General features: G+C 30.2%; 54 protein-coding genes and 2 riboswitches (2 of these 56 only partly in view). Of the genes, 12 read left to right on the top strand and 42 right to left on the bottom strand.

Annotated features, from left to right (window positions below):
- A protein-coding gene (nifJ, locus tag FAY47_RS09070) for a pyruvate:ferredoxin (flavodoxin) oxidoreductase (protein ID WP_143316387.1) crosses the window boundary here: on the bottom strand, window positions 1-1,113 show its beginning. Its footprint begins 2,397 nt before the window's first position; 1,113 of the gene's 3,510 nt are visible here — the first part of the coding sequence; the start codon lies at window positions 1,111-1,113; its stop codon lies off the left edge, out of view.
- A 220-nt stretch (window positions 1,114-1,333) separates the two neighbouring features.
- Window positions 1,334-2,413 (bottom strand): undecaprenyldiphospho-muramoylpentapeptide beta-N-acetylglucosaminyltransferase, encoded by a 1,080-nt coding sequence (locus tag FAY47_RS09065; protein WP_143316386.1) that lies wholly within the window; start codon window positions 2,411-2,413, stop codon window positions 1,334-1,336.
- Window positions 2,414-2,749: 336 nt separating this feature from the next.
- On the opposite strand from FAY47_RS09065, the gene modA reads away from it, so the two are divergent.
- From modA to FAY47_RS09050, 3 genes are read left to right on the top strand one after another with little or no spacing between them, the layout of a single operon-like run.
- Entirely contained in the window at window positions 2,750-3,529 is a 780-nt protein-coding gene (gene modA, locus FAY47_RS09060) for a molybdate ABC transporter substrate-binding protein (protein WP_143316385.1), read from the top strand.
- 38 nt (window positions 3,530-3,567) lie between these two features.
- Window positions 3,568-4,242, top strand: coding sequence for a molybdate ABC transporter permease subunit (modB, locus tag FAY47_RS09055; RefSeq protein WP_143316384.1), 675 nt, complete (start codon window positions 3,568-3,570; stop codon window positions 4,240-4,242).
- A gap of 2 nt (window positions 4,243-4,244) precedes the next feature.
- Entirely contained in the window at window positions 4,245-5,291 is a 1,047-nt protein-coding gene (locus tag FAY47_RS09050; protein WP_143316383.1) for an ATP-binding cassette domain-containing protein, read from the top strand.
- Between the two features lie 55 nt (window positions 5,292-5,346).
- Here FAY47_RS09050 and FAY47_RS09045 read toward each other — a convergent pair whose 3' ends face one another.
- The 19 genes from FAY47_RS09045 to FAY47_RS08955 all read right to left on the bottom strand — a co-directional run bounded on the left by FAY47_RS09045 (window position 5,347) and on the right by FAY47_RS08955 (window position 27,599).
- A complete protein-coding gene (locus FAY47_RS09045; protein ID WP_143316382.1) occupies window positions 5,347-5,838 on the bottom strand; it encodes a MogA/MoaB family molybdenum cofactor biosynthesis protein in 492 nt (163 codons plus the stop codon).
- Window positions 5,826-6,257: an MOSC domain-containing protein gene (locus tag FAY47_RS09040; RefSeq protein ID WP_143316381.1), complete on the bottom strand. Its 432-nt coding sequence runs from the start codon at window positions 6,255-6,257 to the stop codon at window positions 5,826-5,828. The genes FAY47_RS09045 and FAY47_RS09040 overlap by 13 nt, the downstream gene beginning before the upstream one ends.
- A gap of 57 nt (window positions 6,258-6,314) precedes the next feature.
- A complete protein-coding gene (moaA, locus tag FAY47_RS09035; RefSeq protein ID WP_143316380.1) occupies window positions 6,315-7,295 on the bottom strand; it encodes a GTP 3',8-cyclase MoaA in 981 nt (326 codons plus the stop codon).
- A gap of 2 nt (window positions 7,296-7,297) precedes the next feature.
- Window positions 7,298-7,801: a molybdopterin-guanine dinucleotide biosynthesis protein B gene (mobB, locus tag FAY47_RS09030; RefSeq protein ID WP_143316379.1), complete on the bottom strand. Its 504-nt coding sequence runs from the start codon at window positions 7,799-7,801 to the stop codon at window positions 7,298-7,300.
- A complete protein-coding gene (moaC, locus tag FAY47_RS09025) occupies window positions 7,785-8,273 on the bottom strand; it encodes a cyclic pyranopterin monophosphate synthase MoaC (protein ID WP_143316378.1) in 489 nt (162 codons plus the stop codon). The genes mobB and moaC overlap by 17 nt, the downstream gene beginning before the upstream one ends.
- Before the next feature lie 34 nt (window positions 8,274-8,307).
- Window positions 8,308-9,513 carry a gephyrin-like molybdotransferase Glp gene (gene glp / locus FAY47_RS09020; RefSeq protein WP_143316377.1) on the bottom strand — a complete coding sequence of 402 codons (1,206 nt, stop codon included), beginning with the start codon at window positions 9,511-9,513 and terminating at the stop codon, window positions 8,308-8,310.
- Window positions 9,514-9,516: 3 nt separating this feature from the next.
- Complete coding sequence (locus FAY47_RS09015) at window positions 9,517-10,542, bottom strand: molybdopterin-binding protein (protein WP_143316376.1); 1,026 nt, start codon at window positions 10,540-10,542, stop codon at window positions 9,517-9,519.
- A gap of 163 nt (window positions 10,543-10,705) precedes the next feature.
- Window positions 10,706-10,845, bottom strand: a riboswitch (molybdenum cofactor riboswitch).
- A 5-nt stretch (window positions 10,846-10,850) separates the two neighbouring features.
- Window positions 10,851-11,423 (bottom strand): molybdenum cofactor guanylyltransferase, encoded by a 573-nt coding sequence (locus tag FAY47_RS09010; RefSeq protein WP_143316375.1) that lies wholly within the window; start codon window positions 11,421-11,423, stop codon window positions 10,851-10,853.
- A gap of 21 nt (window positions 11,424-11,444) precedes the next feature.
- Window positions 11,445-12,395 carry a TDT family transporter gene (locus tag FAY47_RS09005; RefSeq protein WP_143316374.1) on the bottom strand — a complete coding sequence of 317 codons (951 nt, stop codon included), beginning with the start codon at window positions 12,393-12,395 and terminating at the stop codon, window positions 11,445-11,447.
- A 36-nt stretch (window positions 12,396-12,431) separates the two neighbouring features.
- Entirely contained in the window at window positions 12,432-12,842 is a 411-nt protein-coding gene (locus FAY47_RS09000) for a 4Fe-4S dicluster domain-containing protein (protein WP_143316373.1), read from the bottom strand.
- Window positions 12,839-14,932 carry a molybdopterin oxidoreductase family protein gene (locus FAY47_RS08995; protein WP_143316372.1) on the bottom strand — a complete coding sequence of 698 codons (2,094 nt, stop codon included), beginning with the start codon at window positions 14,930-14,932 and terminating at the stop codon, window positions 12,839-12,841. Before FAY47_RS08995 ends, FAY47_RS09000 begins: the two co-directional genes overlap by 4 nt.
- A gap of 290 nt (window positions 14,933-15,222) precedes the next feature.
- Entirely contained in the window at window positions 15,223-17,001 is a 1,779-nt protein-coding gene (gene recJ / locus FAY47_RS08990) for a single-stranded-DNA-specific exonuclease RecJ (RefSeq protein ID WP_243129583.1), read from the bottom strand.
- Window positions 17,002-17,018: 17 nt separating this feature from the next.
- Window positions 17,019-17,558, bottom strand: a complete 540-nt coding sequence (locus FAY47_RS08985) for a DJ-1 family glyoxalase III (RefSeq protein ID WP_143316370.1) — start codon at window positions 17,556-17,558, stop codon at window positions 17,019-17,021.
- An 18-nt stretch (window positions 17,559-17,576) separates the two neighbouring features.
- Window positions 17,577-20,489, bottom strand: a complete 2,913-nt coding sequence (locus FAY47_RS08980) for a DNA topoisomerase IV subunit A (RefSeq protein ID WP_143316369.1) — start codon at window positions 20,487-20,489, stop codon at window positions 17,577-17,579.
- Window positions 20,490-20,506: 17 nt separating this feature from the next.
- Window positions 20,507-22,456 carry a DNA topoisomerase IV subunit B gene (locus tag FAY47_RS08975; RefSeq protein WP_143316368.1) on the bottom strand — a complete coding sequence of 650 codons (1,950 nt, stop codon included), beginning with the start codon at window positions 22,454-22,456 and terminating at the stop codon, window positions 20,507-20,509.
- Between the two features lie 149 nt (window positions 22,457-22,605).
- Window positions 22,606-23,991: a glycosyltransferase family 2 protein gene (locus FAY47_RS08970; RefSeq protein WP_143316367.1), complete on the bottom strand. Its 1,386-nt coding sequence runs from the start codon at window positions 23,989-23,991 to the stop codon at window positions 22,606-22,608.
- A gap of 317 nt (window positions 23,992-24,308) precedes the next feature.
- A complete protein-coding gene (locus FAY47_RS08965) occupies window positions 24,309-25,274 on the bottom strand; it encodes a rhomboid family intramembrane serine protease (RefSeq protein WP_207706232.1) in 966 nt (321 codons plus the stop codon).
- Window positions 25,275-25,377: 103 nt separating this feature from the next.
- Window positions 25,378-27,171, bottom strand: coding sequence for an oligoendopeptidase F (gene pepF, locus FAY47_RS08960; protein WP_143316365.1), 1,794 nt, complete (start codon window positions 27,169-27,171; stop codon window positions 25,378-25,380).
- A gap of 26 nt (window positions 27,172-27,197) precedes the next feature.
- Window positions 27,198-27,599, bottom strand: a complete 402-nt coding sequence (locus FAY47_RS08955; RefSeq protein WP_143316364.1) for a DUF6762 family protein — start codon at window positions 27,597-27,599, stop codon at window positions 27,198-27,200.
- 177 nt (window positions 27,600-27,776) lie between these two features.
- Here FAY47_RS08955 and FAY47_RS08950 point away from each other — a divergent pair, with 177 nt between their 5' ends.
- The 3 genes from FAY47_RS08950 (at window position 27,777) to FAY47_RS08940 (ending at window position 29,703) form a co-directional block, all read left to right on the top strand.
- Window positions 27,777-28,175: a hypothetical protein gene (locus FAY47_RS08950; protein WP_143316363.1), complete on the top strand. Its 399-nt coding sequence runs from the start codon at window positions 27,777-27,779 to the stop codon at window positions 28,173-28,175.
- 63 nt (window positions 28,176-28,238) lie between these two features.
- On the top strand, window positions 28,239-28,895 hold the full coding sequence (locus FAY47_RS08945) for a metal ABC transporter ATP-binding protein (protein ID WP_143316362.1): 657 nt from the start codon (window positions 28,239-28,241) through the stop codon (window positions 28,893-28,895).
- A gap of 1 nt (window position 28,896) precedes the next feature.
- Complete coding sequence (locus FAY47_RS08940; protein ID WP_143316361.1) at window positions 28,897-29,703, top strand: metal ABC transporter permease; 807 nt, start codon at window positions 28,897-28,899, stop codon at window positions 29,701-29,703.
- Window positions 29,704-29,716: 13 nt separating this feature from the next.
- On the opposite strand, the gene FAY47_RS08935 is transcribed toward FAY47_RS08940, so the two are convergent.
- Window positions 29,717-30,139 (bottom strand): Fur family transcriptional regulator, encoded by a 423-nt coding sequence (locus tag FAY47_RS08935; RefSeq protein ID WP_143316360.1) that lies wholly within the window; start codon window positions 30,137-30,139, stop codon window positions 29,717-29,719.
- 71 nt (window positions 30,140-30,210) lie between these two features.
- The gene (locus tag FAY47_RS08930) at window positions 30,211-30,762 is read right to left on the bottom strand and encodes a manganese efflux pump (RefSeq protein ID WP_143316359.1); all 552 of its coding nucleotides are present in this window, start codon (window positions 30,760-30,762) and stop codon (window positions 30,211-30,213) included.
- Between the two features lie 191 nt (window positions 30,763-30,953).
- Between FAY47_RS08930 and FAY47_RS08925 the strand changes: the two genes are divergently transcribed.
- Window positions 30,954-32,171, top strand: a complete 1,218-nt coding sequence (locus tag FAY47_RS08925; RefSeq protein WP_143316358.1) for a 6-phosphofructokinase — start codon at window positions 30,954-30,956, stop codon at window positions 32,169-32,171.
- 30 nt (window positions 32,172-32,201) lie between these two features.
- Here FAY47_RS08925 and FAY47_RS08920 read toward each other — a convergent pair whose 3' ends face one another.
- Window positions 32,202-32,495, bottom strand: a complete 294-nt coding sequence (locus FAY47_RS08920; RefSeq protein WP_143316357.1) for a hypothetical protein — start codon at window positions 32,493-32,495, stop codon at window positions 32,202-32,204.
- 21 nt (window positions 32,496-32,516) lie between these two features.
- On the bottom strand, window positions 32,517-33,818 hold the full coding sequence (locus FAY47_RS08915) for an aminotransferase class V-fold PLP-dependent enzyme (protein ID WP_143316419.1): 1,302 nt from the start codon (window positions 33,816-33,818) through the stop codon (window positions 32,517-32,519).
- Window positions 33,819-33,948: 130 nt separating this feature from the next.
- Here FAY47_RS08915 and FAY47_RS08910 point away from each other — a divergent pair, with 130 nt between their 5' ends.
- Window positions 33,949-35,250: a hypothetical protein gene (locus tag FAY47_RS08910; protein WP_143316356.1), complete on the top strand. Its 1,302-nt coding sequence runs from the start codon at window positions 33,949-33,951 to the stop codon at window positions 35,248-35,250.
- 107 nt (window positions 35,251-35,357) lie between these two features.
- On the opposite strand, the gene FAY47_RS08905 is transcribed toward FAY47_RS08910, so the two are convergent.
- Window positions 35,358-35,969 carry a TetR/AcrR family transcriptional regulator gene (locus FAY47_RS08905; protein WP_143316355.1) on the bottom strand — a complete coding sequence of 204 codons (612 nt, stop codon included), beginning with the start codon at window positions 35,967-35,969 and terminating at the stop codon, window positions 35,358-35,360.
- A gap of 191 nt (window positions 35,970-36,160) precedes the next feature.
- Here FAY47_RS08905 and abc-f point away from each other — a divergent pair, with 191 nt between their 5' ends.
- Window positions 36,161-38,086, top strand: a complete 1,926-nt coding sequence (gene abc-f, locus FAY47_RS08900) for a ribosomal protection-like ABC-F family protein (RefSeq protein ID WP_143316354.1) — start codon at window positions 36,161-36,163, stop codon at window positions 38,084-38,086.
- Window positions 38,087-38,175: 89 nt separating this feature from the next.
- Here abc-f and FAY47_RS08895 read toward each other — a convergent pair whose 3' ends face one another.
- Window positions 38,176-38,652, bottom strand: coding sequence for a methylated-DNA--[protein]-cysteine S-methyltransferase (locus tag FAY47_RS08895; RefSeq protein ID WP_143316353.1), 477 nt, complete (start codon window positions 38,650-38,652; stop codon window positions 38,176-38,178).
- Window positions 38,653-38,695: 43 nt separating this feature from the next.
- Window positions 38,696-39,502 (bottom strand): nuclease-related domain-containing protein, encoded by an 807-nt coding sequence (locus FAY47_RS08890; RefSeq protein ID WP_185966776.1) that lies wholly within the window; start codon window positions 39,500-39,502, stop codon window positions 38,696-38,698.
- Window positions 39,503-39,641: 139 nt separating this feature from the next.
- On the opposite strand from FAY47_RS08890, the gene FAY47_RS08885 reads away from it, so the two are divergent.
- Entirely contained in the window at window positions 39,642-40,124 is a 483-nt protein-coding gene (locus FAY47_RS08885; protein WP_143316351.1) for a DUF4883 family protein, read from the top strand.
- Window positions 40,125-40,135: 11 nt separating this feature from the next.
- Here FAY47_RS08885 and folK read toward each other — a convergent pair whose 3' ends face one another.
- The 6 genes from folK to FAY47_RS08855 are packed head-to-tail and all read right to left on the bottom strand — an operon-like array spanning window position 40,136 to window position 44,946.
- The gene (folK, locus tag FAY47_RS08880; protein ID WP_143316350.1) at window positions 40,136-40,948 is read right to left on the bottom strand and encodes a 2-amino-4-hydroxy-6-hydroxymethyldihydropteridine diphosphokinase; all 813 of its coding nucleotides are present in this window, start codon (window positions 40,946-40,948) and stop codon (window positions 40,136-40,138) included.
- Window positions 40,949-40,956: 8 nt separating this feature from the next.
- The gene (gene folP / locus FAY47_RS08875) at window positions 40,957-41,766 is read right to left on the bottom strand and encodes a dihydropteroate synthase (RefSeq protein ID WP_143316349.1); all 810 of its coding nucleotides are present in this window, start codon (window positions 41,764-41,766) and stop codon (window positions 40,957-40,959) included.
- 22 nt (window positions 41,767-41,788) lie between these two features.
- Complete coding sequence (locus FAY47_RS08870; protein WP_143316348.1) at window positions 41,789-42,265, bottom strand: HD domain-containing protein; 477 nt, start codon at window positions 42,263-42,265, stop codon at window positions 41,789-41,791.
- A 27-nt stretch (window positions 42,266-42,292) separates the two neighbouring features.
- A complete protein-coding gene (locus tag FAY47_RS08865; protein ID WP_143316347.1) occupies window positions 42,293-43,033 on the bottom strand; it encodes an aminotransferase class IV in 741 nt (246 codons plus the stop codon).
- Window position 43,034: 1 nt separating this feature from the next.
- Entirely contained in the window at window positions 43,035-44,369 is a 1,335-nt protein-coding gene (pabB, locus tag FAY47_RS08860; RefSeq protein ID WP_143316346.1) for an aminodeoxychorismate synthase component I, read from the bottom strand.
- Window positions 44,338-44,946: an aminodeoxychorismate/anthranilate synthase component II gene (locus FAY47_RS08855; RefSeq protein WP_143316345.1), complete on the bottom strand. Its 609-nt coding sequence runs from the start codon at window positions 44,944-44,946 to the stop codon at window positions 44,338-44,340. The genes pabB and FAY47_RS08855 overlap by 32 nt, the downstream gene beginning before the upstream one ends.
- A gap of 120 nt (window positions 44,947-45,066) precedes the next feature.
- On the opposite strand from FAY47_RS08855, the gene FAY47_RS08850 reads away from it, so the two are divergent.
- A complete protein-coding gene (locus FAY47_RS08850) occupies window positions 45,067-45,900 on the top strand; it encodes a PHP domain-containing protein (protein ID WP_143316344.1) in 834 nt (277 codons plus the stop codon).
- A gap of 47 nt (window positions 45,901-45,947) precedes the next feature.
- Here the strand turns inward: FAY47_RS08850 and FAY47_RS08845 are convergent, their stop codons facing one another.
- Together FAY47_RS08845 and FAY47_RS08840 are read right to left on the bottom strand one after the other, a co-directional pair.
- Window positions 45,948-46,178, bottom strand: coding sequence for a phage holin (locus FAY47_RS08845; RefSeq protein WP_143316343.1), 231 nt, complete (start codon window positions 46,176-46,178; stop codon window positions 45,948-45,950).
- Window positions 46,179-46,250: 72 nt separating this feature from the next.
- Entirely contained in the window at window positions 46,251-48,488 is a 2,238-nt protein-coding gene (locus tag FAY47_RS08840; RefSeq protein ID WP_185966775.1) for a glycoside hydrolase family 3 C-terminal domain-containing protein, read from the bottom strand.
- Between the two features lie 442 nt (window positions 48,489-48,930).
- Here FAY47_RS08840 and FAY47_RS08835 point away from each other — a divergent pair, with 442 nt between their 5' ends.
- Complete coding sequence (locus FAY47_RS08835) at window positions 48,931-51,345, top strand: fibronectin type III domain-containing protein (RefSeq protein ID WP_185966774.1); 2,415 nt, start codon at window positions 48,931-48,933, stop codon at window positions 51,343-51,345.
- Between the two features lie 146 nt (window positions 51,346-51,491).
- Here the strand turns inward: FAY47_RS08835 and FAY47_RS08830 are convergent, their stop codons facing one another.
- The 6 genes from FAY47_RS08830 to FAY47_RS08805 form a co-directional block, all read right to left on the bottom strand.
- Window positions 51,492-51,995 carry an ECF transporter S component gene (locus FAY47_RS08830; RefSeq protein WP_243129582.1) on the bottom strand — a complete coding sequence of 168 codons (504 nt, stop codon included), beginning with the start codon at window positions 51,993-51,995 and terminating at the stop codon, window positions 51,492-51,494.
- Between the two features lie 179 nt (window positions 51,996-52,174).
- The gene (locus FAY47_RS08825) at window positions 52,175-53,842 is read right to left on the bottom strand and encodes an ABC transporter ATP-binding protein (RefSeq protein ID WP_143316339.1); all 1,668 of its coding nucleotides are present in this window, start codon (window positions 53,840-53,842) and stop codon (window positions 52,175-52,177) included.
- Complete coding sequence (locus FAY47_RS08820; RefSeq protein WP_243129581.1) at window positions 53,824-54,714, bottom strand: energy-coupling factor transporter transmembrane component T; 891 nt, start codon at window positions 54,712-54,714, stop codon at window positions 53,824-53,826. Before FAY47_RS08820 ends, FAY47_RS08825 begins: the two co-directional genes overlap by 19 nt.
- Window positions 54,715-54,722: 8 nt before the next feature.
- On the bottom strand, window positions 54,723-55,472 hold the full coding sequence (locus FAY47_RS08815) for a DUF4430 domain-containing protein (protein WP_143316338.1): 750 nt from the start codon (window positions 55,470-55,472) through the stop codon (window positions 54,723-54,725).
- 96 nt (window positions 55,473-55,568) lie between these two features.
- Window positions 55,569-56,816: a prenyltransferase/squalene oxidase repeat-containing protein gene (locus tag FAY47_RS08810; RefSeq protein ID WP_143316337.1), complete on the bottom strand. Its 1,248-nt coding sequence runs from the start codon at window positions 56,814-56,816 to the stop codon at window positions 55,569-55,571.
- A gap of 21 nt (window positions 56,817-56,837) precedes the next feature.
- Window positions 56,838-57,017, bottom strand: a riboswitch (cobalamin riboswitch).
- Between the two features lie 138 nt (window positions 57,018-57,155).
- Window positions 57,156-57,671 carry the end of a galactose ABC transporter substrate-binding protein gene (locus tag FAY47_RS08805; protein ID WP_143316336.1) on the bottom strand. 537 nt of this gene lie beyond the right edge of the window, so only the last 516 of its 1,053 coding nucleotides appear in the window; its start codon lies beyond the right edge, outside the window; its stop codon occupies window positions 57,156-57,158.

The following is a 57,671-nucleotide window of genomic DNA, read 5'->3' as shown; positions in this document are numbered from 1 at the left end:
TCCTGGATTTGGATCCTTAGAACCTAATCCGAATCTACCACCAACGATTACTGGAGCATTTTCTTTTCCATAGAATGCATTTTTAACATCTAGGTATAATGGTTCTCCAGCAGAACCTGGTTCTTTAGTTCTATCTAAAACAGCAATTTTATTAGCTGTACTTGGAATAGCCTTTAATAATCTTTCATTTGAGAATGGTCTGAAAAGTCTTACCTTAACAACACCAACTTTTTGTCCATTAGCATTTAAATAATCAATTGTTTCTTCACATACATCTGTAGCAGAACCCATAGCGATTATTACTCTATCAGCATCTGGTGCTCCATAGTAATCGAAACAGTGATATTCTCTTCCTGTTAACTTTGTAATTTCAGCCATGTATCCTTCAACAATTTCAGGAACTGCATCGTAGAACTTATTAACAGATTCTCTTTCTTGGAAATATATATCAGCATTTTGTGCTGTACCCTTTGTTACTGGATGATTTGGATTTAATGCTCTATTTCTGAATGCTTCTACTGCATCATAATCAACTAGCTTAGCTAATTCATCATATTCTAGAACTTCGATTTTTTGAATTTCATGAGATGTTCTAAATCCATCAAAGAAATTACAGAAAGGTATTCTTGATTTAATTGCAGTTAAATGTGCAACTGCTGATAAATCCATAACTTCTTGAACTGATCCTTCTGCAAGCATTGCAAAACCAGTTTGTCTTGCAGCCATAACGTCTTGGTGATCACCAAATATGTTAAGTGCTGAAGTAGCAAGTGCTCTTGCTGATACGTGGAATACTGCTGGAAGCATTTCTCCTGCTATCTTATACATGTTAGGAATCATTAATAATAATCCTTGTGAAGCAGTATAAGTTGTTGTTAATGCTCCTGCTTGTAATGAACCATGTACTGCACCAGCTGCTCCTGCTTCTGATTGCATTTCCATAACTCTTACTGGTTGTCCAAAAATATTTTTTCTTCCTTGAGCTACCCATTCATCAACATGTTCAGCCATTGGTGAAGATGGTGTTATAGGATAGATTGCTGTAGCTTCTGTAAATGCATAAGAAATGTGAGCTGCTGCAGTATTTCCATCCATAGTTTTCATTTTTCTCATCGCGTAGACCCCTCTTTCAAAATTTAGAATTAATTCACAACATAGAAATATTTAATTAAGTATAGTTAAATATATTGACTATAAAACATTGTGAAAATATTAACTTTTACTTTTTTTGATATTATAAACCTACCAATTACATTATATATCACTAATTTAATTTTGCAAGGTAATTTCCTAATGAAAGACAAATTAGGAATAATGTAAATTTTCAGTCTTTTTACTTCTTCCTCCCTATAACTGACATAATAACTTGAATTACAGCATCATTTCCGACTTTATCTTTTCCCTTATTCATGTTTCTCACTAGTTCCTTTTTATTATCTTTAAGTTCATTTATTTTTTCTAAAAATGTATCTTTATTTATTTCTTCCTCTTCTATCACTAATGAATAACCTTCCCTTTCAAAAGATCTTGCATTTAAAATTTGATCTCCCCTACTAGCTTTTTTAGAAAGTGGAATCAATAAGGTTGGCTTTTTTAAAGCTAAAAACTCAAATATGGAATTAGCACCAGCTCTGGATATTATATAGTCTGCTGATTTCATTAAATGAGGAAGTTCCTCATTTACATATTCAAATTGAACATAACCATTTAAGTTCTTCAAATTCTCATCTATATTTCCTTTACCGCAGATATGTATAATATCATACACATTTAGCAACTCTCTTAAATTTTCTCTAACCACATTATTGACAACCTTAGACCCTAGGCTTCCTCCCATAATGAATATTATTTCTTTATTACCTTGAAAATCGCAGATTTCTAAACCTTTCAACTTCACCCCATTGAATATTTCGTCCCTTATTGGGCTTCCTGTCAATACACCTTTACCACCTTTTACATATTTCAAACTTTCTCTAAAAGTGACACAAAGTTTATTGCAAAATGGTGAGGATAATTTATTAGCAAGTCCTGGAGTAATATCTGATTCATGTGCAACAACTGGAATTCCTTTCATAGACGCTGCTATAACTACTGGAACAGCAACAAATCCACCTTTTGAAAATATAACATCTGGTTTTTCTTTTGTTAATATTTTTTTAGCCTCAAAAATACCTTTTATAACTTTAAAAGGATCTGATATGTTTTTTAGGTCAAAATATCTTCTTAATTTCCCAGATGATATTCCGAAATAAGGTATTGAATTTTCACTAATAATTTCTTTCTCTATACCATCCTTACTACCAATATATTTAACCTCAAATCCATTTTTCATCAAACTTGGTATTAGCGCTAAGTTAGGCGTTACATGTCCAGCTGTACCCCCACCAGTCATAATTATTTTATATTTATTCAAAAATATCACTCCTTAAAACAAACTCGTATCTATAACAATTTTCCTTTTCATATATTCAATTATACTAGATTATATTTTTCAAAAGACTTCAATTTTATTGTTTATACGTTTTTATCTTTTAATTTTTAACTACCATATAATATTATATGAGTAAAAAATAAAATTTCAAATTTTAATTAATTATTATAAAATTTTATTTTCTATTCACTTCATTTCATATATGAAAAACACAATCTAAAAACCGTAACAACCTGCTTTTTTTCGTGACTAATATCACGTTCTTATTTGCTCATACTCTCTATAATTAAAAGCATGTTAACATAGGAGGATTTATTTATGAAAAAAAGATTAACACTTTCTACTTTTTTAATAATACTAATTTCAACTATACTACTTTCTTCTTGTAGCACTTTTAACAACTCATCAGGAGCAATAGAATTGAACATTTCCGCTGCTGCAAGTCTAAAAGAAGCAATGGAAGAAATACAAACTGAATTTAAAAAGATTAATTCTAACATTAGTTTAACTATTAATTATGGCTCTTCTGGTTCTCTTGAACAACAAATAGAACAAGGTGCCCCTTGTGATATATTCATCTCCGCTGGTCAAGACCAAATGAAATTTTTAAATGATAAATCTTTCTTATTGGAGAACAGTGATAAAGACTTGATTAAGAATGATTTAGTTTTAGTTGGCCCAAAAAACAGTGAAATAAATAGCATCTCTGATTTAAATACCGATAAAGTTAAAAAAATTGCAATTGGCGAACCACATAGTGTTCCTGCTGGAAAATATGCTGATGAAACTTTCCAAAACCTTAACATTAAAAATGAAATTTCATCAAAACTTGTTTTTGCTAAAGATGTAAAAGAAGTACTTGCATGGTCAACTTCAGGCAATGCTGATGTTGGATTTGTATATAAAAGTGACGTACTAAATGATAGCAACTCAAAAATTATTGAAGCGATACCAGATGACAAGCATTCAGCTATCATATATCCAATTGGAATACTTAAAGCTAGTAAAAATATAGATGCATCTAAATCCTTTGAAGACTTTTTATTTACTGATACCTGTAAGAAAATTTTCAAAAAATATGGTTATCACTTAACTTAATTTGCTAATTTAATTTTACTTTATAGGAGGATTTAACGATGGATATTACTCCCTTATGGATTTCCATTAAAACAGCTTTTATTTCAACTGCAATAACATTTATCTTTGGCATTATAATTTCTTACTGGATGGCAAATTTCAAAGGAAAACTCAAAGGAATATTGGATGGAATATTAACTTTGCCCTTAATTTTACCCCCAACTGTTGTAGGTTTCTTCTTATTACTTATTTGTGGCAAAAATGGTCCCATAGGCAAGATATTAGAGCTTTTTAATACATCTTTAATTTTCAGTTGGAGCGCTACTATACTTGCCGCTACAGTAGTATCATTCCCGATGATGTACAGGACTTCACGTGCAGCCTTTGAGCAAATAGACATTAATATTATCTTTGCAGCTAGAACTCTAGGACTTAGTGAGTTTAAAATATTTTATAAGATTGCTATTCCATTGGCTATGCCTGGCATTATCGCAGGATTAGTTTTATCATTTGCTCGAGCCATAGGCGAGTTTGGTGCAACTCTAATGCTTGCTGGAAATATTCCTGGAAAGACACAAACAATGCCTCTTGCCATTTTTTTTGCAGCAGAAAGTGGCGATATGAAAAGGGCAATGCTTTGGGTTATTGTAATATTTTTAATAACATTATTATTAATTTTACTTCTAAATTACTGGTCAGACATTCAACTTAAATTGCTAGGAAGGAGGCACTAATTATGTCATTATACATAAATATAGAAAATAATTTTTCTTCTTTTGATTTAAAAGTTAACTTCCAACACGAAAGAGGGATTCTAGGATTTTTAGGTGCTTCTGGTTCTGGCAAAAGTATGACTTTAAAATACATTTCAGGTTTGCTTAACCCATCTAAAGGGCAAATAATTGTAAACAATAGAACTTTTTTTGATTCGCAAGAAAAAATAAACTTAAGTCCTCAAAAAAGAAAAGTAGGATACTTATTTCAAAACTATGCTTTATTCCCTAACATGAATGTAATTGATAATATTGAACTCGGAATTTCCAATTTGAATGATAAACAAAAAAAACTATTAAGCAATGATTATATAGAAAGATTAGGATTATCAGGACTAGAAAAACATTATCCTTGGCAATTATCTGGTGGACAGCAACAAAGAGTTGCTATTGCTAGAGCGCTTATAACTTCCCCTGATATCTTGCTTTTAGATGAACCTTTTTCTGCCTTAGACCAACATTTAAAAAATAATTTAGAAAAAGAATTGATGTCTATATTAAAAATTTATAGCGGAAATATCATCTTCGTAACACATAACATAAATGAAGCATATAGAATCTGTGATGACATTGTTGTGTATGAAAATGGTAACGCCTTAAAAAAAAGAGACAAAAAAGATTTATTTAAACATCCAAAATCACTGTCAGAAGCAACTTTAACAGGTTGCAAAAATATTTCAAAAGCTAGAAAAACCGGTAAATATACTATTTTTGCTGAGAATTGGGGATATGAATTTATAGTTAATAGTGAAGTACCTGAAAATGTTCAATACATCTGCATACGTGCACATGATCTTGAGATTTCTGTTGATGAAAAAATCGAAAATACATTTTATTACAAAATTGATAGTATTATCGAAAATCCTTTTGACTTTACTTTATATATAAAAAACAATACTATTCCTTATCTAAATGCAATTGAATATAAGATCAAAAAAAAGGATATGCATTTCTCTATAAATGATATACTTTCTTTAACTTTCCCAAAAGACAATTTATTTTATTTTTAAAAACATATTTTTTTAAAGTAGTTTAGCTGGAATTATATATTCCAGCTAAATTACTCTATTTCCTTGCACAATTAGATACTTCACCTTTTAGTATTCCTAATGCATGATCAAGTTCTGTTATAATATATTCTAAGCATTCTGTAACCGCCTTCGGACTTCCTGGTAAATTTATTATTAATGTTTTCTTCCGTATTACGGCAACAGCACGACTTAACATCGCTCTTTTAGTAAATTGCAAACTATACGCACGCATAGCTTCCGGTATTCCTGGAACCACTCTCTCCCCTGCTTCTAAAGTCGCTTCTGGCATACAATCCCTTGGTGAAAAACCTGTTCCTCCCGTTGTAAGAATGAGGTCTGCAATATTCTCATCACAGATCCTCTTCATTTCGGCACTTAACATATTCTTTTCATCCGGTAATAATATTTTATGTACAACTTTAAATCCATTTTCTTCAACTATTTTTCTAATAGCTAAACCACTTTTATCTTCTCTCTTTCCTCTGTATCCACTATCACTTGAAGTAATTATCGCTACTTCAAACATACCAAATCATCCCCTACTTTAATTTTACCGCCATGTATAACCTTGGCAAAGACCCCTTCTCTAGGCATAATACAATCTCCAACTCTTTTGTATATTTCACAATGAGCATGGCACTCTTTTCCAACTTGAGTAAGTTCTAGAATGACGTCATTGCATTTAAATTTTATTCCTATAGGCAAAGTTCTAAAATCAATGCCTTCTACAAGAATATTTTCACCAAAAGCTCCATCCTCCACTGCTCCACCCTTGGAATTAAAATCAAGCACTTTATTATAAGATAGTAAACTTACTTGTCTATGCCAATTACCACCATGTGCATCATTCTCTAATCCATATCCTTCAATAATATTGCATTCACCTATATTTTTCTTTGCTGTACCTCTCTTTTCACTTATACAAATAGCAATAATTCTACCCATTACATGGCCTTCCTCTCTAAATCAAATTTAAATAATATCTTTATTATTTAATATATGTCAGCCACCTATTTCTGACATTATATGTTGTTCAAAATTCTCATGAGAATAAATTTCAAAAAACTTATTTTCTATCGGTTTATTATAGATAGCATTTTTAATAGATTCTATTAACTCCTCTTGACTTTTTCCCTCACTTATAAGTTTTTTCAAATCTATACCTTTATCATATTGTAGACAAGTTTTTAAAAATCCACTAGAAGTAAGTCTAATCCTATTACATTTATCACAAAACTTATGACTAACTGCACTTATAAAACCTATTTTTCCTTTAAATTTATCTAAACTATAATAACAACTTGGTCCATTACCTAAAGACTCATTAAATTGATTAAGTTTTCCAAACTTTTTTTCAATAACTTTTCTTATTTCATTTTCACTCACACCTTTTCTCTGTTTTCCAACTCCTATTGGCATAAGTTCAATAAATCGAATGCTTAAATCCTTATTTCGTATCATTTCAACTAATTCTAGTATTTGCTTGTCGTTTATTTCATTTATCATTACACAATTCAATTTAACAAGAAGATTCTCGTATTCTAAAGCTTTATCAATTCCTCTAATAACTTTCTTTATATCTCCAATACGAGTAATGTTTTTGTATGTAAATTCATCTAAAGTATCAATACTAATATTAACTGCATCTAATCCTGATCTAACTAAGGAATCAATTTGTTCCTCTAACAATATTCCATTTGTAGTCAAAGTAACATTATTAATATTGTCTATTTCTTTTATATTTTTAATAAGGTACGACAAATCATTTCTGACTAAAGGTTCCCCCCCAGTTATTTTAACTTTACTAATACCTAACTTTGAAAAAACTTCACATAAATAAATTATTTCTTCATACGATAATACTTCATTATCGCTCAAACATTCTATTTTCTCTTCTGGCATACAATAGACACATCTAAGATTACATCTATCAGTAATTGAAATTCTTATATAATCAATTTCTCTTTCGTAAATATCAACCATTTCTACACCTCTTCACACACCTTAAGCAGCTCTTTTACGATTTCATCGATACTATTTATATCAATAGTTTTTACATTTTCAAAATGACAATTTAAATTTGTTGCTAAAGCTATCAGTGTTTCTTTCCTACAAACATAATCTCTTGAAATTTCTTTTCTTACAACTTCAATTTTGGGGTAGTCAGAATTCTTAAAACCTTCTAACAGAACAATATTTGCCTCCGGAAAATACCTTATTAACTCCTTTTCAGAAATTTCACTCATCTCTTTAACTACCATTAATTTTGTTTTAGAAAATATAGCACTTCCATATGCCCCTGATTCTTTATGCCTATATGAATCAGTTCCTTCTATATCGCTTTGAAATTCATGTCCATCATGTTTAATTGTAGCAACCTTATATCCTAGATTAACTAACTTAGGTATTATCTTTGTTATAAGTGTTGTCTTTCCAGAATTCTTCACTCCACTTATAGCAATCAATGTAGGTTTATCTTTGTTTTTCATTTAAAAACTCTCCACTTTTTCCACCAGTTTTCTTCTCTAAATAGATTTCCGAAATTTCCATAGTTTTATCTATAGCTTTGCACATATCATAAATAGTAAGAAGTGTTATATTTACTCCCGTCAAAGCTTCCATTTCCACACCTGTTTTACCTTCTACTTTAACTGTGCATATCGCTTCTATGTAACTCTGCTCCTTATTTACTTGAAAATCAACTTTACATTTACTAATCATTAATGGATGACACATTGGAATTAACTCTGAAGTCTTCTTTACTCCCATTATTCCAGCAATTCTCGCTACTCCAAGAACATCTCCCTTTTTAACAGTTTTATTTAAAATTGATTCCATAACACTACCATTAACAAAAATTTTTCCCTTAGCAATTGCTGTTCTTGATGTTATATTTTTTTCTGAAATATCAACCATAACTGCATTTCCATCTAAATCGAAATGACTAAATTTATTTTCCATATATTGCACTTCCTTTAAATTCTCTGATTATTACTTAAAGTAAAAAAATATCTATCTTGTCACCCTTACTCAATTTCTTAGTCCCTTTAGGTACATCTATCAAACAGTTACATTCTATCATCGATGAAAGCACTCCTGAAGAATGTTTATTTCCTTTAAATTTAACTTTACCACTATTAAAATAAGCACGTATAAACCTTCTTCTCATGCTTGGCTTATTAAATTCATCTTCCATAATTCCTTCAACTTTTTTAGGACTTAAATTTTTATCCCCAGTTAACTTAGCTAAAACCGGTCTTGCCAAAAGTTCAAAAGTTGTAAGTGCCGCAAAAGGATTTCCAGATAGAGATAATATAGGCTTATCTTTATATAAAGAATACATCGCTGGAGTTCCTGGCTTTAAATTAACCTTCCAAAAAACTCTTTTTGCTCCTATACGAGGTAATGCATCATGTAATATATCTTTTTCCCCAACAGAAACACCACCTGTTGTGATCACTAGATCTACTTTATCTATAATCTCATCTATTCTTTTTCCAACCTTTTCTCCATCATCCTCAATAATTTCTGAAATAACTGTTCTCAATCCAAACTCTCTCAACCTTGAATTAATTAAATTAAGATTGCTATCATAAATTTTTCCTTCCATTAATGGATATCCCGAGATTCCAACTTCATCACCAGTAACAAGCAAAGCAATCTTTAGCTTAGATTTTACTTTAACATTTGAAATTCCCATACTGGAGAGAATTCCAATATGCACGTAAGTGAGCAATTCCCCACTCTTTATCAATAATTCCCCTTTTTCTATATCTTCACCAGCAAAACAATAATTATCATATTCTGAAAGTTCTTCATAAATTTCAACATCATTTTCACCATAGTTAGTATTTTCCTGTCTTACTACACAATTTGCGCCTTTTGGAATTTTTGCACCTGTCATAATTCTAATCGCTTGACCTCTCTCAAGTACTTTTTCACTATATCCTCCAGCAAATATACAATCTACAACTTTTAACTTTTTTACATTTTCTTTGCTTGCACCTTTAGTATCTTTTGCTATAAGCGCATATCCATCAAGAGGCGAACGATCAAATGGTGGGTTATTTATAGGTGCATAAATATCTTCACATGCTACTCTCCCACTAGCATCTATTAATTCAATTTCTTCTGCTTCTCCATTTTCTTTTATGCTTTTATTCATCAACTTAATAGCTTCTTCTAATTCAATATTAAGCAAAACTTATACTCCCTTTCCAAATCCGCATCTAGGATATGTACATTTTGTACAACGAAGGCATAATCCTCCATGTCCCATTTTTGAAATATCACTCTTTGTAACCGAAATTCCAGCAGCTATCCTTGGTAATACCAAGTCGAATATAGTTGCGTTTGAGTACATCACACAACCTGGCAATCCCATAATAGGTGTCCCATCTTCAAAATATCCAAGTAAGAACATAGCTCCTGGTAGTACTGGTGCTCCATAACAAATAATCTTTGCTCCACTTTTTCTAATTGAACTTGGTGTTAAATCATCAGGGTCTACACTCATGCCTCCTGTACAAACAATAAGATCTGCACCATTTTTCTTTAATTCACTAATAGCATTTATTATCATTTCAGTTTCATCATTTACTATTTTATGATCACAAACACTAATCTCATATTGATTAAGTTTATTTATAACAACTGGGGTAAATGTATCCTTAATTCTTCCATGATAAACCTCACTTCCTGTTGTGACTATTCCAGCTTTCATCTTCTTATATGGTAATAACTCCATAATTGGCATATCTCCCGCAATCTTTTGTGCTTTTTCTAACTTCTCTTTTTCTATAATAAGAGGTATAACCCTTGTGCCTGCTAATATTTCTCCCTTTTTAACTGGATAATTAGTGTGCCTTGTAGCAATCATAATTTCATCTAATTCGTTAATCATATCTAACTTTTTCACATCAACTCTAAATAAACCATCTATATCAGCAATTACTTCAATCTTTCCTTCCTTAACTTCTGAAGGTTTAACATTTTCATTGTTGCAAATTTCATATAATATTTCTGCTGCTTCATTTTCATGGAGCATCCCCTCTTTTTTTTCCCAAACATACAGATGTTCTTTCCCTATTGATAATAATACAGGGATATCCTCTTTCTTAACTACGTGCCCTTTTTTAAAAGCAACATCCTTTACTACATCTTTAATAATCCTCGTAATATCATGACATATTACATGCCCTATTGCATCAACTGTAGCAATTTTCTTCATAATTCTGCCTCCTAATAAGCTTCAATTTATCTTTAAGTTTCTGTTAGTGTAAAAATTTTAAAATTATAATCTATAAAAAACCATATCATCCTACCTAAATAACAAGGCATGAACAATATAGCTGTATATTCAAAAGTAATATGCAATTAATATTATTCATTATTTAAAAATTAAATAATACTCCTTTTCAAACATGGAAGGCTAAACAGTTTCCCATATAACCCTGAAAGTGATTATTTTCACTTTGGCGCAATATCATAGATATTATTCCTTAGATATTTTTGCACGGAGACTATTTAATTGTTGTTTTAATCTTCAAGTTTATTATATTGTTCCAAATTATTTATATTTTCTAAAATACATTTATCAAACTTAGTCTCAGATAAAGGTATAATTTTAGTTTTAACTCTGCTTATTAAATTTAAAAGTTTATAATCTTTTTCTTCTATCATATTTTCAATGTTATAAATCATATCTTTAGAATAAATTGCTCCTAAAGGATAGATTCTTCCTTTTTCATCTTGAACTACTACACACTGAATACCTTCCGTAATTGAATTACAAATAAATTCTATAAAATCTTTTGTAATTTTAGGCATATCACAAGCAGTTACAAAAATATATCTTTCGTCAATTGTTTTTAATGCTGAATATATCCCCCCTATTGGTCCAATATCTTTATAAATATCTTCTAATAAGGTGTAATTCAAATCTTTGTACTTTTCTTTATCATCTACTGATATATAAATTGTGTCAAAGACCTTTAACTCATCAGTTATTTTTTCAATAAAGCTCTTATTCTTAAATTTAAGAAATGCTTTATTGTTCCCATTCATTCTTCTACTTTTTCCCCCAACAAGAACCAAAGCAGCAATTTTCATAAAACCATCCTTTTTATTCTATTATGCCTCCTTACAACCACTAAAAAGCATTTTCAAAAAATTATAAAGTACAAATGCAATAAATGTTGTAGTTATATAAAGTTGAATACCAGACATCTCTTTAACCATATCACCAATCATTGTTTGACCTTGAGTAGTTAAAAAGGCTGCCATCTTAGTTGAAGCTACTGTTCCTATTGCCATTGAGAATGTAATACCTGCAAACCCTGGATAAAATGCATAAGAAAAGAATTTTGGTATTTTTATAAATACAAATATTACTGCTGAAATTACACAGGCATATAGCAAATATACTATTATTGGATTAGGTTCTTTAAAATAATTCAAATATCCAATTACGCATAAACTTGATGGTGCAACTAAAATTGCTTGGGTATGATAAAACATATCTTTAATAGTTGTAGTTATTAACCTGTATATCATAAATGGAATTATCAGTACAAAAATAGTAATTCCATAATATACAATCATCTTTCCTATTATCGGCTCGTTCATAGGTACTCCAATAGATGTAGACACCATTATTCCATTATAAGTAACAAACCAACTAGGAACGAAAGTATCTTTATTTATACCTTTAATAACATTTTTATATGTAAACACTAAAATATGTATAGCATGAATACCAATTCCGCTAAACCACATAATCTTTCCTATAGCTTGATTATAATCAAAATAGTAACTTCCTAAAATCATTAAAATCATACTAAAAGCAGCATACAAACTAGCTGGTACAGTATTAGAATATTCTTTTTTGCATGTATCAAAATAAAATATAATTTTTATTATGTACGTTATTAAAACAATTGTTGCTGCCCACATTGAAATATGCCTTATCCAAGTATATCCTAAATTAGAATATACATTTGATATTGATGCAGTACCTAATATTGTTGGAAGAATTGGAACCGGTAAATTTTCCAGTCTTTGAAAAAGCGATCTTTTTTCCATATAATATCTCCTTGTCTTCTAATCCTATATTTATGCTTATATAAAGTTTATTGCTCCCATGGGGCATTTCTCTACACACATAGGATTTGGTTCATTATTTTCTGTTCTATGAGTACACATGTTGCATTTCATAATTTCTTTGTGTTCAATTGAATCACTTTTCAGCGCGTCAAAAGGACAGGCCTCTATGCATTTATTACAGCTTATACAAAGTTCCTTGTTGTATTCAACCAATCCATTTTCCTCGTTTTTTGACATAGCTCCATTACTGCACGCTTCAACGCATTTTGGCTTATCACACTGGTGACAGAAAATAAGCTTAATATTGTTTTTACTATCTCTAACTATACGGTTTCTTGAATCACAACTCTCATGACTAACCATACAAGCTGAGACACAAGTTAAACATCCTACACATTTACTTCTATCCGCTTTTATTCTTTTCATAACTTATCTCCTCCAACTTGAATTTTACAAATATTAATTGGAGTTGTCTTATATGAAGGTTCTTTAGAATAAGAATCATATAAAGATGGGGTTAAATTATTGCACTCCAAGTAATGGATAGGTGCATAAAGTTCATCATACTTAACATCGTCTGTAACCTTTACCTTAAAATCAGAAAAATTTCCATTAATAGAATAAACTCTAATATTTTCATTTTCTTTAACATCAATTTCTTCTGCAAGTTTAGTATTTATATAAATATATGCATCCTTAATATTAACATCTTCAACAACAGCTATTTCTCTTGTACGAGTTTGTGTGTGCCATTGTCCAATACTTCCCCTGCCCGTATTTAATATATAAGGAAATTCCTTTGTAGTTGGCAATGGATTTTCTTGTACTTCTTCGAACATAAACTTAGCTTTTTTTGAAGGAGTGTAGTATTTATTGTCCTCATATAATCTTCTCTGATCTTCTTTGAGAATATCCCCTTCTCTAAAAGGCCACTGAATTCCATTTGAATTTTCCAACCCCTCATAGGTAACACCTGTCATATCACAAGGCATATTTCTAGAACATTCTTTCATTAAATTAAATGCATCTCTTGGAGTTCTCCAATTATCAAGAATTTCTCCCATTCCTAGTGCTTGTCCAATGCCATAAATAACTTCATAGTCACTTCTCTCATCTAAAGATTTTTCAATTGCTGGGCGCAAAGCAGATATACGTCTTTCTGTATTTATTAAAGTTCCTTCTTTCTTAGTTCCTGGAACTACAGGAAGATACATATCACAATCTTTAGAACTATCAGTGTTACCATAGATATCTTGAACGACAAAAAATTCTAATTTATCCATAGCTTCTTTAAATTTTTTATTATTTGTCCATGAATGGCGTGGATTTGTACAGATAACCCATAAACCTTTTATCTCTCCTGCTATAATCTTCTCAACAATCGCGTTATAGGTTAATGTAGGCTTGGTTGCAAGTAAAGATTCATTAACTCCAAGAACCTCAGCAATTCTTTCACGTCTAGCTATATTATCAAAATCTCCTCCACCATAAAGGGATGCTGTATTACTATATGCTCTTGAACCCATTGCATTGCATTGTCCTGTAAGAGAATTAGCCCCTGTCCCTGGTTTCCCAATATTTCCTGTCATTAAGGCTAAATTAATTATAGCTTGTGCAGTTCTAACAGCTTCATAACCTTGATTAACCCCCATTGTCCACCAAAAAGAAACTCTTTTTCCATTATGAATTAATTCTACAAGTTCTAGAATTGATTCTTCACTAATTCCAGTTTCTTTACTTGCTCTTTCTATAGTATATTGTTTAACAAATTCCTTAAACTCATCAAATCTTTCTGTATAATTACTTATATATTCATTATCTATATACCCTTTACTTATAAGATTATTAGCTATAGAATAAAGTAATATTAGATCTGTTTTTCCTTTTATGCCGTACCAATAATCAGCATTTTGGGCTGTCTCTGATTTTCTCGGATCGATAACTATTAATTTTTTATTTTTATTATTTTTAATTCTATCCCAAAACACAGGATGTGCTATAACAGGATTAGCACCAATTAATATTATGGTATCAGATAATTCCGCATCTCCTAATGTGTACGGAGGTGCATCAAATCCAAAACTTTGTTTATGAGCAACTACTGATGTAGCCATACATAGCCTTGTGTTTCCATCAACATTGGTCTTTAAATAGTTCCTCATTACATGTCCAAACAAAGCAAATTCCTCTAGAGTTAATTGACCAGTACTAATAGCTGCAACACTTTCTTCTCCATAATTTTCTTGTAACTCTAAAAATTTGTCTGCTACTACTTTGTATGCATCATTCCAAGAAATTCTTTTAAAGGAACCATCTTTTTGCTTAATTCTAGGCAATGTTGATTCTTTTTCTATTGTTTGTTGTTTGTCTAGAGACAATCCTTTAATACATGCAAATCCATTATTAACTGGATAATTTTTTGTTGGTAACACTTTTATTATTCTGTCATCATCAACATAAAAATCCAAGTTACAGGCTAATGCACAATAATTACAAGTTGATTGAACCTTTTTCATAGTATCCCTCTTTCTTAAAAAAGTGTTTTATTATGATTCTCTTTTTACCACCTCTTCTTCTTGACAAATTTTTCACTTGTAGGTTTATGTATTATATTTTCATTTTATATAATTTATATACAATAATAGAATAATTAAAATGCAAACCAAACACCGTGATATTAATCACGAAACCAAATACTACAATTGTCTAACAAATTATTTTTTATCAGAATACAGCTGAATGACAAAACTCTAACAAAGAAAACAAAAAAGATATTTTCACTAATGAAAATATCTCTTTTCCAATATTATATTCTTATATTTTTTATATTTAGTTGAATATTTCTCTTTCCCATATACTCATTTACATTTGGAAAATAAACTATATCCATTTTAAAGCTACAATATCCATCATCTTTAAGCTTTAAAAATTTATCTTCTCCAAACTTATCCGTGAACTCTTCCTTAAAGTAGTCATATTTATCAAAATTTACTCCTTCTATATAACTATTTCCTCCAGGCAAGAGAAACCTGAACTTCATAAAATTCTTTTCTTTTCCCATAAAAAACACTCTAGTTACTTGTAAATTTCTAACAGCAAACAGAGGGCTATTATTACCTTTTCCAAAAGGTTTTAACTTCTCTATATTATTTATCAATTCTTCATCTATATTACTTAATGCAAGAGGAGAATCTATTCTAGTTACAGGCACTATATCTTCCTCACTTAAAGGACATTTTTCAATAAGAGCTTTTTTTAATAAAGGTATATTTTCTTCTTTTACTGAAAGTCCAGCAGCCATTGGATGTCCTCCAAATTTTTCTATATACTCCTTACACTTATTTAATTCTTCAAACATGTTATATCCTTCTATACTTCTAGCAGATCCTTTTGGCATATCTTTACCTTTGGTCATAACTATTGTAGGAAGATTAAATTTTTCTCTCACCCTACCTGCTACTATCCCAGCTATACTTTCATGTATATTTTCATCATAAACTAATATAACTCTTTCTTCCGGATTAAAATTCTTGTCTATTTCTTCTATTACTCTTTCCACACTTTCTGATGTTAAGTCTTGCCTTATCTTATTTAACTCATAAAGTTTTTTTGCTAACTCTGCTGCTCTTTCCTCATTATTTGTAATTAGTAATTCTACTGATAAATCTGCTGTTTCAAGTCTTCCAGTAGCATTGATTGTTGGTCCTAAAACAAATCCAAAATGATATTCAGTAATTTCTTTATTTTCAAGAGAAGTTTCCTTTATCAACGCTTTAAGTCCTTTATTTTCTGTATTGTTTATCTGTTTTAATCCTTCTTTAAGGATTATTCTATTTTCCCCAAGAATCTCTACTACATCACAAACTGTAGCTATCGCAGCATATTGAAATAATTCCTTGAATTCATCTAAGTTTTTACCCATAGCTGAAAGTAAACATAGTGAAAATTTCAACGCTATTCCTGCTCCACAAAGCTCTTTAAATTCATAGGGACAATCTTCTTGTTTTGGGTTTATTACCACATCAGCATCTGGTATTTTAAATACCCGCTCCTCCCCCTCTTCAATATATGGAATATCATGATGATCAGTTATTACCACTTTAAGCCCTATTTCCTTAGCTACCTTAACTTGCTCTATTGCCGAAATACCATTATCACAAGTTAAAATTACTTCAGCACCTTCTTCTTTTAATATTCTAATCCTATCACTATTTATTCCATATCCTTCTTCTTCTCTGTTTGGAATATAATACACAAAATTTGCTCCAAGACTTTCTAAAGTTTTATTCAATATAGTAGTACTACATACTCCATCACAATCATAATCTCCATATATTACAATTTTTTCTCCTGCTAGAATAGCTTCTTTTATTAAGTTTACTCCTTCTTCCATTCCTTTCATAGAATTTCCATCTAATAATTTTTTTAGATCGCCATAAAGGAAAAGGGATGCATCCTCCTTAGAATATATCCCTCTATTAGCAAGTAATCTTAATATTAATGGATGCAACTCTATCTCACTTTTTAGCATTTCAAATTCTTTTTTCTTATTAATAACCATCCATTTTTCTTTCAATTCACTCATCCCCGCAACTTTATAAATTAGCTATATAACATTCCATCACTTATCGCTTTGTATTTATCATTTCCTAAAATTTCTAATAGTTTATATGCAAATTCCATAGCTGTAGCAGGCCCTCTACTTGTTATAATGTTTCCATCCACAACAACTTTCTCTTCTTTATAATTACATCCTTGTAATTCATCTTCGAAACCTGGGTATGAAGTTATACTTTTACCCTTAATAATATTTGCAGATCCAAGAACTATTGGTGCTGCACATATAGCTGAAACTAACTTTTTATTTTCATGAAAGTATTTAACTATTTCAAGTACTTTTCTATTTTCCTGTAAATTTCTAGCTCCAGGCATTCCTCCCGGAAGAACTATTAAATCATATGATTTTATTTCTTCATCTAATATTTTATCACTTTTGACTTCAATACCATGTGCACCTAAAACATTAATTTTTTCTAAGGATACCATATGACAAGTAACTTCCGCTCTTCTCATAATATCCACCACAGTTAATGCTTCAATTTCTTCAAAGCCTTCTGCTAATAACACAGCAACTTTTCCCATTTCCATACCTCCTATAAATTATATCAAGCTTACATTTTTTATTTCATCATCTAACTGAACAATCATTATACTACTTCCTCTTCCAGCTCGATTTTGAAGTTTTATATCTTGTAACAATACTTCTCTAACTTCTTTATTTTTCGTTAATAACTGTAATTTATACTTATCTATCGATGTTACGGCAATTTCTCCTGTACTCATCTGCTCCATGTTGACAAATGATTTTGCATATACTATTTCATCATCTTCTTTTAGGCTTATCCCAGTAACTCCAGAAGCAACCTTTCCCATAAGACTTACATTATTAACCGGGAACCTAATAGCCATACCCTTTTTAGTTATTATAACTAAATGCCCTAAGTTTTGATTTGATATATCTACAGATACCACTTCATCATCTTTATATTTAAATTTATAAACTTGTTGAATTAAATAATCTCCACTTAATTCTTTTAAATTTGTCTTTTTAACAAGACCTCTCTTAGTAATAGTGTATACTGCAAAATTCTCATTAAATTCTTTTAAAGAATATATAGCAACTACTTTTTCTCCTGCTTCAAGTCCATCAACCAAATTATTCAATGGAATTTCATCTTTAATAGCTTCTTGTATCAAAAATGCTTTCAAGTTTATTACATGTCCTTTATTTGTAAACAGTATAAGATTACTTTCTGAATCTGTATTAACTTTTAGTAAGTCATTTTTATTAGCTCTTGCAAAACCTTTTAAATTACCTTTCGCTGTAATACCAACTGTATATTCAACAAATTTCATACTATCAACATATTCAGCACTTATTACTTCATCCTTTTCTGAAAGATTAAATAATTGAAGTCCAAGAATATTCCTTGGAGAATCTTCTAGAGTAGGAACTTTCAATGTAAATTCTAATCCCAATCTAGTATTAACTTTCAAGAATTCTTTCTCTTCTGCTTCTATCTCAGCCTTTATTACCCTCTCATTAGTTCTTAATTTACTTGCTTGAATTTTTGAATAGCTAGTTTCAAATTTATCTAGAGAACTCTTTTTTATACTTCCTTTATTTGTAATAACCTTAACAAATTTATTTGGATCAAGATTATCTACTGAAACTATCCCTACTACTGATTCTTCTTCAGAATTGAATGATTTTATAAGGGTATCTATTCTCTCTCCTTTTTCTTTCCACTTACATTCCGGAATATTTATTCCTCTAATCTTATACATATTACCTTTATCTGTAAACAGAAGCAAGTTATCTTTTGTATTTGATTTAATAAGATATTTTAATTCATCTCCTTCTCTATACTCTATATCCTCTGGATTTGAATTAGATCTTACATAATTCTTTTGAGGTATTCTTTTAATGAATCCATCTTTTGATAAAGTTATCATTACATCTTCAACGACCAATAACTCTTCAACATTTATTTTAGCTTCACTGTCATCTTCTATTATCTCAGTTCTTCTTGGATTTTCATATTTTTCAGCTAATTCCTTAAGCTCATGTTTTATTACTTTTAATAACTCTCTGTCATCTGATAATATCTTTTTAAGTCTTTTAATGGTCTTTTCCAATTCCTTGTATTCTTTTTGAAATGTAGTTATTTCAAGTCCTGTTAACCTATAAAGCATTAACTCTAAAATTGCTGTTGCCTGTGCTTCTGTAAAATCAAATTTACTAATTAGATTTTCTCCAGCATCCTTTTTGGATTTAGACTCTCTTATAGTCTTAATAACATCATCCAAAATACTAATAGCTTTAATAAAACCTTCAACTATATGAAATCTTTTCTCTGCAATTTCAAGTTCTCTCTCACTTCTTCTTTTAATTATTTCTCTTTGATGATTGACATAATGAGTAATAATAGTCTTAAGTCCCATAGTTTCTGGCTTTCCATCTGCTAAAGCTACCATATTAAAACTTACATTACATTGAAGATCTGTCTTCTTAAACAAATATTTTAATACTTTATCTGCTACGCCTTCATCAGCTGATTTTCTAAATTCAATAACTGCACGAATTCCACTTCTATCTGATTCATCTCTAATATCTGTTATTGATTCTAGAGCTTTTGCATGTCTTTTATCACCAGTCATTTCTGAAATTGTCTGAAGTAACTTAGCTTTATTTCTTTTGTATGGAAATTCAGTAATTACGATTCCTACTCTGCCATTTTCTAATCTCTCAATAGATGTTTTTGCTCTACAAGTTACCTTACCCTCACCTGTTTCATAAGCTGATAGTAAAGAATTCTTTCCTATCAAAATTCCTCCTGTAGGTAAATCTGGTCCTTTTATATATTTCATTAACTCTCTAGTACTTATTTCTTGATTATCTATATATGCCAAAACACCATCTGTAACTTCTCCTAGGTTGTGAGGTGGTATATTGGTTGCAAGACCTACTGCAATACCAAAGGTTCCATTTACTAAGAGGTTAGGATATCTACTAGGTAATACTTTAGGTTCTAATTCACTATCTGAATAGTTTGGAACCATATCTACTGTATCCTTGTCTATATCTCTTATCATTTCCATAGCTATATTTGAAAGTCTAGCTTCTGTATATCTCATAGCAGCTGCACTGTCACCATCGATAGATCCCCAGTTTCCATGTCCATCCATCAAAGGCTCCCTAGTTGAAAAATCCTGTGCTAATATTGCCATAGCATCATAAACTGAGGAATCTCCATGTGGATGAAATTTACCTAAAATATCTCCAACTATTCTTGCTGACTTGTAGTAAGGTCTATCCGGATAAGCTTTGAGCAAATAAGCTCCATATAATATTCTTCTATGAACTGGTTTAAGTCCATCTCTAACATCTGGCAAGGCCCTTTCTTTTGCAACTTCTATTGCATAAGGTAAATAATTGTCCGGCATCGCCTCTTCAAGTGGTATCCTAATAATATTGTTATCCTTAGGAATCTTCGTAACTTTTTTAGCCATATTTTACTCCTTTCCTCCTAGAATTCACCATACTTGTACATATAATTTTTTCTAGGTTCAACAATATCACCCATAAGCAGTGATACCATTCTTTCTGCTTTTGCTGCATCTTCTATAGTTACCTGAAATAAAGTTCTACTTTCTGGATTCAAAGTAGTATCCCATAACTGATCAGGATTCATCTCTCCAAGACCCTTATATCTTTGTATTAATGCTCCCTTGCCTATCTTCTTCTTCACTTTTTCAAGTTCGTCATCACTATATGCATACTCATGAATATCTTCACCTTTAACTTTTTTATACACTTTATACAATGGTGGCTGCGCTAAATACAAATGACCATTTGCAATTAATGGCCTCATATATCTATATATATAAGTCATCCATAAGGTCCTTATATGGTATCCATCTACATCAGCATCACTCATTATTATTATCTTATCATACTTTAAATCTTCTTCTTTATAGTTATCTAAAGTACCTGTGCCTACCGCTGCATTAAAAATTCTTAGTTCTTCTGAAGCAAGAACATTTTCAAGTTTTTGTTTTTCAGTGTTCATTATTTTTCCCTTTGATGGCATTATAGTTTGGAATCTTCTATCTCGAGCCTGTTTTGCTGATCCTCCAGCTGAATCTCCCTCAACTACTATAAATTCATTAATAGTATTGTCCTTATATGTACAAACTGCAACCTTACCAGCTAGAGGTGCTGTACCTTTACCTATCTTTTTCTTTTCAGCATCATTTATCTTTTTAATTTTTTCTCTTCTTTGAGCAGCTTGAAGAGCATTATTAATTATACTAGTAGCTAACTCTTTATTATCTTCAATCCATTCTAAAAGTTTTGTATATGCTAAATCATTCATCATAGTATAAGCTTCATTGTTTCCAAGCTTTGTTTTAGTTTGCCCTTCAAAAACTGGATTAGTTATTTTAATTCTGACAATTGCAGTCATTCCTTCTCTTAAATCATCACCTTCAAATTCCTTGTCTTTCTCCTTTACAAGGCCAAGTTTTCTTGCACCTTCCTTAAAAGCTCTAGTCATTCCGGTTTTAAACCCAGTTTCATGAGTTCCTGCTTCTGTTGTAGGTATATTATTTACGTAACTTGCAATATTATCTGTAGTTGAATCTGTAAACTGTATACACACTTCTCCATACATCTGAAGATTATTTACGGTTCTATCTCCTTCAAAAAGTATTGGAGTTTCGTGAATGGGTGTCTTACTCTCATTTAAATAATCTATAAAATCTAAAAGTCCCCTTTCAGAATAATATTCTTTATTTACTTCTTCTTCTTTTCTTCTATCTATTAATTTAAGTTTAATCCCTTTATTTTGAAACGCCAATTCTTGTAATCTCTCATCAATTACATCAAATTTAAATTCTGTTGTTGAAAAAACATCTCGATCTGGCATAAATGTTATTCTCGAACCAGTTTTTTTTGATTTACCAACGACCTCCAACTTTGTCACAGGAGTCCCTGGCATATCTTTCTTTAAACTTTTATCGTATGCATATTCAAATCTTTGGCGATATATATTGCCATTTTGATGAACTTCAACCTCTACCCATTTAGAAAGCGCATTTACAACAGCAGCTCCTACTCCATGGAGTCCTCCTGAAGTCTTATAATTCTTATTATCAAACTTTCCTCCTGTATGAAGTTCTGTAAATACCATCTCTACACCACTTTTTTTCTTTACTGGATGTATTCCTGTTGGTATACCTCTTCCATTATCTACTATGGTAACACTTTTATCTTTATTTAAAATAACTTCTGCAGTATCTCCATAACCATTAGTTATCTCATCAATGGAATTATCCAATATTTCCCACACACAATGATGCAATCCCTTTGTCCCTGTAGACCCAATATACATACCTGGTCTAACCCTAACAGGTTCTAGTTTTTCTAAAGAAGTTAAGTCCGTTACATCATATGTCGTATTAATATCCTTCACCATAACTGTCCTCCAATTTATCTAATGTGAATTATTTATAGTCTATTTGTATAATCTCTAACTTAAAATATACTTTTTTTTAAACATTCTGTCAAAACAATTAAGGCGAAGCAATCTGAATTATCAGTGCCTCGCCTTAATATTATATACAATTATACATCATATATTTCTACATTTCTTACGTGTTTTGTTGGATTCCACTCTTTATTATTCTTTCTTAGTATACCTTGTATTGTAATAGGTATCCATGTCAATGTATATATTCCATATAGTAAAAATCTAAAGAAAAAGAATAAAGCTTTCTTTCCTAAAAGGAAAAATGTTGCTAAAAGGAATCCTCCATAAAAGGCTACATTTACTCCTAAAACAAATAATTCATCCCCACCCTTAGCTACTAATGGAAATATGAAAATATTTGATGAAAATAACACAAACATAGCAAAAAAACCTTTTGTTATTTTCTTATCTAATATAAGCACTAATGGTGTTATTATAAACTGTATTAATGCAAACACTTGAAAACCTATATTATTAAATAAATCATTTATTACAAAAATATTTGCTCCAAAATTACTTTGTATAAAAGTTAGAACAGCAGCTACACCTATAAGTAATGTTGCAAAAGGTTGTAATACATACAATCCAGCATCAAATATGTACCACTTTCTCTCTTTTATTGATTTCTTAAAAAGTTTAACGCAATATCTTGATGCTACATCTGTAAATCCTTGCATCCATCTTCTTCTTTGAACCCATGATTGCTTTAACCCTAGTGGCTTCTCATCATAGATTTTAGCATCATGTGCCCAACCCACTTTTTCTCCATTTAATACCAATTTACAAGTGAACTCTAAATCTTCTGTTAAACAAGTTGCACCCCACCCTAACTCTTTAAGAGTTTCAGTTGCAATTGCAAATCCTGTTCCTCCAATTTGATTTGATAATCCAACATTATTTCTAGCAAGTTGGAACATTCTATTTTGAGACCAAAATGCTATTGAATATGATGTTGCAATCCATGAATCATCTGGATTCTTACTATCTATATAGCCTTGTACAACTTTATATCCCTGATTCATTTTCGAATTAATTTCTTTTAAAAAATCTGTATGAACTAAATTATCAGCATCAAATATGGAAATTGCATCATATTCTTTATCCATCTTAAATAACTTATCGAACATCCATTCTAAAGCATAACCTTTACCTCTATTATCCTTATTAACTCTCTCACATACAGTAACGCCATCATATTTTCTTGCTATTTCAGCTGTCTTGTCTGTGCAGTTATCAGCAATAATATAAATATCAAATAATTCCTTCGGATAATCTTGTTTTTGCATACTTTCTATCAGCTGACCTATTACTACTTCTTCATTGTGAGCTGCCACTATCATTGCAAATTTGTTATTAGGTGTATAATCTTTCACTTCTTTTTTTCTATGCAATCCAAACAAGCCTAATATGGCGTAGTAACATGTAATTACAAATACAAAAATTTGGAACACCGCTGTAATTGTATATATAATATCTCCCATTTTTTTTCACTCCTAATGCTCTAATAAGATTGTAATCTCATTTATTATTTTATCCTATTTATGTCATTGTACATCCTTATTAATATAGTTCAATTACTTTGAAAAATCAAGTAGCTAAATCTTAATTTTAAATTAAACTTTCCTTTTGATATTAGTTTATCTAATATTGGTTTTCATATTAATTTTGTTTATGGCAACCTAGCTATTTAAATCATATTTCAGTTTTTTATGTAAAATATTTTTCAAAAATATCTCACTATAATATATACATAATTTTTATTATATATTCATTAGAACTCACTGTATATTAGAAAATACTAGTAAAAACTTTTTTTACTAGTAAGTAAAAATATAACAGAAATTATCATTCCACCTATAAGTCCTCCAAAATGAGCATAATTATCTATATTAGGTATAGTTGTTCCTATATATATATTAAGCGCTACTACAATAAGAATATTTGTTATAACCCCTTTATTTATCCTATCCTTTTCTTTTATTGCAAACGAAAGTAATGCTCCTAATAACCCAAAAATTGCTCCCGATGCACCAATTGATAATGTATTCGGAGCTAAATAATAGCTAAACAGACTAGAAGTTATACCTGCAATAGTATAAATAATTATATATTTTAATTTTCCAAAAATAATTTCTATCTGAGATCCTATAATATACAATGAATACATATTTGTGACTATATGTATAAGTCCTCCGTGTAAAAAATTACAAGTTATTATTCTCCACCATTCTCCATTGTTAATTAATGGCCCGAATTTTCCTCCTAACAGCAATAATACTGCGCCATCTATATCCAAAAAGTTATCTGATAGTATTCCACTTATTACATATAAAATTATATTAATACTTATTAGCGCTATCGTAATCACATAATTACTTTTATTTTTCTTATGCGGATTTTCACTTCTTCTGATGATTTCTACAGCAGCATTACCAATACCCTCCAAAGATTGATCGCAATACATTATTCTATGACTATTTATATTTATAACTACTCTAGGATAACTACCATGAAACTCTCCTATATATTCACTATTAGTTAAAACAATAAGATTTAAAGAGAAATTCATTCCGCTTTTTAAAAGATGTTCTCTTACCTCACGTTCATCTATATCAGCATTCTTATCATCTGTAATAGCTATTGCAAATATTCCTTGTGGAAACTTTTTTACAGCTATCCATATCTCTCTTTTAGTATAAAGATTTTTGCACTGGTCCATATAAAACCCTTCATTTTTAGTTAGATAGCTAAAAATATTCTTCATCATTTTATTCATTTATCTCACCGACCTCACAAAATTAAAATATTGGATTAATTAAACTACTATGGAAAGTTCAATCAATCCAATATAACTAACACTTATTTTTTTATAATTCTTCTAACATATCCAAAAGTTCATTAAATCTATCTAAAGTGGCTTCTATTGGTTTTGGTGTAGTCATATCAACTCCTGCATCCTTTAGTATATCTATTGGATACTTACTTCCACCCATGCTTAAAAATCCTAAATACTTTCTAACTGCATCTGGCTCCTTATTAATTATAGACTTTGCAAAAGCTGATGCTGCAGAATAACCTGTAGCATATTGATACACATAGAAATCTGAATAAAAATGTGGAATTCTTGCCCATTCTATATCGATATCTTCATCTACTATCATATCTTCTCCAAAATATTTTACATTAAGCTCATGCCATTTAGTATTATAATCTTCAGCCGTAAGTGAAGTCCCTTCATTCAAGGTATTATGACTAAACAACTCAAACTCAGCAAACATTAATTGCCTAAATACTGTTGTTCTTATTTGTTCTAACTCTTGATTTATTAGGAACAACTTTTTATTTTTATCTTGTTCTTTTTCAATTAAATAATGAATTAATAATGCTTCATTAGTAGTAGATGCTACTTCTGCACAGAACAAAGTATAACCTGCATAATAATATGGCTGTGTCTTTCTTGAATAATACGAATGTATAGAATGCCCCATCTCATGAACTAAAGTCGATACATCATTTAATTCATAATTATAATTTAGTAAAACATATGGCATTGTATCATAGCTGCCCCAAGAATAAGCTCCTCCTCTCTTCCCTTTGTTCTGATATATATCTATCCATCCACTTTTTATACCTTTATTAAATATATCTAGATATTCTTCTCCTAATGGATTTAGTCCTTCATGAGCTATTTTTACTGCCTCTTCAAACGTTACATGTTCCTTTTTCACCTCAATGATAGGCACATAAAGATCATACATATGCATCTCATCTAATCCAAGAAGCTTCTTTTTAATTTTTACATATCTATGAAGAGATGAAATATTATTGTTTATAGTTTCTATAGCCTTTTCATAAACAGATAAAGGAATGTCGTTTGGCTCAAGTGATGCTTCAAGTGGTGAATTATATTTTCTAACTTTTGCATCAAAATTAAAAGTTTTTACTGAAGCCGTAAGGGATGTTGCAAGAGTATTTTCAAGTTTTTTATACTCCTTAAATAATTTTTTTAAAGCTTCACCACGAACTTCTCTATTTTTGCTCTTTATAAATGTTGAATAATTTCCTTCTGTTAGCTCTACTTCATCCCCATCTTCATCTTTAATCTTTTCGAAAGTCATATCAGCATTTGTTAACATATTATGAATACTTGATGGAGCATCTAAACAATCTGAAGCTAATGCTAAAAGTTCTTCCATATCCTTTGTAAGGACATGCTTCTTTTCTTTTAAAATATTTTTCAACATGAATTCATACAACTTAAATCTTTCATCATTCTTAATTAAATCTTCTACGAATCCATCATTTAATGCAAGTATCTCTGGAACGAAGAACGCACTATAACTTCCAAGTTCAGCCATATATGCATCAATTTTATTCATATCACCTTGTGCATTTTGATTTGTAGTATCTTCATCACATTTCATATGTGCATATACATAAAGCTTTTCAGCTTTTCTTGAGATTTTCTCATTAAATTCAAGATAATTTAATATCTCTTCCTTATTTCCTAGCTTTCCTTCAAACTCTTTAATTTTCGTACTCTCATTCTTTAAACTTTCAAAATCCTTTTCCCAATCCTCTTGATCTTTATAAATCTTATTAAGTTTCCATTTAAACTCTTCAGATATTTCTTCTCTCTTTTTAATTACTTTATCATTCATTTTGGCGCCAAATGGCTACCTCCCTTCTAATCTTTATACTCATCTTCTTTATCACTTATTGCTGTAAATGCATTCTTCATCTCCTTTTCTATAATTTCTACAACCTTATTTATAGAATCATTCATCTCTGCATGATTATCACTATATTCAAATTTCACAATAAATGTTGGATTATATTCATCTAAATCTTCTTCTATTCTAAATCCCTCTTCTTCGAAAGAAGTTTTATTAAATAAATCATATATAGCTGAGTATTCCCATTCCTCCACATCTTTATTTGTATCAAAGTATAAATTCACTTCATTATCTAGCACAAATAATTTTGTAACGTATAAAGCCCCTTCATTAACTTCAAAACTTCCTAATTCCTTTGTTATATATCCTGTCTCTTTATCTTTCTCCATTAAAACTAAACTTGAAAAATCCATCTTTCTCATCCTTTCAGTACTCTCTTTATTAATGTCTCCTCTTATTATAGAATTTATTGGCTATTTTAATCAATAGATGCTTTAATTAATATTTTATAAATTAATTTCCACCCATTTGGGTTTATGATTATGTAAAAATATGGTAATATTTTCTTAAAAGAATAAGGAGGTATTAAAATGCAGAGAAGAAGTAAAGTAAGTAACAAAAATCCAAATAGCAGAATTATACGTTTAAGAAGGAGAAAAAAAATAAGAAGAATACGATCACTTATATTATTAACTATTATTACTCTTTTATCTATTTACCTATTACGAAAATTATATATAAAAAATAAAAGTAAAGACTTACAATATGCCATTGAATACTCATTAACTTCTGGTAATTCGAAAAATCAATTACTAAGAGTTCAAAATATATCTTTAATATTTAATGATAATAAAAACGCAATAGTAGAAGTTTATGGTCTTAGCAAAAATGAGCCTCACGCTTCAACTAAAATTAGAGGCACCTTTAAAAGAGGTGCATTAAACTCTTGGAATTTAGAAGAATCAAAAATAATTCAAAATGAAACTTAGTAGTTGCAAATTATTTGCAGATAAGTATATAATATAAGTTAGATTATTATGGGAGCTGATTTTGTGATAAAAATTACCAACATGAATTTTAGCTATGATAAATCCCAATTGCTATTGAATAATATAAATTTACATATACCTAAAGGTATATATCTTTCAATAGTAGGCGAAAATGGTAGCTGTAAAACCACATTAATAAAACTTATTTTAGGATTACTTACTCCTAATTCAGGATCTATAGAAGTTAATGCTTCAAAGATTTCCTATGTTCCTCAAAGAGTGGATGGTTTTAACTCTGATTTTCCTATTTCAGTATTTGAAATATTAAAAACACACTCTAAAGCATTACATCTTAACTCAGATAGAGCTATAAACGATGTACTAGCAAAAGTTAACATGGAATCATTTAAAGATAGCCTTATAGGTAATCTTTCTGGTGGACAACAACAAAGAATATTTATAGCTAGAGCACTAATGGGAAATCCAGATTTAATAATATTAGATGAACCTTCAACAGGAGTTGATTTTAAAAGCCAACAAGAAATTTATTCTATATTGAACTATATAAATAAGGAATTGGGTACCACTATTATCTCTATAGAGCACAATATGGATATTGCAGCAAAATACTCTTCTCATATATTAAAAATTAAAGAAGGAAAGGTATCTCTTAAAACATGCGAAGAATTTATGGATGAAATGCCTTTAAGAGGTGCTTAGAATGTTTCAATATGATTTTATGACAAATGCTGTTATTGCAGGGGCTATAGTTTCAATTCTTTGCCCTATAATCGGCTTATTTATAGTACTTAGACGTAATTCCATGCTAGGTGATACACTATCCCACTCCTCCTTTGCAGGAGTAGCTATTGGTTTAGTAATGGGAATAAATCCAATTTTATCTTCTTTCATTTTCACGTCATTATGTGCTATTGTTATTGAAAGCTTAAGAGGATATTTTAAAAAGTATGCTGAACTTGTAATGTCTATTGTTCTTACACTAAGTCTTGGCATAGCTATCATATTAATAAGTTCTGGAAAAACTACTGCAAAAGTAAATTCAATACTCTTTGGTAGCATTTTAACTATTTCATCCCAAGACTTATTAATTATATCTATTGTAGGAATAATTTGCTTAATTGTCCTAGCTATCATTTATAATAAATTAATTTATGTAATATTTGATGAAGAAGGAGCCAAAACAGCTGGAATAAGTGTCAAGCTTATCAATTATTTATTTACAATCCTAGTTGGAGCTACAATTTCTTTATCAATTCAAATAATGGGTATACTCGTTATATCTTCAATGATGATTGTACCAGTGGCAACTGCAATGCAACTTAAAAAGAATTTTAGCAAAACATTATTATTTTCAGTTTTATTTGGTTTTATTGATATAATGCTTGGGTTAATTCTATCTTACTATGCTGATAGTGCTCCTGGAGGAACTATAGCTGTTGCATCAGTAATTATTCTAATATTAATTTTAATTATTAAAAACTTTAAGAAAGGAATAAAATCTAAATAATTGCATTTAGATTTTATTCCTTTTTCGAATGTTTACTGCATTCCTTACATACCCCTGTCATGACCAAATTATGTTTAGTTAAAGTAAATCCTGTTTCATTTTGAACTATTTCTTCAATTTGCTTCATGGGACAAGGGACTTCAACTTCCTTATGGCAAATGTTGCATTTCAATAAATGTTTATGTTCTTCACCTTTAAGTTTATATGAACACATTCCCTCTTTTAATGGAAACTTATCTATTATTCCCTTTTCCTCAAATAATTCTAATGCTCTATAAACTGTACTCAAATTAATATCTACTCCAGTTTTCTTACATTCTTCCAATATAGCATCTGCACCCATACTTTTATGAGCCTTAGTTAGTATTTGTAAAATGGCCACTCTACCTTTAGTTATTTTAAGATTGTATCTTTTTAAAAGATCATTAAACATCACAATTCCACCTACAATTCAAATTGTATAATTATGTTTTTATTATAGCATAATATTTTTGAGTACTTCTACTTCTAAAAAAATATTATTTTTATGGAAAATAGTATAAGTGCAAGACCACCAAATAAATTTGCATATTGTTTTACAAAACTGATTTTCCTGATAAACCTACAAATAGAAAACCCTATTGTACAAATTAGCAAAGTTATCAACCCAATTAATATGGTATATAAAAACAAAACAGAAATTCTTTCTATATTATTAAAAATAGTAAAACCAATAACTAGAGCATCTATACTTACAGAAATACCTAATATTATAATCATAGTTTTTTTCGCTAGTATAGAATCATCATTATTTTTCAAACCATCTACTATCATAAGTATTCCGACACTACCTACTACTATTCCTCCTATAGTACTGGATATAGGAATTAAATAATTATTAAACAAATAACCTGATATACCTCCTATAAAAGATAGAAGAAATTGAAAAAATCCAAAAGAGAAAATATATAGCAACTTCTCTAGCCTTTTCACCTTATCATTTACACCAATTCCCAAAGTAACTCCAAAAGCATCCATAGCTAGCGCTACACTAACAATAATTACATCTACTACTTCCATACTTACCCCCTAAACATAAATATATATTCTATTAATAATAGTTTTAATTTAAAATTATTATGCTTTTTTTTAAAACTCTTTATTAATAGTCATTTTTATTGTATAGTATTAAATAGAGTAGCTATTTACACTATATTGTATAGCACATTAGCCGCATATAATATAAATATTACATATAAAAGGAGTCTATTATGCCAAATTGTATAATTGCACAATCTGGTGGCCCTACTGCCGTAATTAATTCAAGCGTAGTAGGACTACTTAGAGAAAATCAAAAATTAAATAAATTCGAAAAAGTTTACGGTGGTCTAAACGGAATAGAAGGAATTTTAAAAGGAAATATCATTGATTTATCAGCAATACCAGATGAAGATATTAACAAATTCCAATATACTCCTTCTTCAGGGCTTGGGTCTTGTAGATATAAGATGAAAAACATTGAAACATCTACAGAAGAATATGACAAGCTTTTGGATATATTAAAAAAATTAGACATTACAACTTTCTTCTATATTGGTGGTAATGATTCAATGGATACTACAGCAAAGCTTGGAAGATATGCAAGAGAAAATTCCTTAGACATAACATTTATCGGAATTCCTAAAACAATTGATAATGACTTAATGTATACTGATCATACTCCTGGTTTCGGAAGTGCGGCAAAGTTTATTGCAACCTCTACTTTGGAAGCATATTTTGATTCTTCAGTTTATATTAATAATGGAATTTTTATTCTTGAAACTATGGGAAGAGATACTGGCTGGTTAGCTGCATCTGCATGTATGGCGCAATATAACGACAAGCCTGTTGCGGATTTTATATATTTACCAGAAAAACCTTTTGATAAAATAAATTTCATTGAAGATGTAAGAAGAAAATTTGAAGAACAAAATCAAGTCTTCATAGTTGTATCAGAAGGTTTAAGAACTGCTGATGGAAAATTTGTTGCAGAATTTGACTGTGTTTCTCAAGATACCTTTGGACATACACAATTAGGTGGGGTAAGTAACTTTTTAAGACAAGTTATTTTAGATTCTGGAATAACGACAAGAGTAAAGGCTCTTGAACTTGGTATCTTACAAAGATGTGCAATGCATTCAGCATCACAAATTGACATAAATGAAGCTTTTAATGCAGGTGCCGAAAGCTTAAAACTTGCTTCTCCAGAAAATAATGGCTATATGATCTCTATAAAAAGGGAATCAAACTCTCCATATAAAACTTCATATGAGTTAGTTGCTGCTGATAAAGTAGCAAACAATGTTAAATATTTTCCTGTAGATTGGATTAACGAAAATGGAAATCAAATAACAAAAGAAGCTTATAAATATTTTGAGCCATTACTTCAAGGTGTTCCTACTTTATACACACTTAACAATATTCCACAGTATAAAGTGTTTACTAAATAATAATTACCAAATAAAGATGAGACAGGTACTTTATCCTGTCTCATCTTTATTATCCTCTATATATTCATATATAAAAGCCGGTAAAACACTATAACACAGCATAACCCAAATTGTTTCTATTATTAACTTATTTATAATATCAACCGGAACAAGCAAAAATAACAAGAAGAACATAAGAAAAATTGATATCATTAATATTTTACTTATCATGGTAGCTATCAATGTTCTGCCGCAATTAGGACAAATAACTTTTTCCATTGATTTCTGTCGTAATATATATGCTATACTGATTTCATATTTACACCTTTCACATATCTTTCCCAAATTTATAGCATCCCCCAAAGATTATTTGCTCTTTTTTATTATTCTCTCTATGCATTCTAGGAAATAATCAATTTCATTTTCTTCATTATAAATTCCAAAGCTTATCCTTACCATTCCTGGCATTCTTTCGTTATCATCATGAATAAATGCACTTGCAGACTTTTCACTTATATGCATAAGCCTTCTACAATATGGATGAGCACAAAACCAGCCTTGTCTTACCGAAATCCCATAATATTTTGCTAAGGTTTCTGCAACATCTTCATGATATATTGATTTAATATTAAACACTCCAATCCCTAACCTATCTTCTCTATTTTCAATATCTCCATAATTAATTACTTCAGGTATTGACTTTAATCCATCAAACATCCTATCCCTCAATTTTATTTCATTTTTACGAATGTTTTCAAAGCCTATTTTATTTAATTCACTTAGAGCCGTAGATATTGCAATAGCTCCAAAAAAGTTAGGTGTCCCAGCTTCATCTTTTTCAGGTGTATCCAAATATTCAACATTGTTATCCATTACAAATTTTACAGTGCCACCACCTTCATTATCTGGTAAACTTTTATTAAAGTCTTCTCTTAAACCTATAATTACTCCACATCCTAATGGAGCATATACTTTATGTCCTGAAAAAATTAAAAAATCTATCCTCTCTTCATCACTTTTCCCCATAATATCTACTTTTGCATGTGGGATTAGTTGAGCACCATCTACAACTATCTTCGCTCCATATTTATGAGCTATTCTAGCTATACCATGAATATCATTTATATATCCAGTTACATTCGAAGCACCTGTTACAGTAATATATCTAACTTTTCCTTTATGGGAAATTAACTTATTCTCAATATCATCAAATTTTAATCTTCCTTGTTCATCTACTTCTATATAGTCCACGTTCCATCTTCTTCTCCATGGTAAATCATTTGAATGATGTTCCATCCTTGTTAACAGTACAATATTATCTTTCTTTTTGCAAAACGTTCTAGATAATCTATTAATTCCATCCGTTGTATTGTTAACATATATTACAGTATATTTATCTTTATCCTTTATATTGAAAAAATCCATAATATAATTTTTTGATTCATAATATAACCTTGTCGTTATCTCAGCTTTATGTCCAACCCCTCTCCCTATAGAACCATAATAATCACTCAACCCTATAACGGATTCAACAACACTTTTTAAAAGTGGAGCTGTAGCTGCATTATCGAAATTAATAGCTCTTATCTTTTTTCCTTCAACAACATTCACCTTGGAATTTGTTCCTAAAAATAAATCATTTAAATCTATTTTTTTATCCATATCAATCTCCTCCACTTATATAGTATTCATGTAGTCTATTAAGGTTCTAGTAATCATCATTCTCACATATTATTTAATGTAACAACTATATGCTTAGTTCATATATTTATAATAAAGTATTTTTTGGAGGAATATCATGAAACCAGATGAGAAATATATGCCAAGTAAAGTTAGACAAGATGATGATACCTATAATGCTATTGATAATATCATTGACTTCGACAATAATCATGAAAATAATGAGAATGATGATATTAACCTAGTTCCATTTAAAACACAACTACCATATAATGTTCTACCTACTGGCTGGATACCAGTTTTTATTTTTGATAATGTTGGAGGGCCTAATAATATTCCAACTAATTTATCTACTACTATACCTAGTACTCCTATGGGATTTCAAAGCCCTTTCGGATTACAATTTATTACACCGAATACTCCTAGCATAAGTGGAAGTAACTTTGGCACTCCACCTTTTAATTACACAACTTCTCCTATGGGAGCACCTACTCCTTCGGAACAATTTACCAATCCATATTATCCACTTTCCAATTTGAATACTCCAAATACCATTAAATCTACGACTGATAATATAGGAGGAATGCCTAATAAACCTTTTACTATGGGCGGCACTACCGGTGGCATGACTGGCGGCACCAGCACCATGGGTAGTAGCTGGATGCCTAGTTGGATGCATCATGGCAACACTGGTACTACCGGTGGTATGACTAGCGGTACTGGTACTATGGGTGGCACCATTGGTGGTATGATTGGCGGTACTGGCACTATGGGTAGCACCACTGGTGGTATGACTGGCGGTACTGGCACTATGGGTAGCACCACTGGTGGTATGACTGGCGGTACTGGCACTATGGGTAGCACCACTGGTAGTATGACTGGCGGTACTGGCACTATGGGTAGCACCACTGGTGGTATGACTGGCGGTACTGGCACTATGGGTAGCACCACTGGTAGTATGACTGGCGGTACTGGCACTATGGGTAGTACTGCTAAAACAAATCAACCTCCTATTCCATCTTTTAATAACTTTAATGGAAATTCATCTGCTCCAACAAACCTAAGTTTTGAAAATGAACCTATAAATGCAGGTTCAAATTCCATAGTACCCCCAAGTGAAGATCTTACTGATGGGCTTATTCCTTATAATATCCAACCAACTAGTTATTCTTCTCCAAGAATAGATAATGATATAACAGAAATTCTCAGAAACTTTGATCTCGATTTAGATGAAGATTTAGATTTGAGTAGGGTTAATTCAGATAAAAGAATAGATAATATATTTTTAAATATATCAAAAAAACATCCAGAAGTTATTTCTTTGCTAAAAGCTTATAATATTCCATTTCCTATAATTAAGCTTGTTATAAGAAGAATAATAAAACTTTCACTAATTCATGGTAAAAGAACAGATGAATAACTTTTTTTATATTTGATTATATCTTTCATAACATAAAATGTTATTACATCTAACTTAAAAGTAGTCCTTAACTAAGTTTTTATCTTAATTTAGGACTACTTTTTATATTATTCAATCATAGAAAGAATTTTATCAAATAAAATAGGTTTTATTACCTCTATATCTTCTGGCTCTTCTAAAATTATAGAACTATAACAAACACTTCCTACCAATTCAAATATCATAAATAAAGTTAGTTCAGCTTCTAAACTAGTCATCCCTTTTTTTATTAAGTTTTCAATAAAGAAACTAACAATTTCCTCAACTTCTGTATTTTCTTCTGACTTCCTTAATGCTCTCTTAAATAACCCTGAAGATAAGTTTTTATTAATAAGTTTTAAAATCAACTTATTATCTTTTAAATAGTTAATTACATAGTCAATAAAAAATAATGTTCTGTCCTGAAATGCTTCGATTCCCTGTTCTGCGGTTTTATCCATAGCTTCTCTTATAACTTGACTACTCTTCTTAAGTATCAATTTATTAACTATATCATATTTATCCTTAAAGTATAGATAAAAGGTCCCTTTTGCTACCCCTGCCTTTTTTACTATTTCATCTATTGCTGTATTATTAGCTCCTTTTGTTGTAAATAGCTCATAAGCAGCTGTATATAGTTCCTCTTCCTTCTTTTTTTTATTCTCTATTATCTTGCTAATAATTTTTTTTTCTTTAGGCATTTCTTCCTCCTATATGACTAATGGTCATTTATAATTATACCTCAACTTATCATTTAGTCAATGACACAAAATATATCTTATTCTTATAAATTGCTATGAAATCAGTTAAATAGTATAATTATCTAAGATACTTGGGTAATCTTTTTATTATTATCTATAGTTTACCCAAAATTTAGCCGGAGGAAAAGTAAATGATTGTTTTAAGTTGTAAAAATATTAGTAAAAGTTATGGTATAGATGAAATTCTTAAAGATGTAACCATATCCATCAATGAAAATGATAAAGTAGGTATTATTGGAGCTAATGGAGAAGGTAAATCTACTCTTTTCAAAATAATTTCTAAACAAATTAGTTATGATAACGGAGAAATCTTTATAGATAAAAATAAAACAATAGGATATCTTGCTCAACACCTTGATCTTGAAACCGAAAATACAATATATAACGAAATGTTAACAGTATTCTCTGATCTCACAGGTATCGAAAATAAGCTTATAACTCTAGAAAGTAAAATGAATGAACCTTATGATGAAGATAATGCAGATTATCATAATAAATTAATTAAAGATTATACTACAGCTCAAGAACTTTATACAAATAGAGGTGGCTACACTTATAAAGGTGAAATAAGTCGAGTGCTTAAAGGGTTAGGTTTTCTCGAAGAAGATTTTGAAAAAAAAATCATCAAGTTAAGTGGTGGGCAAAAAACCAGAGTTGCATTATGTAAATTACTGCTTTTATCTCCAGATATACTACTTTTAGACGAGCCTACCAATCACCTAGATCTTGAAGCCATAGAGTGGCTTGAAGAGTATTTAAAATCCTATAAAGGTTCTGTACTAGTCATATCTCATGATAGATTTTTTCTTGACTCAGTAACTAATAGAACCTTTCAAGTTATAAATGGTCATGTTAATACATATAATGCACCTTATACAAAATATCTTGAACTAAGGAAAAAAGATTATGAAAGCCAATTAAAAGCTTACAACTTACAACAAGCTGAAATTAAAAGGCAAGAAGCTATAATTGAAAAATTCAGATCTTTCAATAGAGAAAAAAGTATTAGAGCCGCTGAAAGCAGAGAAAAAGCACTAGAAAAGATTGAAAAAGTAGATACTCCTGATAAAGAAAAAGCTGCGTCAAAAATTAACTTTGAAACATCTGTAAAAAGCGGATTTGATGTTTTGCACCTAGAAAACCTTAGCAAAAGTTTTGAAAATAAACACTTATTTTCTAATGTTTCTTTGGATCTAAAAAGAGGAGAAAAAATAGCATTAATAGGAGAAAACGGAAGAGGTAAAACTACATTATTCAATATTATAATGAATAAAATAAAACCTGATACTGGTACAAAATCTTTAGGAGTAAATGTAAATGTAGGTTACTATGATCAGGAACAATCTAACCTATCTCAAACCAAAACTATAATTGATGAGGTATGGGATGACTTTCCTGAATTAACTACTTCAAAATTGCGTGGAGTCTTAGGATCATTTTTGTTTACCGGAGATGATGTTTTTAAAACTATTGACAAACTAAGTGGTGGAGAGAAATGTAGAATTAATTTGTTAAAATTAATGCTTTCTAAAGCAAACCTTCTACTCCTCGATGAACCTACTAACCACCTCGATATTATGTCTAGAGAAGCTTTAGAAGATGCTATATTAAGTTATGATGGTACATTAATTGTTATATCTCATGATAGGTATTTCTTAAATAAAGTTATAAGTAGAATTATTGAATTAAAAGAAGGTGGCTTATCTGAATATCTAGGTAACTATAATTACTATGTTGAAAAAAAGAAAAATCCTCATAGGTTTGATACCTTGGAAGCGATAGCAGGTGGAAAAACAAAAACCCAAATAAAAGAAGATAAAAAGAAAAAACGTGAAGCTGAAAAAGAAGAAAAGGCTAAAAAATTGAAAATCAAAAAATTAGAAGAAGATATAAGCTCTGCTGAATCTGAACTTGTTAAACTTCAAGAATCTTTATGTTTAGAAGAAGTTTACTCAAACCCAACAGAAAGTGAAAGAGTTAATAAATCTATCAAACAAACAGAAGTTCTAATCGAAGAACTTTATGAATCTTGGGAAGAACTTGGAGATGAAAACTAATCTTTAAGTATAGATAAAGAAACAAAATCTATTATTAGACAAATGAGACCAAAATAAACACACAAAAAATTCTGTGTGTTTATTTAGTCTCATCTATTCATACAATTCTTTTCTAATTCAAGAAGTTTTTCCTTTATATTCAGCCCTCCAGCATATCCAACTAAACTCCCATTAGCTCCTATTACCCTATGGCAAGGAATTATTATCATAATTGGGTTTTTATTATTAGCCATTCCAACAGCTCTTGCTGCTTTTTCATTTCCAATTACTTTTGCAATTTCTCCATAACTCCTTGTTTCTCCACAAGGAATTTCTATTAGAGCCTTCCATACCTTTTTTTGAAATTCAGTTCCTCCTGGTTCTAAAGGTAAATCAAAAGAACTCCGTTTTCCTTCAAAATATTCATTAAGTTCTTTTACAGCTTTTTTTAGCAATATTGTTTCTGTTTTCTCACCTATATCATCTTGCAAATCTTTATTCACTAGATACACTTTTGTAATTGCTTCACCGTTTTCTTCGATTCCTATCTTTCCTATTTTCGTATCACAATAAAATATATTTCTCATTTTTCCCCCTAGTATAATCTTTAAAAATTTTAATATAATTCTCTCACACTTTTTGCATATAAGCTACATTGAATAAATAAAGAACAAAGAAAACTGAAATAAAAATCAATCTGCCCCTAAATGTCCATATATTATCCACAAATTTATTATATAATTCTTTCTCCTCTTGAATATTATTTACCTTTATCACCTTTTCATAGATTTTATCATAAATTTTATCTTCATTAATCTCTTCTTCTACTAGATATTCACTAATATAGTTATATAATTCATCATATCTAACTACAGGAACATCAGAATTTTCTTCACCTATAAGAAAGGCTCTATCATTTACTATTACTATTAAATCTATAATAAATTCCTCATCCAATATCTTTGCGAGATAATTTCTATTTTTCCTAACCTCTGTTATAGGGGATATGACTTCGTTAATTCCATTCCTACTATGCTTATACCATCTATTATTTTTCTTAATCTCAAGGTCACCTTTATAATTGCATTTTACTATGTTAAAAACACCTCTATTAGTCACCACTATATTTTCTATTTTAAAATCACTTTTCCTATCTTTTAAAATTACTCCTTCCATAATGTTTGCTTTTTCCTTAAGTTTTTCAACTTCTTTAGTGATCTTATAATTCTCTTCTATAAGACCACTTACTATATTCCCCTTAGCTTTATTGTAGTTTACTATTGGAATCGATAAATATATAGCTAAAGTTGAAAAGAATATTTCCCTAGAAGCTCCATCAAAGCCTACCTTTAAAAGCACAATAGATAGAGAATAAATAAAATATACAGTTATAAATGCATACAAAAAAGAAACTCCTCTTTTTACAATACTAATCATCCTAACCTCCAATAAATATTTTCTATTAAAGATTATCTCCACTCCATAAGCTTTTAAACAAGTACTTTCCATAACTTGTTCTAAAAATAATATAGATGAATACATTATTAGGGTAGTTACTATGCTAGGAGGTATTATTTTGAAAAAGATAAGATTATTATGTATTTTTTTATTAATATTCATTTTGCAAGGTTGTGCTTTTGATGATCCCAAATACATACATCTAAAAGAAAAAAGTGACATTGCCATATACACAAAAGAAATTTATACCAAACTTCTTAAAGATGAACATTTCTCCATTGAATTTTTTGACACTAATTTATATAAAGATATTTCCGTCCCCGAGGATGAAAATCAAATCATAGAAAATTTTATAGGTTCTTTATCAGATGAAAATTATAAAGATGAAGAGCTCCCTAAAGAAAAGGAGCCCTACCAATTAAGAATAAAATTTCAGGATAGTAAATATATTATTAAAGTTTACAATGAAAATTTAGTTGCTATATACCCTTGGGATGGAAATTACAAAGAAGATATTCTCTCTATGAAAGATATACCTAAACATTATAATCTTTATGACTTCTGCAAACATGTAGAAAATCGCGCCAAGGCTTTGAAATAACAACTTTATCATTACTTAAGTTCTTCTAGCATTTTAAATATTCTTTTGTTAAGTAAAGGATGTACTTTATTTGGTGCAATCTCACTTAATGGTTTTAATACAAATTCCCTTTCCTCCATCCTTGGATGGGGGATTGTTATGTAGTCGTCCTCTAAAACCAAATCATCATAAAAAATTACATCTAAATCTATTATTCTTGGTCCCCATTTAACTTCACGCACTCTATGCATTTTCTCTTCAATTTCTAAAAGTTTATCTAAAAGGTACTTCGGAGATAAAGTTGTTCTTATCATTAAAGCTCCATTTAGGAACTCATCCTGATCAACATTTCCCCATGGCTCTGTTACTATAAATGAGGATACCTTTTCAACCATTACTTCTTTAGTTTCTTTTAACATCTTGATTGCTATATTTAAGTTATCTTCTTTATTTCCAATATTACTTCCAACAGAAAGATAGGCTTCATGCCATCCTCTTTCTATTTCAACAGCTGCATAGTCTACATGTCTTCCTATTGGCGCCCATGGTTTTTTTAACTTTACCTTAACACTCTTTATAATAGGATAGGTAGTCAAAGTAAATTCTGCTATCTTTTCAGCTGCAGATTCAATAAGATCATAGCTCTTTTCAGTAAATACCCTTTCAATGCCTAAACAAAGCTCTCCATAATGAACTGACTTTTTCAAATTTTCAGTTTTTCCCGCTTCCTCCAAAGGCAAACTTAATTCTATATCCAAAATGAATTTCTGTCCTAAATTTTTTTCTTCACTAAATACGCCATGATTGGCAAATATCTCAAAGTTCTTTATATAAATCTTATCCATAAATATCACTACCTAGCATTTAATATCTTATCCGTCATAAGACAAACTCTTTTATTTTCAAGAACATCATGAACTCTTATAAATTCGCATCCCTTAATTATTCCTATAACTGTAGTTGCTAAAGTACCTTCAACTCTATCATTTACAGGCAAATCAAGAGTTAATCCTATCATAGATTTTCTTGAAGTTCCTAAAAGTACTGGGAATCCTAAATTTCTAATCATTTCAAGATTGTTCATTACTATTAAATTTTCTTCGTAAGTCTTTGCAAATCCTATGCCTGGATCTAAAATAATATTTTCTCTTTTAACACCTGCCTCAAGCGCTATATTAACACTATCCACTAAATCCATCATTACATCAGTCATTAAATTTTTATAAGGAATACTTTCTCTATTATGCATAAGAATACATGGAACATCATACTTTGCTGCAACCTTCGCCATATCCTTATCCATTTTAAATCCCCAAATATCGTTTATTATATCAGCACCTGCCTTTATGGCTTCTTCTGCAGTTCTTGCCTTATAAGTATCTACCGAAACAGCTATATTAAACTTTTCTTTTATTGCTTTAATTATAGGTACAACTCTATGTATCTCTTCTTCCACACTTACAACTTCAAAATTAGGCCTTGTAGACTCTCCACCTATATCTATTATATCTGCTCCATTTTTTATTAATTCTTCTGTTCTTCTTAAGGCTAAATCAATTTCATTATATTTTCCTCCATCAGAAAAAGAATCAGGAGTTACATTTAAAATTCCCATAACATAAGTTCTTTCTCCCATAACAAAATCTTTATTACCTATTTTCATTTTTCCTACCCCCGTTTTATTTCTAATAACTTATATAAAAGTTTTTCTTATTATCGCTCCAATAACACTCATCTATGGCTTTACAATTAAAACAATTTCTCGATACTTTATCACTGGCATATATAATTTTAGATAATTCATCTTTGCTATCATCTTTTCGATGTGCTTCAATAGCCCTTAGTATGCTATCTTTATCTTCTTGTGAAAAACTAGTATCATCCAATATTTCTTCTGCAATTATAACGCTACCTTCATGATGTGGCACACATTCTTCATATTCTAGAACCCTTCCTATATCATGAAGTAAAGCTACCCCATATATAACTTCCTTGGAATAGTTTAACTTACTCTCAAGAACTTTTATATATGCTATTCTAGCCACATCAAGAAAATGTTCCATTGTATGCCTACAGAACTTCCTATCTTCTTCAAGTAATTCTAATCTCTTTAAATAAGACCTATATCTTAAATCATTTAATATTTCATTGACTTTATCCAAGGTAGTTCTCCTTTTTCTTAGATACTTTTATATAAAAATACATTTATCATACTTATCTTTAATCGCACTTATAAATGTTTCTTTATTATATATGAATCTATCTATTTTATTTACCTTCATTATTCCCATTAGGCTATTGGTTATAAAAACTTCATCTGCCTCTTTTAGATCATCAAATAAAATATCTTTTTCATAAACTTTATAATTCTCAATAACCCATTTTCTTATTATACCACTTAATAGCCCATTCTCCACCTTTGGAGTAATAATTTTGCCACTTTTTATCAAAAATATATTACTGCAACTAGTTTCCGTTAAATAGCCCCTTTCATTCAAAAATAAAGCATCATCAAACCCATCCTTTTTCGCCTTTTCTTTTTCTAATATATTTTCTATATAACATATAGATTTTATATATGTTAACCTAGATGAGCTATTTTTTCTAACTGTTGATAAACCTAGAGTCATACCTCTTTTATAATCTTGACTTTTATACAAAATATCTCTCTTACTTATAACTATGTTCAAAGGAGTTACCATAACCTTTAATGCTTTATTTTGAATTTTTAACTTTTTTAGAAAATCCATAAGCATATCTTCTTCTAACTCATTTAGCCCAATTACCTCCATTGAAGCCCTTAGCCTCTCTATATGTTCTTTTAGGAATACAGGTTTATCAAGCCACAAAATAGTTTCAAAAACACCCTTTCCAAAAACACTTCCTTCATCAAGTAAGATATTCTCTTCTTCATAAATTATCTTTCTCATTTTAAAGTACCTTCATTAAGGCTTTTGCTTTGTCACAAGTTTCACACCATTCATCTTCTTCTATTGAATCCCATGTTATGCCTCCACCTACTCCAAAGTATGCCTTATCACCTTTCTTGATTATTGTTCGTATAATTATGTTAAAATCACAATTTCCTCTTAAATCAAAGTAACCAATTGCCCCAGTATACAAATTTCTTTTTAATTCTTCAAGCTCTTCTATAATTTCCATAGCCCGAATTTTAGGAGCCCCTGTTATAGAGCCACCTGGAAAACATTCTTTTAAACATTCAATCGATGATATCCCATTCTTAAGTATCCCTTCCACCGTTGATACTAAATGAAATACTGTAGAATATTTTTCTATCTTAAATAATTCAGTAACTTTAACTGTATTAGGCTTACATGTCTTACTTAAATCATTACGTTCTAAATCCACTATCATAAGAAGTTCTGATTTATCCTTCTCTGAATTAATTAATTCTTCTCTATAATAATTATCCTCTTCTTCATTTCTTCCACGAGGTCTTGTCCCTTTAATTGGTCTTGTAGTAACTTTTCTATCTTTTATGGATAAAAATCTTTCTGGTGAAGAACTTACTACCTGAAAATCCTCAAAATTCATAAATGCAGAAAATGGAGCTTTATTTATACTCCTAAGCTTTTCATACATTTCAAAAGCTGGTTCACTAGTCTCACACCATATTCTTCTTGTCATATTAGCTATATATACATCTCCGCTCCTTATATATTCTTTAAGCCTAGTGATACGCTTTTTATACTCTTCTTTTGTAAAATTAGAATAGAATCTAGTATTCTTTTCTTTAAAACCAATCTCTTCTTGCTCTTTATAACACTTGAGTTTTTCTTCAACAGCTCTTATGCTTTTATCCCCACTTAATGCTGATATATATGTTTTTTTCTCAATCAAATCAAAAATAATTATATTTTCGTATAACAAGAATTTGCTATCTGGCACATAAAAATCTTCTATAGCTGTACTAGGTAAATCTTCTAAATCTCTTCCTATATCATAGGAAAAATAACCTATTACTCCCCCTATAAAAGGTAGATTAGATTTTTCTTTAATCTTTCTATCTCCCAATAGCTTTTCAAGATTTTTAAAAGGATCTTCTCCCTTTAACTTTTCTCCATCTAAATAAGAACTTTTCCCTATAGATTCAAATTTCCATAATGGATTAATTCCTATAAAGGAAAATAATGAAAAAGGGCTCCCTTCCTTAGAGCTGTCAAGAAACACACTATCCTTTTCATCTTTAAAAATTCTATATACATCAAGTGGATTATAATAGTTTTCTAGTTCCTTTATCCTCATTATTAAACCTCTTACATTCCATAATAAAATTTTTTAATATTTTATGCCCATCTTCCGTAAGTTCTGCTTCTGGATGAAATTGAACTCCATATATAGGATAAAATTTATGAGTTAGCCCCATGATAACACCATCTTTAGTTCTGGCTGTTACTAAAAGTTCCTCTGGTAAGTTTTTATCCAAAACTACTAAGGAATGGTATCTAGTAACCTTTAATGGATTTTTAATGCCTGTAAATATCCCTCTTCCATTATGCTCCACATAGCTTAATTTACCATGAACTGGCTCCTTTCCTTTTATAATTTCTCCACCAAAATAATGACCTATACACTGATGCCCTAAACATATACCAAGTATAGGGATTTTTCCTTTAAATCTATCTATAATATCTAAACATAATCCAGCTTCCTTTGGATTCTTTGGCCCTGGTGAAAGAACTATTCCTGAATAATTTTGCTCTTCTATAAAATCTAATACAATTTTGTCATTTCTGTAAACTACTATTTCCTGTTTTAACTCATTAAAATACCTAACAAGATTATAAACAAAGGAATCATAGTTATCTATCATAAGTAACATTTTTCCCTCCATGCATATATGTTGTGAGATGTAATAAACTATAGTAAAATACTAATAATACGTAAATTATAACACAGTTTTATCTTTATAAAATTAATAATAGGGAAGGAGTAGATTTTTTTGATTTCTGTTGATTTTCACACTCATACCACCTTTTCTGATGGAATTTTAACCCCAACTCAAATGGCCAATAGAGCTTATGCTAATGGAGTTAATTTTTTAGCTATAACTGATCATGATACAGTGGGAGGTATTGAAGAAGCAACTTTTGTAGCAGATAAATTAGGCTTAACCATAATCCCTGGAATAGAATTATCAACAACTCATAATAATGAAAGTATTCATCTTTTAGGCTTTTTTAAAGATGCCAATTACAAAGACCCTGAATTTATTGAGATTTTAAGTAATATGCAAAACCATAGGCTTATACGAGCTAAAAAAATGGTCGAGAAACTTAAAGAAATATTTAATATAGAAATAAACTTTGAAAATGTACTACATAGAGGAAAAGATGTTGTAGCAAGACCTCATATTGCGCAAGAAATAATAAGTGCTGGTTATCCTTATGATAATGAATATATCTTTAACAACTTTATAGGTAAAGATTGTCCTGCCTTTGTCCCTACAACAAAAATGTCTACAAAAGAAGGTGTAAAACTATTAAAAAAATTTAATGCTATGGTTTTCTTAGCTCATCCTGTATTAATTAAGAATTCTCCTTTAGATGATTTCTTAAATATAGGTCTTGATGGAATAGAGGGCATATATTTTCAAAACACCTTTGAAGATGAAAAAATACTTTTAACTTTAGCAAGAGAAAATAATCTTCTTGTAAGTGCAGGTTCTGACTGTCATGGAGACATAGAAAATGATTTGCGACATGGCGATATTGGCTGCATGAAAATGCCTGATGACTTACTTAAGAAGTTCTTGTCTCTTTATAATGGTGATTAATCTAAAAATAGGCTGTCAAATTTAATTTGGACAGCCTAACTTTATCTTTAATTTTTAGTGTTACTTTGTACTTGTTTATCATCATCTGAATACCACTTACACTCTGTAGTTGGATTGTTTAGTATTCCAAGCATTACTAATATTCCAAGAACTAGATTGGTGATATTTGAATAGTTATCTGGCAATATATCTACTCCTGCAACTTTTAATAATACAGGAATTAAAGCTGCTATAGAAACCCATAATCCATGATTCTTAAAACGAGACTTATCTACCACATAACCGCCTCCTTCTTCATATTATATGATATGAAAAGAAATTGGGTACTGTTCTTTTTATTAGATATTGAACTAATTTAATGCATTAAATTTTGCTTTCTCTCCTTCACTCTGAAGCACTTTATCATCTGAAGTTCCTCCAACAATCACATTAAATTCCCCTGTTTCTTGAACCCAAGCTTTATTATTTTCACTATAAAACGAAAGATCTCTTTTGTTTATACTAAATTCAGCTGTCTGTGTTTCACCTGGATTTAATACTCTTGTCTTTACAAAGCCTTTTAATTCCTTCTCTGGCCTATCTACAGATGCTTGTACATCTTTTATGTAAAGTTGAGCTACTTCTTTACCAGCTACATTTCCTGTATTAGTTATATCAACAGATACAATAAACCTTGAATTATCATCATTTAAATAGAACTTATCTGAACTTAATTTTATATTGCTATACTTAAATGTTGTATATGAAAGTCCATATCCAAACCTATATAATGGAGCTACATTTTTAGTATCGTAATAGCGGTATCCAACATAAATACCTTCCTTATAGTTAACTGGCGTGTTGGTGTTTTTAGGAAAATAACTAGAATCCGGCACATCATAATAATTAACAGGCCATGTAACAGTAAGCTTTCCTGAAGGATTCACTGCACCTTTTATTATATCACCTATTGCATTTGCTCCTTCACTTCCTGGAAGCCCTACCCAAAGGATAGAATCTGCATATTGTTCCCAACTTGAAACTTCCACAGGTGCACCAGTATTTAACACTACAACTACCTTTTTGTGAAGTTTATGATATTCATCCCCCAGAGTCTTTATAAGACTAATTTGATCTTTTGATAAACTCATAGAACCATAATCCGAACCTTCATGCCCAGGTAATCCTATTGAAATAACAGAACTATCTGTAGTAGCAGCTAAATTTGCAGCACCTTCCGTAGATATTCCCTCTACTATATTTTTATTATTAAATTTACTGATTACACTAAATCCTGCATTTTTCAATCCTTGAGTAAGAGAAACAACTCCTTTTGGATCTGCATTTACAGTTGCACTTCCATTTCCTTCATAAATAATTCCTCTATTATCAAAGGCATTTTTTCCTGCCACAGAAATTATTTTGTTATTTCTAATAGGTAAAGTATTATTTTGATTTTTAAGAAGCACTATTCCTTCTGCTGCCAATTCTCTTGATAATGACTGGTTTCTAGTAGCTATTTCTGTACTAAGTGTTGTTTTATTTTTAAACTTCTCTTTATCACCGTATTCCCCTTTAAATGTAGGTGTCTTAATAATAAGTTTCAAAATATTTGTAATTGCTCTATCAAGATCACTTTCTTTTATTGCATTCCATGATGTAACAGCAGGTTTTATCTGCATTAACCATGCTGGCAATAGAATTCCACTCATATTATAAAATCCACCTGGCTGATTCATGTCTAATCCTGCCTTGAAAGCTTCTGCTCTATTATATGCCCCCCAATCTGACATAATCATACCATCAAACCCAAATTCTCCTCTTAATACATCTTCCATAAGATATTTATTTTCTGTCATTCTTGTACCATTGACCTTATTATATGAAGCCATAGCTGACCAAGGATTTGCTTCCTTTGTAGCTTTTTCATATTGTGGAAGATAAATTTCTCTTAAAGCTCTATCTGATATTATTTCATCTCCATCTATCCTGTTATTCTCTTGATTGTTACAAGCAAAATGTTTAATGCATGCTCCTATCCCTTGTGATTGAATCCCTTTAACTGCTTCAGTGCCTAATACACCTGTTACATATGGATCCTCTGAATAATACTCAAAAGTTCTTCCGCCTAAAGGATCTCTAATTATATTCATAGCAGGTGCCAATAAAACATCTGCACCATAACTTCTACATTCTTCCGCCATAGCTTTTCCAACTTTATTTATTAATTCTGGTGACCATGTTGAAGCATTTAATAAAGGGTTTGGAAAGCAAGTAGCATATTTAGTAGGTGCATAGTTAGGTGTAATTACTAATCCTCCCATTCTAACTCCCTGAGGTCCGTCTGTAAGTTCTACACTTGGTATTCCTAGTCTTGGAATAGCAAAAGTAGCACCAGCCCCACCATATGGAGTCATTAACCCTATTCCACAAACCATCTGACACTTTTCATCAAGAGTCATCTCAGAAATAACTTTTGGAATTGATGCTTCATCTGTTAACATTGCTAATTCTGATTTAGTATCTGCAGCAAATCCTACAGTTTCAATCATAGCTAAGGTACTTATGGTTGTTAAAATACTGACTAATATCTTTGTCCTTTTTCTCATAAATCTATCCTCCATAAATTACATATTAAGATATACAACCTATACTTGTAAAACTCTCTATAACATCAAATAAGAATTTACCGTTGCATTACCTCTTCTTCCATATATAATAATAATTTACACTATAATGTATATAATTACAATTATTTCTATAGAAATAATTGATAAATTACATTCTCTCTAATAAAACAATTAATTGCATAATTTTATATATTAATACAATAACGTTGTACTAACTCTCCATCTTCCAACACTTCATTTTCATTGAATCTACCATTATAAACCTAGCCGCCAATACTTTCCACATAATTATTTGTTCTAATATACATTTTATCCCAATATAATACAAAATCCCCCATGTATTGTATATAGTTTGAATTTATAGTATACTTTTATTGTAATATTATGATAAATATACAATTATGAGAAAGGAATGTTTAAAATGTCGTTTTTACTCAAAAAATCAAAGTTTAAGTGGATCTCAAATATTGTGCCTACGATTAGCTTATTTGCAATTGTATTCGGATGCAACTTATTATTTTCTAAGGCTCTTAAAGTTAGTGCATTAGATAGCATCTCTTTGCCTAATGCTAGTAAGGTAGGTATTAAGGAAATTTCAGCTGGGGATTATACTGTTACATTTATTAAAAATAATGGTACTGCCTTAGGTCTTGGTAATGGTCAAGCACTTGGTACAGGAAGCACTGAGTATTATAAACCTTCAAAATTGTCTGTAGATAATATTAAACAAATTTCCCATGGCAGAGGCTTTTCTGTTATTCTAAAAAATGATGGTACATTATACTCATCTGGTTGGAATGCTACTGGCCAATTAGGAATAGGCTCTACTACAGATCAAAGTTCACCAGTAAAGGTCTCTATATCTGATGTTAAGGAAATTAATTGTGGTGCTGAGTATGCACTTTACTTAAAGAATGATGGGAGCCTTTGGTATTCTGGATCATTTGGAAATAGAAAATCTACAACTCCAGCTAATACTGGAATCTCTGGCATCAAGAAAATGATTTCAGGAAGATACAATTGTATCTTAGTAAGAAATGATAATACTCTACTGTTCGTAGGAAATGCTGATGCCATTGGTTTAAGTAAGACAACATCTGATCCAACAACTATAACTAACTTTAGATATTCTGATCTTAAACAAATTTCTTGTGGTTATGAAAATACACTATACCTTAAAAATGATGGTACTGTTTGGGGATATGGATCCAATAATGGTATGGGAGACATTTTTAGTTATAGCCAAACTACATTAAAGCAAATACCTATAAGTGGTGTAAAACAAGTTAGCTGTGGAAAATGGCATACTGTATTTCTTAAAAATGATGGTACTGTTTGGGGCGTTGGCTCAAACATGTCAGGTCAGCTAGGAATTGGAAATACTAATAGTCAAAGCCAGCTAGCTAAAATGTCAATTGACAATGTGGCTCAAGTAATTGCCGGCGATGGTTATACAATATTCGTAAAAAATGATGGTACCATTTGGTTTACAGGAGAAACTTCAGGACTTCGCCAGCTTCTTAAATCAGATAATACTACCACACCAGTATTAATATCAAATATATTTTTCAGTTTAGATCGTGCTACAGAAGCTGTATTAAAAGCAGAAAATTCTAAATTACAGTCTGATGTAAATGCTGCTAAAACTCTACTAAATGACTTACCAGAAAATTCTGGAGATGATTATAGTAATTTAACTAATAGACTATATAAAGTACAATATTATATAGATAATTTATCTAATGCGACAAATGCTGTAATTGCTGCTGAAAACACCAAAACTCAAGCTAATATTTCTTCTGCTCAAGCTTCTATCAATTCCCTTCCAAATGGAGATTCTAATAGGATAGCTCTTCAAAAAAGACTTGATGCAGTTAAAACTTATTTAACTTACCAAGCTCAATTATTAAATGCTAAAAATGCAGTCGCTAAAGCAGAAAACTCTAAACTACAAACAGATGTAACTTCTGCCCAATCTCTAGTAACAGCATTACAAAATGGAGCTGATAAAACAGCGCTTCAAGCAAGATTAACATCAGTTCAAAATTATATTAATAATGTAGCTGCTGCAACAACTAAGGTAACATCTGCAGAAACTACTAAAACACAAGCTAGTATTGATTTAGCACAATCTGCTATTAACTTATTACCAGTTGGTGACAATACTAGAACTGCTCTACAGAATAGATTGAATGCTGTACAAGCCTCTATTACTTATCAAACACAATTAGCTAATGCAACTAATGCAGTAGCTAAAGCAGAAGTAACAAAATTACAAGCAGATGTAACTTCAGCGCAAACATTAGTAACAGCATTAATAGATGGAGCACCTAAAACTGCATTACAAACAAGGCTAACAGCAGTGCAACTCTACATTGATAATGTTAATTACGCTACAACTAAAGTTGAAAATGCAGAAAACACTAAAGTGCAAGCTAATGTTGATTCAGCTCAAGCTGCAATCAATTTATTACCAGAAGGAGATAGTAATAGAGATACACTCCAAAGTAGATTAGATGCTATTCAAAATTATATAGATAACTTACCAAGTGCAACTAATATTAAAGTTACCCAAATTGGCAAAGATTCAATTTCAATAAGTTGGCAACCTAATTCTATTAATAAACTAAGATATCAAATAAAAGTAGGCTCTCAGTACGTTGCACTAGATGGTACATTAACAACAACTCCAACATGGATTTTGCTTACTAACAAGAACTTTACTATTAAAGGATTAACTACAAACACATCTTATGATATAAGTGTTAAAGCTCGTAATCAAGAAGGTATAATTTGCTTTGAAAGTGGAACAGTTACTGCAACTACTTTAAATTAATGAGTTTAAATAATTCCAATTAGTAAGGCGTACATATACAAGCTTTAATATGTGAATAATTTACAAAACAAACCTCCAACTATCAACAATAGTAATAGTTGGAGGCTTTTATATAATCACAGAAAAATTTCAACCTCATGGACTTACTAAATTCCATACTTCATTTTAATACGTTCCATCTTTCCTAGCATGGGTTTATAAATAAGGGCTAAAAATATAACAGTAGAAGCACTATGAACTAAATCAAAATAAAATCCTGAAACATATACAGCTAAAACAGCTTCCAAAGTAACCTTCTGCATTGTTATAAATAGAGTGCTTAAATTAATTAATCCTCCATAAATAATTAAGGTGGTTACTCCTCCAAATAAACATAAGAGCCATCTCTTTTCCTTAAGTTTACTCTCACTAAATATCAATCCAGCTAAAAAGCCAACTAATCCAAAGGCGAACATTTGCCACGGAGTCCAAGGTCCTTGTCCAAAGAAAAAATTAGATACAAAAGCTGATAATGCTCCAGTTAAAAATCCTGCTTCTCTTCCAAAACAAACACCTGCAACTATTACTATTGCCATAACTGGCTTAAACTGTGGAATCATGAAAAAAGCCATTCTTCCAACTACAGCTATAGCAACAAGTACTGCTATCAATACCATCTCTCTAGCCTGTAATCTTTTTTTTTCAAATAACATTAAAAAAGGTATAATGCTGAGGATAATAATAAGCAAACTAATAAAATAATATTTTCTATCTCCTAAAATGAATATGCCACAAAAAATAGTTAAAGTGATAAAAAATAAAATTACTACTAGACTAATTATTTTTTTGTTTACAAGTTTTTTCTGCATAAGCTAATCACATCCTTACAAGTCACCGCACCTTTAAATACATATCTACTTATCTTGTTAGCTGAAGTTGTATAAAAATTATTTTCGCTAAAAAATTTCTTAGGCACTCCGCTCGTTACAATATTTCCGTCAAAAAACATTCCACAAGTATCTGAATACTCAGCAGCAAATTCTAAGTCATGAGTTACCATAATTATAGTTTTCCCCTGACATTGAAGTCTTTTTAATATTTCACCAAACTTTTCCTTATAGTGATTATCTAAAGCTTTAGTTGGCTCATCTAAAAGTAGTATTTCAGGTTCAAGCATTAATACCTTTGCTAAAGCTGCTTTTTGAGCTTCTCCCCCACTTAAATCATATGGATGCATATCTAAAATATCATTTATTTCTACTACTTGTGAAATCTTTGATAATTTTCTTTCCTTTTCCTCTTCCTTTATATTTACATCAAATAATATCTCCATCAAATCTTCTCTAACAGTATTTTTTACAAATATAGTTTGCGGATTTTGCGGAAGCACTCCTAAATTCTTATTAAATAGCTCATTAGATGAATATTTTTTAACATCTTTTCCTTTAATATAAACTTTTCCTCTATAAGGCTTATTTATCCCACTAATTAAATTAAGACTAGTAGTTTTTCCTGTTCCATTTCCACCTAATATAGAATAAAATTCACCTTTATGTACAGTTAATGAAAAATCCTTTACTACATTTTCTGAATGTTTATCATATTTAAACCAAACTTCTCTAATTTCTATAATTTTTTCATCAAAAATTTTATCTTCTGCTTCTATTTCAGTTATTACTCTTTCATTATCCTTCAATAACTTCTGAAGCCACCTTCTACCATCTCTAAGAGTTATAGGACAATCTAAATCATTAACTACCTCAGCATATATCTTTGTAGCAGTTGGAAGAGATAAAAACATATCATTTTCACTTTTCTTTAAAAAAGCACCTATATTCTTTGGTTTATCATAAGTTATAACTTTACCTTTTTCCATAACAAGAACCTTATCTGCCATTGAAAAAACTTTATCTAGTCTATGCTCTGTTAATATTACAGTTACTCCAAGATCCTTATTTATCTTTTCAATAGTATCTAAAAATTCATTTGCTGCTATAGGATCTAACTGTGATGTCGGTTCATCTAATATTAAAACCCTTGGATTCATAGCCATAACAGAAGCTAAATTCAATGTTTGCTTTTCCCCTCCTGATAACTCTGTTACATCCTTATAAAACCACTTTTCTATACCAAAATAACTTGCCATTTCCGAAACTCTAACTCTTATGGCATCATTATCATACCCTAAATTTTCTAACCCAAAAGCTAGTTCATGCCATACCTTATCAGTAACCAATTGATTTTCCGGATTTTGATATACATATCCTAGTTCTTCTGCTGCTTTTCTTTCACTTATATCTTCAATTCTTTTTCCTTTATAAAAAACAGCTCCTTTTCTATCTCCATGTGGAATTAATGTAGGCTTCAAATGTTTTAACAATGTACTTTTACCACATCCAGATTTTCCACAAATCAATACAAAATCTCCACTTTTTATACTTAAATTTATATCTACTAAAGCTGGTTTATCCTTAAGCGGATATTTAAAAGTTAACTCTTCTATTTTGATAATTTCCATTTAATCTCCTCCCAAACATTAATAATTATAGGAAATATATTAAGTAAGAAATATGTTAAATATGTTATCAAGCCAATACTTGAAATATTATTTATTTTTATCTTTGGAAAATAATTTGCACTTCCTAACTCAAAGCTAATTCCACATAATGTTATCCCTATGAGTACCAATAATACGCCTAAAATTATTTTATCTCTTAAGCTAAACTTATATAAATAAAAGCTTGTTCTTCCCTTTAAACCATATCCCCTTGCCTTCATTGAATCTGCCGTTTCTATAGCATTTTCTAAAGCCCATGTGATTAACATGGATAAAATCTTTACTCCGTGATTTATTCTTTCAAAGATATTTCCATTAGTAATATCTTTCCCTATTGATTTCTGTCCATTTGATATAACTTTAATTTGTGCCTTAAATCTTGGGACAAACCTTAATACCATAGCTACAATAAGAGAATTCTTTGGCATTACCCTCCCGAATAAGTACATGAATTTATCAGATGTCATAACTACATTATATGCACTAAACCATATCAATACAGAAACTAACATAATAGCTGATGCAACTCCATATATTATAGCTTCAAGAGTTATTGGATTATTATTTATATACAAAATTATTGTAGCTCCTTCATGATTAAATAATGGGTTCAAAATTGTAAGAAATATAATCATTGGCATCATGTATATGACATTAAACTTTAAGGCTTTTATTCCCTTTAAATAAACTGAATATAGCATAGATCCTATTAATGAGATTCCTAAAAAGATAGGATCCATTAAAAACATGCTAAACATTATTACAAAAAGAAAATATGTAAAATTAATTAAAGGATGCAATCTTGAAAAACTATCCATTGATTTTCTATACATAAACTTCACTACCTCAAATCATTTCCATAATCACATGTATATATAAACGCTATAGTATCTCCATTATAAACTTTCTGCTCTGATGCTGATTTCCCCAGCACTTTTCCATTATATTTGTACATCCATCCACTTTTGCTACCACAGTCTTTTTCAAACAAATTATTTATTCCTTTAATGTAACTTCCGTTCAGAGATACAGGAATTCCTGTCTTAATCAAAACATCTAACACGCTTTCACCATCATTAATTTCTATTTTTCCTAAAAAAATATTACCATTGTCTCCAAGAGTACTTTCTTTTCCCGCAGTCAAACTCTCCATATTATTCAAAACATTTTTAGCATCAATAGAAAAGTTAACATATGACTTAGTTTGTTGCGCTTCCTGCTTTGTACCATTACTTGTGCCTGTATTATTATTCCCTTGATCCATAGGTTTATTGTTTGCTGACTCTACTGAACCAGTATTTTCTGATCCATTTGAATTTTTACTAGCAGGTGTTACCGCTTTCCCTGTTTCATTAGATTCACTCTTTTGAGCCTCTTCTTTATCATTACCACTTTCATTATTTACTACTTGATTTTGTGAATTTGAATCTACGTTTTTCTCATCTGTATTTCCACTTTCATCTTGCATCACTTCTACTTTATTACTCGCCACCTCTTCAGGTGTTTGTATTTTAAGACCTCTTATTCCTAGAATTATAGCAAATAATACACATATACAAATAGCTATTACTTTCCAATATCTTCTTATCATTATAATATCACCTCAAATATTACTCTAAACTATACTTATAACTATTCAAAATAAGATCAATTCTTAAGGATAATACCATTAAGAATTGATCTCTAATTATCTAACTTCTTTTAATGATTTCTTTCTAATTACTACCATTACGCCTGTCATAACAGCCATAATAATTAATAACACATTAAAGCTTCCATTGTCTCCAGTTTTAATCTCATTTACTTCACTAGATTTTGCAGTATCACCAGCAGTTACATTAGTAGCTACACTTCTATCTTGAACTTCAATTTGTTGAACTTTAGGCTCTTCTTTTTGAGGTTCCAGTTGCTTTGCTTGTACACTAACATCTATAAGATCATATAAAGAATTTTTCCCTTCTAGTAGTCTTTCATATGATACTAAAGCATATAATAATTGTGTAGATGCAATATTATCAGGAGTTTCATCTGTACTAGAGTTTTTAAATCCCCCACCTTGCACATAATAACTAGTCATAACATCTATTAAATCCATTGTTTTTACAAATCCACTTTGAACTAAAGTAGGATTTTTCTTTAGGTTATCTAAAGCTACAACTACCTGTGCCGCTGTACATGGGCTTTCGTAAGTTTGAGAACCATATACACTTACGTAGTCACCTTTTGCTGTTTGATTATTTTTTAATATATTTAAACATGTATCAACAGCAGTTTTTACTTCTGGTCTATCATAATATTTTGCCAAAGCTTGAACTACCATAGCTGTTGTATCTATATCTGCAGTAGCTGCTGTATTATCCCAACTAAATCCACCATCTCCAGTTCTAAGTGATAACATTTTTGTAATTATAGAACTTCTTGTGTTCTTTGAATTTGCTGGAGCTTCATAATTTTTAGAATCTAAAGCTATTAATGCATATGCAAGTTCACTAACCCCATTATTTCCAAGACCTTCTCTGTTCCATATTAAATCCACTAAATTTAATCCTACCACATTCTTAGGATCTTTTCCTATTGAATTTAATGCTAACACTAATTTTTCAGCATCAGTAATTGATGTCCAATCTGACTTAGCTACATCAGAAGTAAAAGGCACGGCTTTCTTTACTTCCTCCATAATCTTACCTTCTACACTCTTGTAGTATTTATCATAATAACTAGATGGTATACTTTTCTTGGAACGAGCTATTGCAACAACACTCCACTCATTTCCATATAAGGCATCCTTTTTAACTAAATAATCTACAGTTGTATTAATCATATTTTCCAAAGTATTATTATCTACAGCAGCTTGTACTGTTTCTTTTGTTGGTATAGCAATAACTAATGATAAAATAAATATAATTGCTAAAAATCTTGATATTATTTTTTTCATTTTCCTTCCTCCTCGAAGCAAATTTTATGATTGATTTATGGCAGGTCTCCTGGCTTAAAGCATCATACCTACTTTCTTACCTTCCCAAAAATTGTTTTTCAGTGGTTTATTAAGATTTCGTAGCTTAATACAGTAGCGAGGGCTGCTAGGGATTCCGACCCTATTCCCTTTTAGTATAAAACCATATACCTTAGTTTATATATCATATAAGTTCATTGTCAACTAAAATAATTACATTTGTAACTTTATTAAAAAATAAAATTAATTTTGGCCAGATTAATTTATTTTTCATCCCACATTAACACAATATTCACTACAAATACAAAGAATATCTTTAAGTTATTTATTTATAGGAGGATATTCTTTATACGGTATACGAATTGAAACTCCAGTGTCATCAAATCCATATGGTATCCCTTCTATAGCACTTCTACCATTGAATAAATTAACTCCACTCATATAAAGTACCTTTGCCATTTCATTTGCATCTTGCAAAACAGTTCCTGTCATATATCCTTTATTTATATATTCTCTTGCCTCTGGTATAGCATCCACACCTACGATTGGAATCATCTTCTTTGGATCTCCAGTGTTAAATCCATATTTCTGTAAAGCTTTTACAGCCCCTATAGCCATGGCATCATTATTTGAAATTATAAATTCAATTTTATTTCCGTAACTTAAATATAAAGTTTGCATAAAATATTTAGCAGTATCTTCACTCCAATTACAATATACTGCTTCTAATTCATTTGTTTCTATTCCTGCATTATTTATTGTTAAAATAGAATATCTAGACCTTTCTATTGTCTCTATATTATTAGGTTCTCCTTTTAACATAATATACCCAATTTT

Source organism: Clostridium sp. HBUAS56017, from assembly GCF_007115085.1.
GTDB lineage: Bacteria > Bacillota > Clostridia > Clostridiales > Clostridiaceae > Clostridium > Clostridium cibarium.
Note: the sequence above shows the minus strand (reverse complement) of the source record. Positions and strands in the feature narration are given on the sequence as shown.

What these genes read in the sequence shown, in the direction of transcription:
- modA (WP_143316385.1), top strand. Translation starts at nt 2,750, where the DNA reads ATGAAAAAAAGATTAACACTTTCTACTTTTTTAATAATACTAATTTCA.
- modB (WP_143316384.1), top strand. Translation starts at nt 3,568, where the DNA reads ATGGATATTACTCCCTTATGGATTTCCATTAAAACAGCTTTTATTTCA.
- FAY47_RS09050 (WP_143316383.1), top strand. Translation starts at nt 4,245, where the DNA reads ATGTCATTATACATAAATATAGAAAATAATTTTTCTTCTTTTGATTTA.
- FAY47_RS09045 (WP_143316382.1), bottom strand. Translation starts at nt 5,838, where the DNA reads ATGTTTGAAGTAGCGATAATTACTTCAAGTGATAGTGGATACAGAGGA.
- FAY47_RS09040 (WP_143316381.1), bottom strand. Translation starts at nt 6,257, where the DNA reads ATGGGTAGAATTATTGCTATTTGTATAAGTGAAAAGAGAGGTACAGCA.
- moaA (WP_143316380.1), bottom strand. Translation starts at nt 7,295, where the DNA reads ATGGTTGATATTTACGAAAGAGAAATTGATTATATAAGAATTTCAATT.
- mobB (WP_143316379.1), bottom strand. Translation starts at nt 7,801, where the DNA reads ATGAAAAACAAAGATAAACCTACATTGATTGCTATAAGTGGAGTGAAG.
- moaC (WP_143316378.1), bottom strand. Translation starts at nt 8,273, where the DNA reads ATGGAAAATAAATTTAGTCATTTCGATTTAGATGGAAATGCAGTTATG.
- FAY47_RS09015 (WP_143316376.1), bottom strand. Translation starts at nt 10,542, where the DNA reads ATGAAGAAAATTGCTACAGTTGATGCAATAGGGCATGTAATATGTCAT.
- FAY47_RS09010 (WP_143316375.1), bottom strand. Translation starts at nt 11,423, where the DNA reads ATGAAAATTGCTGCTTTGGTTCTTGTTGGGGGAAAAAGTAGAAGAATG.
- FAY47_RS09005 (WP_143316374.1), bottom strand. Translation starts at nt 12,395, where the DNA reads ATGGAAAAAAGATCGCTTTTTCAAAGACTGGAAAATTTACCGGTTCCA.
- FAY47_RS09000 (WP_143316373.1), bottom strand. Translation starts at nt 12,842, where the DNA reads ATGAAAAGAATAAAAGCGGATAGAAGTAAATGTGTAGGATGTTTAACT.
- FAY47_RS08995 (WP_143316372.1), bottom strand. Translation starts at nt 14,932, where the DNA reads ATGAAAAAGGTTCAATCAACTTGTAATTATTGTGCATTAGCCTGTAAC.
- recJ (WP_243129583.1), bottom strand. Translation starts at nt 17,001, where the DNA reads ATGAGTGAATTGAAAGAAAAATGGATGGTTATTAATAAGAAAAAAGAA.
- FAY47_RS08985 (WP_143316370.1), bottom strand. Translation starts at nt 17,558, where the DNA reads ATGGGAAAAGTTGCTGTGTTATTAGCAGAAGGCTTTGAAGAAATTGAA.
- FAY47_RS08980 (WP_143316369.1), bottom strand. Translation starts at nt 20,489, where the DNA reads ATGGCTAAAAAAGTTACGAAGATTCCTAAGGATAACAATATTATTAGG.
- FAY47_RS08975 (WP_143316368.1), bottom strand. Translation starts at nt 22,456, where the DNA reads ATGGTGAAGGATATTAATACGACATATGATGTAACGGACTTAACTTCT.
- FAY47_RS08970 (WP_143316367.1), bottom strand. Translation starts at nt 23,991, where the DNA reads ATGGGAGATATTATATATACAATTACAGCGGTGTTCCAAATTTTTGTA.
- FAY47_RS08965 (WP_207706232.1), bottom strand. Translation starts at nt 25,274, where the DNA reads ATGAAGAATATTTTTAGCTATCTAACTAAAAATGAAGGGTTTTATATG.
- pepF (WP_143316365.1), bottom strand. Translation starts at nt 27,171, where the DNA reads ATGAATGATAAAGTAATTAAAAAGAGAGAAGAAATATCTGAAGAGTTT.
- FAY47_RS08955 (WP_143316364.1), bottom strand. Translation starts at nt 27,599, where the DNA reads ATGGATTTTTCAAGTTTAGTTTTAATGGAGAAAGATAAAGAGACAGGA.
- FAY47_RS08950 (WP_143316363.1), top strand. Translation starts at nt 27,777, where the DNA reads ATGCAGAGAAGAAGTAAAGTAAGTAACAAAAATCCAAATAGCAGAATT.
- FAY47_RS08940 (WP_143316361.1), top strand. Translation starts at nt 28,897, where the DNA reads ATGTTTCAATATGATTTTATGACAAATGCTGTTATTGCAGGGGCTATA.
- FAY47_RS08930 (WP_143316359.1), bottom strand. Translation starts at nt 30,762, where the DNA reads ATGGAAGTAGTAGATGTAATTATTGTTAGTGTAGCGCTAGCTATGGAT.
- FAY47_RS08925 (WP_143316358.1), top strand. Translation starts at nt 30,954, where the DNA reads ATGCCAAATTGTATAATTGCACAATCTGGTGGCCCTACTGCCGTAATT.
- FAY47_RS08910 (WP_143316356.1), top strand. Translation starts at nt 33,949, where the DNA reads ATGAAACCAGATGAGAAATATATGCCAAGTAAAGTTAGACAAGATGAT.
- FAY47_RS08905 (WP_143316355.1), bottom strand. Translation starts at nt 35,969, where the DNA reads ATGCCTAAAGAAAAAAAAATTATTAGCAAGATAATAGAGAATAAAAAA.
- abc-f (WP_143316354.1), top strand. Translation starts at nt 36,161, where the DNA reads ATGATTGTTTTAAGTTGTAAAAATATTAGTAAAAGTTATGGTATAGAT.
- FAY47_RS08895 (WP_143316353.1), bottom strand. Translation starts at nt 38,652, where the DNA reads ATGAGAAATATATTTTATTGTGATACGAAAATAGGAAAGATAGGAATC.
- FAY47_RS08890 (WP_185966776.1), bottom strand. Translation starts at nt 39,502, where the DNA reads ATGATTAGTATTGTAAAAAGAGGAGTTTCTTTTTTGTATGCATTTATA.
- folK (WP_143316350.1), bottom strand. Translation starts at nt 40,948, where the DNA reads ATGGATAAGATTTATATAAAGAACTTTGAGATATTTGCCAATCATGGC.
- folP (WP_143316349.1), bottom strand. Translation starts at nt 41,766, where the DNA reads ATGAAAATAGGTAATAAAGATTTTGTTATGGGAGAAAGAACTTATGTT.
- FAY47_RS08865 (WP_143316347.1), bottom strand. Translation starts at nt 43,033, where the DNA reads ATGAGAAAGATAATTTATGAAGAAGAGAATATCTTACTTGATGAAGGA.
- pabB (WP_143316346.1), bottom strand. Translation starts at nt 44,369, where the DNA reads ATGAGGATAAAGGAACTAGAAAACTATTATAATCCACTTGATGTATAT.
- FAY47_RS08855 (WP_143316345.1), bottom strand. Translation starts at nt 44,946, where the DNA reads ATGTTACTTATGATAGATAACTATGATTCCTTTGTTTATAATCTTGTT.
- FAY47_RS08840 (WP_185966775.1), bottom strand. Translation starts at nt 48,488, where the DNA reads ATGAGAAAAAGGACAAAGATATTAGTCAGTATTTTAACAACCATAAGT.
- FAY47_RS08835 (WP_185966774.1), top strand. Translation starts at nt 48,931, where the DNA reads ATGTCGTTTTTACTCAAAAAATCAAAGTTTAAGTGGATCTCAAATATT.
- FAY47_RS08825 (WP_143316339.1), bottom strand. Translation starts at nt 53,842, where the DNA reads ATGGAAATTATCAAAATAGAAGAGTTAACTTTTAAATATCCGCTTAAG.
- FAY47_RS08820 (WP_243129581.1), bottom strand. Translation starts at nt 54,714, where the DNA reads ATGTATAGAAAATCAATGGATAGTTTTTCAAGATTGCATCCTTTAATT.
- FAY47_RS08815 (WP_143316338.1), bottom strand. Translation starts at nt 55,472, where the DNA reads ATGATAAGAAGATATTGGAAAGTAATAGCTATTTGTATATGTGTATTA.
- FAY47_RS08810 (WP_143316337.1), bottom strand. Translation starts at nt 56,816, where the DNA reads ATGAAAAAAATAATATCAAGATTTTTAGCAATTATATTTATTTTATCA.